This is a genomic window from Ornithinimicrobium sp. F0845, assembly GCF_023015765.1.
Classification (GTDB): Bacteria; Actinomycetota; Actinomycetes; order Actinomycetales; family Dermatophilaceae; genus Ornithinicoccus.
Map to the genome: position 1 here is coordinate 1 of NZ_JALKAL010000020.1, position 45,231 is coordinate 45,231.

General features: G+C 69.7%; 44 protein-coding genes. 21 read left to right on the forward strand and 23 right to left on the reverse strand.

Going from position 1 to position 45,231, the window contains the following annotated elements:
• Together MWU75_RS18790 and MWU75_RS18795 are read left to right on the forward strand one after the other, a co-directional pair.
• Window positions 1-522, forward strand: a 522-nt coding sequence (locus MWU75_RS18790; RefSeq protein ID WP_247093840.1) for a hypothetical protein, incomplete at its 5' end; no start/stop codon positions are given.
• A gap of 66 nt (window positions 523-588) precedes the next feature.
• Window positions 589-1,188, forward strand: a complete 600-nt coding sequence (locus MWU75_RS18795) for a hypothetical protein (RefSeq protein ID WP_247093842.1) — start codon at window positions 589-591, stop codon at window positions 1,186-1,188.
• A 12-nt stretch (window positions 1,189-1,200) separates the two neighbouring features.
• Here the strand turns inward: MWU75_RS18795 and MWU75_RS18800 are convergent, their stop codons facing one another.
• The 4 genes from MWU75_RS18800 to MWU75_RS18815 all read right to left on the reverse strand — a co-directional run bounded on the left by MWU75_RS18800 (window position 1,201) and on the right by MWU75_RS18815 (window position 4,628).
• Window positions 1,201-2,220: an LLM class flavin-dependent oxidoreductase gene (locus MWU75_RS18800; RefSeq protein WP_247093844.1), complete on the reverse strand. Its 1,020-nt coding sequence runs from the start codon at window positions 2,218-2,220 to the stop codon at window positions 1,201-1,203.
• Between the two features lie 75 nt (window positions 2,221-2,295).
• Window positions 2,296-3,138: an amino acid ABC transporter ATP-binding protein gene (locus MWU75_RS18805; RefSeq protein ID WP_281497522.1), complete on the reverse strand. Its 843-nt coding sequence runs from the start codon at window positions 3,136-3,138 to the stop codon at window positions 2,296-2,298.
• A complete protein-coding gene (locus tag MWU75_RS18810; protein WP_247093846.1) occupies window positions 3,125-3,790 on the reverse strand; it encodes an amino acid ABC transporter permease in 666 nt (221 codons plus the stop codon). The genes MWU75_RS18805 and MWU75_RS18810 overlap by 14 nt, the downstream gene beginning before the upstream one ends.
• Before the next feature lie 22 nt (window positions 3,791-3,812).
• Window positions 3,813-4,628, reverse strand: a complete 816-nt coding sequence (locus MWU75_RS18815) for an amino acid ABC transporter substrate-binding protein (RefSeq protein ID WP_247093848.1) — start codon at window positions 4,626-4,628, stop codon at window positions 3,813-3,815.
• Window positions 4,629-4,911: 283 nt separating this feature from the next.
• On the opposite strand from MWU75_RS18815, the gene MWU75_RS18820 reads away from it, so the two are divergent.
• The 3 genes from MWU75_RS18820 to MWU75_RS18830 all read left to right on the forward strand — a co-directional run bounded on the left by MWU75_RS18820 (window position 4,912) and on the right by MWU75_RS18830 (window position 7,803).
• Window positions 4,912-6,195, forward strand: coding sequence for a helix-turn-helix transcriptional regulator (locus tag MWU75_RS18820; RefSeq protein ID WP_247093850.1), 1,284 nt, complete (start codon window positions 4,912-4,914; stop codon window positions 6,193-6,195).
• 132 nt (window positions 6,196-6,327) lie between these two features.
• Window positions 6,328-6,531, forward strand: a complete 204-nt coding sequence (locus tag MWU75_RS18825) for a helix-turn-helix transcriptional regulator (protein WP_247093852.1) — start codon at window positions 6,328-6,330, stop codon at window positions 6,529-6,531.
• Between the two features lie 135 nt (window positions 6,532-6,666).
• Window positions 6,667-7,803, forward strand: a complete 1,137-nt coding sequence (locus MWU75_RS18830) for a methyltransferase domain-containing protein (protein ID WP_247093854.1) — start codon at window positions 6,667-6,669, stop codon at window positions 7,801-7,803.
• A 142-nt stretch (window positions 7,804-7,945) separates the two neighbouring features.
• On the opposite strand, the gene MWU75_RS18835 is transcribed toward MWU75_RS18830, so the two are convergent.
• Together MWU75_RS18835 and MWU75_RS18840 are read right to left on the reverse strand one after the other, a co-directional pair.
• Window positions 7,946-8,386, reverse strand: coding sequence for a YdeI/OmpD-associated family protein (locus MWU75_RS18835; RefSeq protein WP_247093856.1), 441 nt, complete (start codon window positions 8,384-8,386; stop codon window positions 7,946-7,948).
• 68 nt (window positions 8,387-8,454) lie between these two features.
• Window positions 8,455-9,255: a hypothetical protein gene (locus MWU75_RS18840; RefSeq protein WP_247093859.1), complete on the reverse strand. Its 801-nt coding sequence runs from the start codon at window positions 9,253-9,255 to the stop codon at window positions 8,455-8,457.
• A 132-nt stretch (window positions 9,256-9,387) separates the two neighbouring features.
• On the opposite strand from MWU75_RS18840, the gene MWU75_RS18845 reads away from it, so the two are divergent.
• From MWU75_RS18845 to MWU75_RS18860, 4 genes are all read left to right on the forward strand, one after another.
• Window positions 9,388-9,942 carry an ACT domain-containing protein gene (locus MWU75_RS18845; RefSeq protein ID WP_247093861.1) on the forward strand — a complete coding sequence of 185 codons (555 nt, stop codon included), beginning with the start codon at window positions 9,388-9,390 and terminating at the stop codon, window positions 9,940-9,942.
• Between the two features lie 268 nt (window positions 9,943-10,210).
• Window positions 10,211-12,739, forward strand: coding sequence for a DUF6351 family protein (locus MWU75_RS18850; RefSeq protein ID WP_247093863.1), 2,529 nt, complete (start codon window positions 10,211-10,213; stop codon window positions 12,737-12,739).
• Window positions 12,736-13,347 carry a nucleotidyltransferase family protein gene (locus tag MWU75_RS18855; RefSeq protein ID WP_247093865.1) on the forward strand — a complete coding sequence of 204 codons (612 nt, stop codon included), beginning with the start codon at window positions 12,736-12,738 and terminating at the stop codon, window positions 13,345-13,347. The genes MWU75_RS18850 and MWU75_RS18855 overlap by 4 nt, the downstream gene beginning before the upstream one ends.
• A gap of 12 nt (window positions 13,348-13,359) precedes the next feature.
• On the forward strand, window positions 13,360-14,040 hold the full coding sequence (locus MWU75_RS18860; RefSeq protein WP_247093867.1) for a GNAT family protein: 681 nt from the start codon (window positions 13,360-13,362) through the stop codon (window positions 14,038-14,040).
• Window positions 14,041-14,079: 39 nt separating this feature from the next.
• Here MWU75_RS18860 and MWU75_RS18865 read toward each other — a convergent pair whose 3' ends face one another.
• Window positions 14,080-15,012 carry a GNAT family N-acetyltransferase gene (locus MWU75_RS18865; RefSeq protein ID WP_247093869.1) on the reverse strand — a complete coding sequence of 311 codons (933 nt, stop codon included), beginning with the start codon at window positions 15,010-15,012 and terminating at the stop codon, window positions 14,080-14,082.
• A gap of 144 nt (window positions 15,013-15,156) precedes the next feature.
• On the opposite strand from MWU75_RS18865, the gene MWU75_RS18870 reads away from it, so the two are divergent.
• The 3 genes from MWU75_RS18870 to MWU75_RS18880 are packed head-to-tail and all read left to right on the forward strand — an operon-like array spanning window position 15,157 to window position 18,477.
• Window positions 15,157-16,110 carry a MoxR family ATPase gene (locus MWU75_RS18870; protein WP_247093871.1) on the forward strand — a complete coding sequence of 318 codons (954 nt, stop codon included), beginning with the start codon at window positions 15,157-15,159 and terminating at the stop codon, window positions 16,108-16,110.
• 5 nt (window positions 16,111-16,115) lie between these two features.
• Window positions 16,116-17,342, forward strand: a complete 1,227-nt coding sequence (locus MWU75_RS18875) for a VWA domain-containing protein (protein ID WP_348647815.1) — start codon at window positions 16,116-16,118, stop codon at window positions 17,340-17,342.
• A complete protein-coding gene (locus MWU75_RS18880) occupies window positions 17,335-18,477 on the forward strand; it encodes an XdhC/CoxI family protein (protein ID WP_247093873.1) in 1,143 nt (380 codons plus the stop codon). The genes MWU75_RS18875 and MWU75_RS18880 overlap by 8 nt, the downstream gene beginning before the upstream one ends.
• 1 nt (window position 18,478) lies before the next feature.
• Here MWU75_RS18880 and MWU75_RS18885 read toward each other — a convergent pair whose 3' ends face one another.
• The 5 genes from MWU75_RS18885 to MWU75_RS18905 form a co-directional block, all read right to left on the reverse strand.
• Window positions 18,479-19,147, reverse strand: coding sequence for a hypothetical protein (locus tag MWU75_RS18885; protein WP_247093875.1), 669 nt, complete (start codon window positions 19,145-19,147; stop codon window positions 18,479-18,481).
• A gap of 218 nt (window positions 19,148-19,365) precedes the next feature.
• Window positions 19,366-20,196: an SRPBCC family protein gene (locus MWU75_RS18890; protein ID WP_247093877.1), complete on the reverse strand. Its 831-nt coding sequence runs from the start codon at window positions 20,194-20,196 to the stop codon at window positions 19,366-19,368.
• A gap of 4 nt (window positions 20,197-20,200) precedes the next feature.
• Window positions 20,201-21,061 (reverse strand): xanthine dehydrogenase family protein subunit M, encoded by an 861-nt coding sequence (locus MWU75_RS18895; protein ID WP_247093879.1) that lies wholly within the window; start codon window positions 21,059-21,061, stop codon window positions 20,201-20,203.
• On the reverse strand, window positions 21,058-23,529 hold the full coding sequence (locus tag MWU75_RS18900; protein WP_247093881.1) for a xanthine dehydrogenase family protein molybdopterin-binding subunit: 2,472 nt from the start codon (window positions 23,527-23,529) through the stop codon (window positions 21,058-21,060). Before MWU75_RS18900 ends, MWU75_RS18895 begins: the two co-directional genes overlap by 4 nt.
• Entirely contained in the window at window positions 23,526-24,005 is a 480-nt protein-coding gene (locus tag MWU75_RS18905; protein WP_348647816.1) for a (2Fe-2S)-binding protein, read from the reverse strand. The genes MWU75_RS18900 and MWU75_RS18905 overlap by 4 nt, the downstream gene beginning before the upstream one ends.
• A 264-nt stretch (window positions 24,006-24,269) precedes the next feature.
• Between MWU75_RS18905 and MWU75_RS18910 the strand changes: the two genes are divergently transcribed.
• Genes MWU75_RS18910 through MWU75_RS18935 form a run of 6 tightly spaced genes read left to right on the forward strand, consistent with a single transcriptional unit; the run spans window position 24,270 to window position 29,599 of the window.
• A complete protein-coding gene (locus MWU75_RS18910) occupies window positions 24,270-25,910 on the forward strand; it encodes a bifunctional 3-(3-hydroxy-phenyl)propionate/3-hydroxycinnamic acid hydroxylase (protein ID WP_281497524.1) in 1,641 nt (546 codons plus the stop codon).
• 24 nt (window positions 25,911-25,934) lie between these two features.
• The gene (locus tag MWU75_RS18915; protein WP_247093886.1) at window positions 25,935-27,062 is read left to right on the forward strand and encodes a maleylacetate reductase; all 1,128 of its coding nucleotides are present in this window, start codon (window positions 25,935-25,937) and stop codon (window positions 27,060-27,062) included.
• Between the two features lie 35 nt (window positions 27,063-27,097).
• A complete protein-coding gene (locus MWU75_RS18920) occupies window positions 27,098-28,087 on the forward strand; it encodes a dioxygenase (protein WP_247093922.1) in 990 nt (329 codons plus the stop codon).
• The gene (locus MWU75_RS18925; protein WP_247093887.1) at window positions 28,084-28,476 is read left to right on the forward strand and encodes a nuclear transport factor 2 family protein; all 393 of its coding nucleotides are present in this window, start codon (window positions 28,084-28,086) and stop codon (window positions 28,474-28,476) included. The genes MWU75_RS18920 and MWU75_RS18925 overlap by 4 nt, the downstream gene beginning before the upstream one ends.
• 49 nt (window positions 28,477-28,525) lie before the next feature.
• The gene (locus tag MWU75_RS18930; protein WP_247093888.1) at window positions 28,526-29,197 is read left to right on the forward strand and encodes an FCD domain-containing protein; all 672 of its coding nucleotides are present in this window, start codon (window positions 28,526-28,528) and stop codon (window positions 29,195-29,197) included.
• A gap of 6 nt (window positions 29,198-29,203) precedes the next feature.
• Window positions 29,204-29,599: a carboxymuconolactone decarboxylase family protein gene (locus MWU75_RS18935; protein WP_247093890.1), complete on the forward strand. Its 396-nt coding sequence runs from the start codon at window positions 29,204-29,206 to the stop codon at window positions 29,597-29,599.
• 45 nt (window positions 29,600-29,644) lie between these two features.
• Here the strand turns inward: MWU75_RS18935 and MWU75_RS18940 are convergent, their stop codons facing one another.
• The 11 genes from MWU75_RS18940 to MWU75_RS18990 all read right to left on the reverse strand — a co-directional run bounded on the left by MWU75_RS18940 (window position 29,645) and on the right by MWU75_RS18990 (window position 40,479).
• Window positions 29,645-30,403 carry an enoyl-CoA hydratase/isomerase family protein gene (locus MWU75_RS18940; RefSeq protein ID WP_247093892.1) on the reverse strand — a complete coding sequence of 253 codons (759 nt, stop codon included), beginning with the start codon at window positions 30,401-30,403 and terminating at the stop codon, window positions 29,645-29,647.
• On the reverse strand, window positions 30,396-31,685 hold the full coding sequence (locus MWU75_RS18945; RefSeq protein WP_247093894.1) for a CoA transferase: 1,290 nt from the start codon (window positions 31,683-31,685) through the stop codon (window positions 30,396-30,398). The genes MWU75_RS18940 and MWU75_RS18945 overlap by 8 nt, the downstream gene beginning before the upstream one ends.
• On the reverse strand, window positions 31,682-33,151 hold the full coding sequence (locus MWU75_RS18950) for an aldehyde dehydrogenase family protein (protein ID WP_247093895.1): 1,470 nt from the start codon (window positions 33,149-33,151) through the stop codon (window positions 31,682-31,684). The genes MWU75_RS18945 and MWU75_RS18950 overlap by 4 nt, the downstream gene beginning before the upstream one ends.
• Before the next feature lie 75 nt (window positions 33,152-33,226).
• Window positions 33,227-33,931, reverse strand: a complete 705-nt coding sequence (locus MWU75_RS18955; protein ID WP_247093897.1) for an ABC transporter ATP-binding protein — start codon at window positions 33,929-33,931, stop codon at window positions 33,227-33,229.
• Window positions 33,924-34,652 (reverse strand): ABC transporter ATP-binding protein, encoded by a 729-nt coding sequence (locus MWU75_RS18960; RefSeq protein ID WP_247093899.1) that lies wholly within the window; start codon window positions 34,650-34,652, stop codon window positions 33,924-33,926. The genes MWU75_RS18955 and MWU75_RS18960 overlap by 8 nt, the downstream gene beginning before the upstream one ends.
• Window positions 34,649-35,827 (reverse strand): branched-chain amino acid ABC transporter permease, encoded by a 1,179-nt coding sequence (locus MWU75_RS18965; RefSeq protein ID WP_247093901.1) that lies wholly within the window; start codon window positions 35,825-35,827, stop codon window positions 34,649-34,651. The genes MWU75_RS18960 and MWU75_RS18965 overlap by 4 nt, the downstream gene beginning before the upstream one ends.
• Window positions 35,824-36,705 (reverse strand): branched-chain amino acid ABC transporter permease, encoded by an 882-nt coding sequence (locus MWU75_RS18970; RefSeq protein ID WP_247093903.1) that lies wholly within the window; start codon window positions 36,703-36,705, stop codon window positions 35,824-35,826. Before MWU75_RS18970 ends, MWU75_RS18965 begins: the two co-directional genes overlap by 4 nt.
• Before the next feature lie 83 nt (window positions 36,706-36,788).
• Window positions 36,789-38,063: an amino acid ABC transporter substrate-binding protein gene (locus MWU75_RS18975; protein WP_247093905.1), complete on the reverse strand. Its 1,275-nt coding sequence runs from the start codon at window positions 38,061-38,063 to the stop codon at window positions 36,789-36,791.
• A gap of 89 nt (window positions 38,064-38,152) precedes the next feature.
• Entirely contained in the window at window positions 38,153-38,992 is an 840-nt protein-coding gene (locus MWU75_RS18980) for a fumarylacetoacetate hydrolase family protein (RefSeq protein WP_247093907.1), read from the reverse strand.
• A gap of 32 nt (window positions 38,993-39,024) precedes the next feature.
• Window positions 39,025-39,558: a DoxX family protein gene (locus MWU75_RS18985; RefSeq protein WP_247093908.1), complete on the reverse strand. Its 534-nt coding sequence runs from the start codon at window positions 39,556-39,558 to the stop codon at window positions 39,025-39,027.
• A gap of 9 nt (window positions 39,559-39,567) precedes the next feature.
• The gene (locus MWU75_RS18990; RefSeq protein ID WP_247093910.1) at window positions 39,568-40,479 is read right to left on the reverse strand and encodes a hypothetical protein; all 912 of its coding nucleotides are present in this window, start codon (window positions 40,477-40,479) and stop codon (window positions 39,568-39,570) included.
• A 486-nt stretch (window positions 40,480-40,965) separates the two neighbouring features.
• Between MWU75_RS18990 and nrdR the strand changes: the two genes are divergently transcribed.
• From nrdR to MWU75_RS19005, 3 genes are all read left to right on the forward strand, one after another.
• On the forward strand, window positions 40,966-41,454 hold the full coding sequence (nrdR, locus tag MWU75_RS18995) for a transcriptional regulator NrdR (RefSeq protein ID WP_247093912.1): 489 nt from the start codon (window positions 40,966-40,968) through the stop codon (window positions 41,452-41,454).
• A gap of 151 nt (window positions 41,455-41,605) precedes the next feature.
• A complete protein-coding gene (locus tag MWU75_RS19000) occupies window positions 41,606-44,497 on the forward strand; it encodes a vitamin B12-dependent ribonucleotide reductase (protein ID WP_247093914.1) in 2,892 nt (963 codons plus the stop codon).
• A 246-nt stretch (window positions 44,498-44,743) separates the two neighbouring features.
• Window positions 44,744-45,112, forward strand: a complete 369-nt coding sequence (locus MWU75_RS19005) for a hypothetical protein (RefSeq protein ID WP_247093916.1) — start codon at window positions 44,744-44,746, stop codon at window positions 45,110-45,112.
• The last annotated feature ends 119 nt before the right edge of the window (window positions 45,113-45,231 follow it).

Below are 45,231 nucleotides of genomic sequence, written 5' to 3' on the forward strand. Positions count from 1 at the left end.
CAGTACCTGGACGTGGTCATCAACCACCGGCGGGAGATGACCTGGCAGACCCTGCTGGGCAAGATCTACAAGACCAAGGCCCACGACTACACCCAGTACTCCACCATGCTCACCGAAGCCACCGACCAGGTCCTGGCCGCGCCTGAGGAAGACCGGCGCGAGGCGATCGACCTGGCGATCTACCAGGCCCTGTCCTACAAGCCCGGCGGCACCGCCCGGCTGATCACCGGCGAGGACGAACCCTACGGCGAGACCCAGTTCCTGTCCTGGAACCAGATCCGCCTCACCCGCCGCAACCCCAAGACCGGCCGCAAACTCAACGAACCCGACCCCGAGGCCGTCAAGAGAGAACGAGCCCGCCACACCCGCGCCGCCCAAGATCCCGACGACGACACGGGCAGCAGCGCGGCAGCCAGCAGCGCGGCAGGCAGCAGCGCGGCAGGCAGCACCACCCCGACCAGCACGGACACTCCCGGGCACGGCCCCTGGGCCACCACAGACGACACCCCACCGCCGTTCTAGGCCACTGACCTGACAGTTCATTTTTTCAGGGGTATTGTGGAAAAAGGCAGGCAAGGAGGTCGCGCCATGAAATCAAGGAGCATCATCGCGGTCCAGGAGTGGCCGCACGAGAGTCGTCGACCGGCTGAGTTGGTGATCAGTCAGTACGGCGAGCCGGACGAGGTCAGTGCCAACGAGTTGACCTGGCACCGAGCCGCCCCGTGGAAGCGGGTGGTGGCCACCCAGTGGTTCGAGCACCACAACTTCCCTGTGCCGCACGTCGACTGCATCGAGTGCGTCATCGACTACGCCGTGCCGACGGAGAAGATGACCGAGCTGGCACAGTTCGACGGCACCATCCGGGTCGATCGCACGGCCGGGGAACTGTCGGTGCGGTGCCGCAGCATCGCCAGCGACACCCTCAAGATCAACCTCATCCACGACATCGTGACCGGCCGGCGCACGGTGGAGGACGCCCGCGACTACCACGTCGAGGAGGTCCTCAACGCCAAGCGGGGCAAGCCGACGCCCTACCGGGACGAGCTGCGAGTGCCGCAGCAGGTGGACACCAAGGATCCCGGCGAGCAGGTGCTCACCGTGGAGGAGTTGCACACCATCGCGGACACCGACGACTCACTGATCACACCGATGGCCTTGGCCAGACGGGCGGCGCCGCGCCACCCGTGAGCTGACAGTGAGTCAGACGCGTGGCGTGATCCCCCACGCGTCGGCGAGCAGCTCGAAGGAGCGCTGGCGCATCGCGGGGTCGTGGGTGTAGGTCGTGATGATCAGCTCGTCCAGGTCGTAGGCCGCGGCGAACTCCTCGAGCTGCGGCACCACCTGCGCGGGGTCACCGACGGCCTTGACCGAGTGGAACTCGGAGATCATCGGCAGCAGCCCCTCCGGGACGACGGAGCTCAGGTCGTCGACCGGGGGAGCGAGCGGCGAGGACCCGCCGGTGCGGATCGCGGCGACCATCTGCTGGGCGGTGGTGAACAGGTAGTGCGCCTCCGCCTCCGACGGTGCGACCAGCACGTTGATGCCGGCCATGACGGTGGGCCGGTCGACCTGGGCGGTCTCGGCGTCGGCGTTGAACCGGTCGCGATAGATCGCCAGCGCCTCCCGCATCTGCTGCGGCGCGAAGTGGCTGGCGAAACTGAACGGCAGCCCGAGCGCGGCCGCGACCTGCGCGCCGCCGGTGGAGGAGCCGAGCATCCAGATCGGGACGTTGGTGCCCTCGCCCGGCAGTGCACGCACGCGGGTGGTCGCGCCGTCCCCGAGGTAGCTCACCAGGTCCAGCACGTTGCCGGCGAAGTCGTTGAGACCGCTGGCACTGCGGGCCAGGGCGGCAGCGGTGAGCGGGTCGGTGCCCGGCGCGCGCCCCAGGCCGAGGTCGAACCGGTCGCCGTGGAGGGTGGCCAGGGTCCCGTAGTACTCCGCGACCATCAGCGGGGAGTGGTTGGGCAGCATGACCCCGCCGGACCCCAGCCGTATGCCGTGGGTGTGGTTGGCGAAGTGCCCCAGTATGAGGGAGGTCGCCGAGGACATGAACGCCTCGGTCCCGTGGTGCTCGGCCACCCAGAGCCGGTGGTAGCCCAGCTCGTCCAGGCGCGTCGCCAGCTTCGTGGAGTGCTGCATCGCCTCGGCGGGCGTCATGCCCTGGGATCGCGGGACCAGCTCGAGGACGGACAGGGGCACACGTGAGGTGAGTGACGGCATACTGAGGACAACCGCGGGGCGCCGAACTTGTTCCCGCCGCGGGCCGGGAGTATGCCGTGGGCCGGCCGGGGCGTGTCAGTCGTCCTCGTGCAGCGGGTTGAGGATGCGGTCCAGGAACTGGCGGGTCCGCTCGTGCTGCGGGTTGGTGAACATCTCGCGGGGGCCGGACCGCTCGACGATCACGCCGCCGTCCATGAAGAGGACCTCGTCGGCGGCCGCGCGGGCGAAGCTCAGCTCGTGGGTGACCACGACCATGGTCCAGCCCTCGTCGGCCAGCTCCTTGATGACGGTCAGCACGTCGCCCACCAGCTCGGGGTCCAGGGCAGAGGTCGGCTCGTCGAAGAGCAGCAGGCTGGGCGCGAGCGCCAGGGCGCGGACGATGCCGACGCGCTGCTGCTGGCCGCCGGAGAGCTGGTGCGGGTAGACGTCGCGCTTGGCCAGCAGACCCACGCGGTCCAACAGGGCCTGGGCCTCGGCGACCGCCCGGTCCTTGGGCACCTTCTGCACCTGGACCGGGCCCTCGATGACGTTCTCCAGCACGGTCTTGTGCGGGAACAGGTTGTGCTGCTGGAAGACCATGGCCGAGCGGTCACGCAGCGCGAACCGGTCGCGCCTGCGCAGCGGCGTCGAGAAGTCGAGGTCCGGCCCGCCCGCGAACTCGATGCGGCCGCCGTCGGGCACCTCGAGCCCGTTGAGCGAGCGGAGCACGGTGGTCTTGCCCGAGCCGCTCGGCCCGATCAGAACCACCACCTCGCCCTTGCGGACGGTGAGGTCGATCGAGCGCAGCACCTGCAGGTCGCCGAAGCTCTTGCTCAGACCGCTGGCCTGCAGCAGGACCTCGCCCGCGGGACCACCCGCTGGACCACTTGCGGGACCACCGGCGGACGGGAGGGGCCTGGTCGGGTCAGTGCGCGACATACCTGTCCAATCGGGTCTCCAGGGCACTCTGGCCCATCGACAGCACCAGGCAGAACACCCAGTAGACGAGGGCGGCCTGGATGTAGAGCAGCATGAACTCCTGGGTGAACGCCGCGATCTTCTGCGCCTCGCGGAACAGCTCGGTCACCAGGATCATCGAGGCCAGCGAGGTGTCCTTGACCAGGGAGATGAAGGTGTTCGACAGCGGCGGCACCGACACCCTGGCGGCCTGGGGAAGGATCAGGCGGCGCAGGGACTGGGCGTGCGACATGCCGATCGTGTAGCCCGCCTCCCACTGGCCCTTGGGCACCGACAGGATCGCCGCCCGGATGACCTCGGCGGCATAGCCTCCGACGTTGAGGGAGAAGGCGACGATCGCGCTGGGCCACGGGTCGATCAGCACCCCGAGCGAGGGCAGGCCGTAGAAGATGACGAACAGCTGCACCAGCAGGGGCGTGCCGCGGATCGCCGAGATATAGGCCCGGGCGATCCACGACACCACCCTGTTCGACGACAGCCGCATCAGCGCCACGACGAGCGCCAGCACCAGCCCGATGGCGAAGGAGGACAGGGCCAGCGGGATGGTGCCGGTCAGCCCGCCGCGGACGATCGGCCACAGCGAGTCGAGGAAGAGCTGCCAGGAGTCGGACATCGCGAGTCAGCGGGTCAGCGCGTCAGTGGGAGACGTCGGCGCCGAAGTACTTCTCGCCCAGCTCGGCCAGGGTGCCGTCGGCCTCGAGCTCGGCCAGCGCCTCGTCGAAGGCTGAGACCAACTCGGTCTTGTCCTTGCCGAAGGCGAAGGCGTTGAGCGAGGCCTCGTCCAGCTCCGCCGCGATCTTGATCGGGCTGTCCGGGTGCTCGTTGGTGTAGTCCAGGAAGGTCAGCTTGTCGTTGACGGTCGCGTCGACCCGTCCCTGCTCGAGGAGCGCCACGGACTGCGCCCAGCCCTCGACGGCCTCGACGTTGGCCCCGGCGCCCTCGGCGATCTCGCCCCAGTTGCTGGTCAGCGACTGCGCCGTGGTCTTGCCCTCCAGGTCGTCCAGCCCGGCGATGTCGGTGGTGTCGTTGGCCACGACGATGACGCCGGGGGAGACGGTGTAGGGCTCGCTGAACAGGTAGGCCTCCTCGCGCTGGGGGTTGATCGAGACCTGGTTGGCGATCACGTCGAAGCGACCGGCCTCGAGCCCGGCGAAGATCGCGTCCCACTGGGTCTCCTGGTACTCGATCTCCAGGTCCAGCTTCTCCGCGACGGCCTCGACCACCTCGATGTCGTAGCCGACCAGCTCACCGCTGCCGCCCTCGTGGTAGCTGAACGGGCGGTAGGTGCCCTCGGTCCCGACCACCAGGACGCCCTCGTTCGCCAGGCCGTATGCCGAGTCGCCGGCTGCGGTCTGCCCGTCACCGGCGTCGGTGCCTCCGTCGCTGCCGCAGGCAGCGAGGATCAGGGCCGAGGCGGCGAGGGTGACGGTCAGGGTGCGGTGCACAGACATGCGTAGGTCGTCCTTCGTGGGTGGGGGTGTGGCTGCAGTGAGCCGGAGGAGGGCTGCCGTAGCCCGGTGGTTCAACGGTGCAGTGAACCACGTCATTCCCAAGATCGGGAAATGGATATCCCAACGGGGGATTATGGAGGCATCGTGCTTCGACCTTCTGCTCGCACGTCGACCTGCTCGCACGTCGACAGCATCTTGTGGGTGCCGACAGGGAGGCGGTTCAATGGAGGGTCGACGTGACAGCACGACGTGACACCAGGCACAACGTGACAGCAGGCAACTCGTGAGCACGCAGACCATGCTCGTCACCGCGCGCGAGGCCTTCGCGCGCGGCGAGTGGCGCACGGCCCGAGAGCAGCTGGAGACGGCACCGTCCCTGGGTGCCGCCGACCTCGATCTGCTCAGCCGTGCCACCTGGTTCCTCGGTGACGTCGCGGAGTCGATGCAGCAGGCCGAGCGCGCTTTCGCGGCCCACGAGAGCGCGGGCCGTGCGGAGGAGGCCGCGCAGCTGGCGATGCGGCTGGCCCTGGCGTGGGGCACTCGCGCCGACTTCGTGATCGCCGCGGCGTGGCTGGGGCGGGCGCGCCGGCTCCTGGAGGGTCGGCCGGAGTGTGTGGCGACCGGCTACCTGCTCTACAGCCAGGCTTCCCAGGTGTTGGAGATCGAGGGGGACGCCGAGCTCTCCCGGTCCTCCGCGGTCCGGCTCACGTCGCTCGCCACCACGTTCGACGACCCGACGCTGGCCTGCTTCTCCCGGGTGCTGCGCGGGATGGCCCTGATCCGGGACGGCCACATCGGCGAGGGCTTCTCCAGCCTGGACGAGGCGATGCTGCCGGTGCTGGCCGGCCAGGTCGAGCCCGAGTGGGCCGGCGACGTCTACTGCAGCGTGATCCACGTCTGCGAGGGTCTGGCGGACCTCGCGCGGATGCGTGCCTGGACCAACGCCCTGGAGACCTGGGCGCAGCCCCTGTCCCGGGAGTTCATGTATGCCGGGGTGACCAGGGTGCACCAGCTGCAGCTCCTCGGTGCGGAGGGCGACTGGGACGCCATCGAGGCGGAGATGGCCGCGAGCAGCCAGGCGCTGCTCGGCGCGCACAACTGGCTCGCTGGGACGGGCTTCACCGAGCTGGGGGACATCCGCCGGCTGCGAGGTGACCTCGCCGGCGCGGACGATGCCTACGCGCGGGCCCGCGCGGCCGGAGTCGACCCGCAGCCTGGTCACGCCCTGCTCCTGCTGGAGCAGGGGCGGGCCGAGGAGGCCCTCGCCTCGCTGCAGGACGCGATCGGCGGCGCCGGGCAGGTGGAGCGCGGCCGGCTGCTGCTGCCGATGGTCGAGGCAGCCCTGGCAGGCGGCGACACCGCCCTGGCGGCCCGGCACGCCGCGGACCTCGGGAAGGTCGCGGAGCGCTACAGCACGCCCGGGTTGCTCGCCCGCGCCGCCCAGGCCCGGGCTGCGGTGCTGCTGGCCGAGGACCGTCCGGCAGAGGCGCTGCCCCACCTGGAGTCGGCCGTCTTGACCTTCCGCGAGCAGCGCTACCGTCACGCCACCGCTCGGGTGCACGAGTAGCTGGCTGCCGCGCACCGGGCGCTCGGCGACCCGGGTGCCGCAGCGGCGGAGCAGGCCACGGCCGCCGCCATCTATGCCCGGCTCGGGGCGGTCCCGGACAGCCGGCGGGTCGCTGAAGGTGGTGCCGGCGCGTTGCCCGGAGGCCTCACGCAGCGGGAGGCCCAGGTGCTGGCCTGCGTCGCCACCGGCGCGAGCAACCGGCAGGTCGCCGAGCAGCTGGTCATCAGCGAGAAGACCGTCGGACGGCACCTGGCCAACATCTACACCAAGCTCGACGTCTCCTCCCGCACTGCTGCTGCGGCGTGGGCCCGCGCCAACGGGGTCGGTGCGGGGTGACCGGCGCCACGGCATACAGCACATCCACCATGCCCCCGTGGACCAGATGCATGATCTGCCCGATGTGGCAGGGGTGCCCGGTTCCCTAGCGTCGGTGGCACGGGCATCCGCCCGTGACCACGACAGGAGCACATCATGAGCACCATCCAGGCGCCCCCCGCCGACACCCACATCGCGCCCGCCGACCGGGCGACCGACACTGACGAGCCGCGGGTCGGCGAGCCGGATCAGGCGACCGCCGAGCAGGTGGTCGGTCGTCTCGTGCAGATCCTCAATGACGGATCAATCGCGGTCCTGGCCGGGATCGGCCACGACACCGGCCTGTTCGACACGATGGCCGGGCTGCCCCCGGCGACCAGTGAGCAGATCGCCGATGCGGCCGGTCTGGACGAGCGCTACGTCCGGGAGTGGCTCGGCGGCGTCACCACCGCCGGCTTCGTCGAGTGGGACCCGGCGGCACGCACCTTCGCCCTGTGCCCCGACCACGCACCCTTCCTCACCGGCACCGGGCCGGACAACCTGGCGCGGACGCTGTGCGTCGTCTCGATGCTGGGGTCCGCCGCGCCGCGGATCACCGAGGTGTTCCGCACCGGCGGCGGACTGCACTATGCCGACTACCCCGAGTTCCACCACCGGCAGGCGGCGGACAGCGGCCCGGTGCAGGACGCCTACCTGGTCGAGGCGATCCTCCCGCTGACCGGAGAGGTCGACCGGCTCCGGGCCGGCATCGAGGTCGCCGACCTGGCCTGCGGTCAGGGGCACGCGGCCAACCTCATGGCCCGCGCCTTCCCGGCCTCCCGGTTCACCGGCTTCGACTTCGAGCCGGAGGCGATCGCCGCCGCGCGTGCGGAGGCCGCGGCCTGGGGTCTGGACAACGTCTCCTTCGAGGTGCGCGACCTGGCGGAGGGTGTCGGCACGGCGGCGTTCGACCTGCTGACCGTCTTCGACGGCATCCATGACCAGGCGGACCCGGCCGGCGTGCTGTCTCATGTCGCGGCGGCGCTGTGCCCAGACGGCACCTTCCTGATGGCCGACATCGACGCCTCATCGCACCTGGAGAACAACCTCGCGATCCCGTGGGCCGGCTTCCTCTACACGATCTCCACGGTGCACTGCATGTCCGTCTCGCTCGCCCAGGGCGGCGCCGGGCTGGGCACGGTCTGGGGTGTTGAGCTGGCCGAGCAGATGCTGCACGAGGCCGGGTTCACCTCGGTGGTGCAGCACCGGCTGGAGCAGAACCCGTTCGATGTGTATGTCGTGTGCCGACGGTGATGCCGAAGGGTCCCCGCGACCTTGTGTTGCGGGATGACCCCCGCGCCGCTCCGTTGCTGCGGGATCGATGCTGCAGGATCAACACCCTGGCGTGCATCCGGCAACATGCTTCCCGCAACATCGGCAGCGTCAAACCCCTGGCTCAGCCGCGCAGGCTGTCCAGGATCTTGGCGAGTCGCCGGTCGCGGGTCTCGGCGGCCTTGGCGCTCGAGACCTGCCGGGCGTGCTCCTTGCGCGCGGAGTAGGACAGCGCCTCGAAGGCCGCCTTCGCCGCGGGGTCGGCCTCGAGTGCCTCGGTCAGCTCCGGCGGCATGTCGACCGTGCGCTCAGCCGTGTCCAGCTCGACGGTCGCGCTCACTTCCTGGTCGATCTCCACGCCCAGCGCGGCGCGGACGGCCTTGGAGAGTCCGATGCAGTTCAGGCCGCCCATCCGGGCCACTCGCAGCCGGGCGGACTTGCCGTCGATCGTGACAACCACCGGAGGGTTCTTGGTCGGCCCGAGCTCGGCAACCTGCTCATCAGTGAGCACGATGGCGGCGGCCGGTCCGCCGAGTGAGTCGAGCGTTGTCTGCAGCGTCAGCATCCGTCAACAGTAGAGCCAGATCCACGTCGACAACACTCGCGACGTCGTAGAACGTTGCGGTGACCTCCTCAGGGGCAGGTGGCCTTTAATGCACCCACATGGAGCGTGTCCGTGTCCTCATAGGTGATGAACGAGGCATCGGCATAGATGTTCTTCCCGCTGATCTCGATCGTCGGCTCGATCCCGGTGATCAGCTCGCTCAGCGACGGGTCGGCCGCCGCCGGCTCGGTGAACTCGATGTAGGTGTAGCCAGGGTCGATCGCGGCATAGACCGTGGCCGACCCGTCGCTCGCGAGCAGATTGAACTCCGAGCCCTCCACGCCGGTCTCCTCCTCGCCGAAGGCGCAGACCAACTGGCTGAACTCCCACGAGCTGTCGCCGATCGTCAGTGAGGCCGATCCCACCCCGTTCGCGCCGTCGCCGGGCGACCCGGCTGAGTCCTCTGCGCTGCAGTTCTTCTCGCCGTCCGGATAGACCATGACGGCCTGGTGTCCATCCTCCAGGAGGTGGCCGGCCGCCGAGCAGTTGATGTGCGCCGACGGGTCCTCGACGCTCCCCACGCCAAAGTGCAGGCGGACCGTGGTGCCATCCACGGAGAAGCTGTCGGCGCCGGTCCCCGCCTGCAGCGCGGTGCCGAGGGTGTCCAGGTCGCCGCCGTAGACGCTGTCCTCGTCGCCGCTGTCCTCGTCTCCAGAGTCCACGTCGCCGGAGTCCACGTCGGACTCGTTCTCCTCAGCCGCGGCCGCCGGTTCTGGCTGGGCCTCGGCCGGCTCGGTGCCGGGGGTGTCGCCTGAGCAGGCGGTGATGGTGAGGGTGAGACCTGCGGTGAGAGCAATAAAGAAGCCGAACCGGCGATTCTTCGTCAGCACGGAAATACCTCGCATTTCTGTGGGTAGTGCCGCAACCATAGGGAGAAGATCCCAAAAGGGCAATGCGACAAGGAATTTCAGACTGTGGCGGGACGCGGGGGACAGGGTCTCCGGCACGCGCTAGCCTCAGTCATGCGCACTCTCGTGGTCAGCGTGATCGCCGACGACCGACCCGGCCTGGTCGCCGAGCTCGCGAGCACCGTGGCCGAGCACGGCGGCAACTGGCTGGAGAGCCAGATGGGGCGGCTGGGCGGCAAGTTCGCCGGCGCGGTGCTCATCGAGCTCGCGGAGGACCGGGTCGAGGAGGTGACGGCCGCGGTGCGTGCCCTCACCGACGTCGGTGTCGTCGACGTGTCGGCCACCGGCAGCGATGACGCGGGGGAGGCGCTGGAGTCGGTCGGCCTCCTGGTCATCGGCCAGGACCAGCCGGGCATCGTGCGCGAGGTGACGAGGGCGCTCGCTGACCGCGGCCTGAGCATCCAGGAGTTCCACACCTCCACCAGTGACGCTCCGATGAGCGGCGACCGCTTGTTCGAGGCCGTCGCGGTCGTCGGTCTGCCGGAGAGCATCGACCTGTCGGACCTGCGCACCGCCCTGGGTGAGGTGTCCTCGCAGCTGAGCCTCGACATACAGCTCGATGACGGCGAGGAGAACCCGGCCTGGGGCGAGGTGCCGGACCGGGGCTGAGCCCGGCGGCCTGTCAGGAGGTCGGGACGAGGGGGAAGTTGTGGCCGTAGCCCGGGGGCGATCACGGTGCTGCCGACCAGCCGGTCCTCCAGGAACCGACCCTGGAGCGGACTTCGGCAAGCAGGTTCGGCAGGCATCTAGACAGCCCATGGGCCGCGCCACTAGGTTTCAGGGACCGAGGACGTGGCGCTCACCAGCGGTCGGGGTCCGCACGGGGGTGCTTCGCCCACGCGTGCAGTGTTCGTGTGGCCCTTTCCGAGGAGCGTCCATGTCTGTCCCCGTCCGTCGTCACCTGTCCTTCGTCCTCCCGGTCGCCATGGTCGCCAGTCTGCTGGTCACCGCCGGCTCGCTGGGGAGCCCGCCCACGGACGCCGCCACCGGCGTGGTCACTCACGCCGGCGGGGCCGCGGCCGCCCGAGGGGGTCCACCCGGGACCATCTCGATCGAGGTGCTCTCCAGCGAGCCCGACCAGGTGAGCGGGGGCGACGCGCTCGTCGAGGTGCGCGGACCCGCAAAGGTGACGCCGGAGATGCTCCGGGTCAGCGTCAACGGCCAGGACGTCACCGCGGACTTCGATGTCACGGCAGACGGCACGCTCGTCGGGCTCGTGGACGATCTCGAGGACGGGCGGAACACGATCCGGGCCGAGGTCCCACGGTCCGCCCCGCCGCGCGGGAAGCCCGTGGCCAAGCCTGCCGTCCTGCGGGTGACCAACCACTCGAAGGAGGGCCCGATCTTCTCGGGCCCGCAGCAGCAGCCCTTCGTGTGCACCACCGCGCGGGCCACGTTCGGAGGGGAGCCCCTGCTGGGTCAACCGCTCGTGGACAACCAGGACAGCCAGGGGATCCGGGTCGCGCTGGAGGACGAGAACGGCGACTACCCGCAGGACGGTCGCGGCTACCCGACGGACGACGCCGAGATCGTGGGGTGGAGCGCGAACTGCGCCGCGGAGACCCGCGTGGGCTACGTCTATGGCAGCACCGACGGGTCCTTCAAGTGGCTGGCCGATCCGTCCGACCTGCCGGCAGACGTCGCGACCACCACCACGATGGACGGGGACGAGGTGCCGTTCGTCGTGCGGTGGGAGCGCGGCACGATCAACCGCTTCATCTACAGCATCGCGGCCCTCGCGCCGGTCGGCGACGACCCCACCACAGCGCCGGACCCCTCGCTGTGGAACGAGCGACTGGTCTTCAGCTTCCAGGGCGGTGTCGCCATCGGGCACACGCAGGGCACCACCTCGACCAGCGCGATGCTGCCGGCCCAGCTGCTCGGCCTGGGCTATGGCGTGATGTGGTCGACCGGCACGCGCACGAGCACGCACTACAACCTGCAGGTCGGCGGCGAGACCGCCCTGATGGTCAAGGAACGGGCCGTCGAGGCCTACGGCGTGCCGGACTACACGGTCGCGGTCGGCGGGTCGGGCGGTGCGATCCAGCAGTACGTCTACGCCCAGAACCACCCGGGCATCATCGACGCCGCCATCCCGCAGTACTCCTATCCCGACATGGTCACCCAGATCATCCACGTCGCCGACTGCGAGCTGCTCGAGCACTACTTCGACGTGACCGACCGGGACAACGACAAGTGGAAGGACCCGGAGACCCGGCAGGCGATCATCGGGCTCAACGGGACCAACTATCCGAAGAACCTGTCCTCGGGAGACATCGCACAGTGGAACGGGCTCTATGCGCTGATGGGTCTCTACGGCTATCAGGTGATGGACCGTGACCCGGCCTCTCCGGCCCCGGCCCTCATGGAGTGCAAGCCGGGCTGGTTCGGCCTGACCCCGGTCGCGCTGAACCCGACCTTCACCGACGTCGACGACCTCGACCAGCTCGCCCAGGGCGCCGAGGGAGTGGAGTGGACGCACTGGGGCGACCTGGTCAACATCTACGGCACGGACGCCGACGGCAACGCGCGCGTGCCGTGGGACAACGTGGGCGTGCAGTACGGCCTGCAGGCCCTTCTCGACGGCGTCATCACGCCCGAGGAGTTCCTCGACCTCAACGCGCAGGTCGGCAGCTGGAAGGAGACCAAGGACCTCGTCGAGGAGGGCTTCCCGTTCATCGGTGACTTCAGTCCGGCGACCTTCGACCCGTGGAGTTCGCGCAACATGAACCTCAGCCCCGACGGCGTCACGCCGGCCGAGCGGGCCTCGGGCGACCGTCGCGCGATCCGTGCGCTCTACACCTCGGGCATGCAGTTCCAGGGCGACATCGACATCCCGATCATCGACCTGAGGCACTACCTCGAGGACGAGCTCGATATGCACAACACCCAGCAGTCCTTCGCCACCCGGCAGCGCATGCTCAACGTGGACGGCGACGCGTCCAACCAGGTGATCTGGTTCGTCGACGCCCGACCGGAGGAGCAGGCCGACCCGACGCCGCAGGCCTTCGCCGTCATCGACCAGTGGATGGCCAACATCGACGCCAACCCCGGGCTCGGTGTGGCGGGCAACAAGCCGGCCGCGGCGGTCGACTCCTGCTTCGCGACCGACGGGTCCCTCCTCGCCGCGGGTGAGGGCGTCTGGGACGGCGTGCTCGACGACGGCGCCGCCGGTGAGTGCACGGAGCAGTTCCCGATCTACTCCTCCTCGCGCCGGGTCGCCGGCGGCCCCTACGAGGGCGGGGTCTGGAAGTGCACGACCCAGCCGGTCATGCGCGCCGTCAACCGCGGTCTGTATGGCGAGTGGGAACCCACGCGGGCCGAGATCCGCAGGCTGAAGGAGATCTTCCCGAGCGGGGTCTGCGACTTCACCCGCCCGGACGCGGGCAAGCCGCGCAACCTGTGAGCGCCCAGGCCCTCCGACCCCGCACGACCGGGCTGCTCCTGGCCGCCGGGGCGGGCCGGCGCTTCGGCCGACCCAAGGGCACGGTGGCGGACGCCGAAGGACCGTGGGTCGTGCGCGCGGCCCAGGCGCTGCTCGACGGCGGGTGCGGTGACGTGCTCGTCGTCAGCGGTGCCCAGGCGGAGGAGGTCGAGACCCTCCTGGGCACCGCGCCGGACGCCGTCACGGCCATCCGCTGCGGCACCTGGGAGGCGGGTATGGGGGAGTCGCTGCGCGCCGGTCTCACCGCCCTGGCCACGCGTGGCCGGACCACGCCGCTGCAGGCCCTAGTCCACCTCGTGGACCTCCCGGACGTCGGGGGCGAGGTCGTCGCCCGCGTCCTGGAAGCCGCCGGTGCCGGCGCCGACGCCCTGGCGCGAGCGGCATACTCCGGACGTCCGGGGCACCCGGTGCTGCTCGGCCGTGACCACTGGGAGGGGGTGCTGGCCCGAGCGGACGGTGACGCCGGAGCCCGCGGGTATCTGCGCCGGGTCGCGCCCGTCCTGGTCGAGTGCGGGGACCTCGCCAGTGGTGCCGATGTGGACGTGCCGCGGGACGGCCCGGGAGTGTGATCTGCTGTCCGCATGCTCAGCTTGGAGGACATCTTTCCGCCGTTCGCGCTCCGGATCGCGTGCGGCACCGTGGAACTGCGTGTCCTGCGCGACGATGACCTGCCGGAGCTCGTCGACCTCGTGCGTGGTGGTATCCAGGCGCCCGGTCTGCCCATGCCCTTTCTCCGGGACTGGCACGAGCTCCCCTTCGCCCCGGGGACTCCCGACGGATTCCCCACGACGTCCCTGGCCTGGTGGTGGACTCAGCGGGCGACGTTCGCCGTCGATGACTGGCGGCTGGCGCTGACCGTGCGCCGCGACGGCCAGCTCGTCGGCATGCAGGACCTGCACGCCCGTGACTTCGCCCAGACCCGGACTGTCGACACCGGCTCCTGGCTCGGGCTGGCCCACCAGGGGGAGGGGACCGGGACCCTCATGCGCCAGTTGGTGGTCGGGCTCGCGTTCGACGAGCTGGGCGCCGTGGCGTGCGGGTCGGGCTACATCGTCGGCAACGCCGCTTCGGCGGCGGTGAGCCGCAAGACGGGGTATGTCGAGAACGGTCGCCGACGCATCGTGCAGCACACCACCCAGGGGAAGGTGGGTGTCGAGGAACAACGAGTGCTCGTCACGCCGGCCACCTATGTGCGGCCAACGGGTCGCGTGACCGTCCAGGGAGCCGACGCGCTGCGCCGGTTCCTCGGGATCGAGCGCTGAGTCGTGTCCCAGCATGCCGAGGCATCCGATGCGTGAACCTCAGGGTGCCTCAAGATCGACGCGTGTCTCGGTGCCGCGGTAGCCGGCGCGATGGAAGGCCGCGGCCATGGGTCCGTTGACGGCGTCCGTGGTGGCAGTGATGCGAGGGGCGCCCTCCTTGGCGTGGAAGCGGGTGATGTAGGCAAGCAGCGCGTCGACGTGTCCCCGGCCCCGGTGCTCCGGCAGCACGGCCAGGAACCCGACGTTGCGGCTCGTCGGGGTCGCCGACGGAATGGCCACCCCGACGAGGGTGCTGTCGGTCGTGGCGGCCGTCCGCCACCACGAGCGGTCTCCCGGAGCGGCTCGGTAGAAGTCGACCTCGGCACGGGCCAGCTCCTCGGCGTCGCCGGACGCGAGCTCACGTCGGGTCAGGACATCCAGAGACCCCTGCGCTGCAGCGGCAAACAGCCGGACGAAGGTCTCGTCGTCGGCGGGCGCAAACACCAGCGAGGTGGGCTCGGGCGGTAGTGGCTGGTCCGGGTCCCACTGGAACTGGAGGCGCTCGTTGACCCGGGTCAGACCCGCCGCAGCGGCACAACGCAGCTTCAGTTCCACCTCCGCGGCGACGTCCGCGTGGTCACGCCAGTCGTTGGGCAGGCGCATCGTGTGCGGCAGCGGGACACGCACCCCCTGAGCGGCCAGGGCCTCGTGTCCGGCATCGAGAAGTGCCGTGGCCAGGCCGGCGCGGTCCGGCACCTGCGGGTCGACGTCCCACACGTCCAGGGCGATCGGCACGGAGGGGTCGCGCCCCCACCACATCGCCCACCCTCGGACCACGTCGGACTCATCGACCGCCACGACGGACCACTCCGGCTGCAGCCGTCGCGACTCGATCTCGGCGGCCACCTCGGCTGCCGGGAGGCCGGTCTGAGCGGGGACGCTCAGCGCCACCGCGGACGCGAGTTGCGCGGCCGAGGGCTGGACGATGCGCATCCCACGAGCGTTGCTCGCCGGCCCGGTGCCTGCAACTTCTTTGTCGCGCATCGAGCCTGAGCGCGCGATGCCCCAAGCACCCCAGCACAGACCCTGGCGGGCACCGATGTCGACGAACCCTATTGTCGGGGCTAGCGTGTCGCTATGCCAGACGAAGGAGTCTTCGCCAGCCCACAGTCGCTCTCTGACGCCCTGGCCGGGACCGGCTACCTGGCGGATGCGGGGTTGGCGACGGTGACCTGGCTGGCGCACGACCTCGACCGCCCGCTGCTGCTCGAGGGGGAGCCGGGCACCGGCAAGACCGCCCTCGCCGAGGCCCTCGCCCAGCTGCTCGGGGTGCCGCTGATCCGGCTGCAGTGCTACGAGGGCATCGAGGCGAGCCAGGCGCTCTACGACTGGGACTTCCCCCGGCAGATCCTGCACCTGCGCGCGGTGCAGGCGCTCGCGGACGGCGGCCCGGGCAACAACGGCAGCCCTGCTGCCAGCGCGAGTCCCACCACCGACGGGTCCCAGGAGCGGGACCGCGTCGAGCGGCTGGAGGCCGACCTCTTCGACGAGCGGTTCCTGCTCGCCCGACCGGTGCTGCGGGCGCTGCGCGAGGCGCCGTGCGTGCTGCTGGTCGACGAGGTGGACCGGGCCGACGACGAGTTCGAGGCCTTCCTGCTGGAGGTGCTCTCCACCTGGTCGGTGACGATCCCCGAGCTGGGGACGGTGCGCGCGCAGACACCGCCGCTGGTCGTCCTCACCTCCAACCGCACCCGTGAGCTCCACGACGCGCTCAAGCGCCGCTGCCTCTATCACTGGATCGAGCACCCCGGCCTGGAGCGGGAGCTGGCGATCGTGCGGTCGCGGCTGCCCGGCGTCGAGGAGGCCCTCGCCGACGACGTGGTGCGCCTCGTCCAGCGGCTGCGCTCGGACGAGGACCTCGTCAAGCCCCCCGGCGTGGCCGAGACGCTGGACTGGGCGCGGGCGCTGACCGCGCTCGGCGCCAGCCGACTCGACCCCGAGGTGGCGGCCACGACCATGGGTGCCGCCGTGAAGTACCGCGAGGACACCGAACGGGTCCGCGTCGCCCTCGACCGGATGCTCACGAGGTGACCACGGTGTCCAGAGACGCGTCGTCCGGGGGCACGGGGATCGACCCCACAGCCACCGACAAAACCACTACGAAATTGCGGGAAGGACCAACAAAACCACTACAAGAATGCGGGGGGACCGCGGGCTGGAGCGCCGGGCAGACGCTCGGCGGTTTCGCCCGCGCCTGCCGCGCGGCCGGGCTGCCCGTCACCGCCGACCGGGAGCGGACCTTCCTGCAGGCCTGTGCCGCGGTCGGGCTGGCAGACCGGGACGGCGTCTACTGGGCGGGGCGCGGGACGCTGACGGCCTCGCGCGCGGACGTCGAGCCCTTCGACCAGGTCTTCAGCAGCTGGTTCGGCGGACGGGCGATGCACGGCGTCACGACCCCACCGCCCGAGCACCCCACCGTGCTGCAGGCCTCCCTCGAGGACCCTGGGCAGGAGGCCGGCGGCGAGGGCCAGGACAGCGGTGATGACGTGCTGGCGGCCACGGCCTCGGCCGCGGAGGTCCTGCGCCACCGCGACGTCGCAGGGCTCTCCCCGGCAGACCGGGCCGCGCTGCGCCGGCAGTTCGCGACGCTCACGGCGCGCCCGCCCACCCGACCTGCGCGACGGCACACGCCCAGCCACCGGGGTGGCGTCGACGGGCGGGCGACGGTCCGCGCCCACCTGCGTGCCCTGGGTGAACCGGTGCGGATCAGCCGCCGGCGACGGGTGGTGCGGCCCCGGCGGGTGGTCCTGCTCATCGACGTGTCCGGCTCGATGAGTGCCTATGCGGACAACCTGCTGCGTCTCGCACACCGGGTGGTGCAGGCCGCGCCGCGGACGACGGAGGTCTTCACCCTCGGCACGCGCCTGACCCACGTCACCCGGGCCCTGCGGGAGCGGGACACCGACCGGGCGCTGGTCGCGGCGGGGGAGACCGTGCCCGACTGGTCCGGCGGCACGCGGCTGGGGGAGACCCTCGGCGTCTTCCTGCGGCGGTGGGGGCGCCGCGGGATGGCCCGCGGTGCGGTCGTCGTCGTCCTCAGCGACGGGTGGGAGCGGGAGTCGCCGGAGCAGCTCGGGGAGTCGATGCGGCAGCTGCGGTCGCTGGCCCACCGGGTGGTGTGGGTCAATCCGCACCGCGGCAAGCCCGGCTACCTGCCGGTGCAGTCGGGCATCGTGGCGGCGCTGCCGCACATCGACGACTTCGTCGCAGGGCACTCGCTCGCGACGTTCGAGGAGGTCCTGGAGGTGGTCTCACGTGCGTGACGTGCTGGAGGAGCTGCTGACCTGGTGGCAGGCGGGTGAGACCGTCGCCGTGGGCACCGTGGTCGGGACCTGGAAGTCCGCACCCCGGCAGCCGGGCGCCTCGATGCTGGTCGGCCCCGGCGGGGAGGCCGTCGGCTCGGTCTCCGGGGGCTGCGTCGAGGGCGCCGTCTATCAGCTCGGCGAGGAGGTGACCGACTCGGGATCGCCCGTCCTGCAGCGCTACGGCATCTCCGACGACGAGGCGATGGGCGTCGGGCTCACCTGCGGCGGGATCCTCGACGTCTTCGTCGAGCGGGTCTCCCGGGAGGACTTCCCCGAGCTCGGTGACGTCGCCGTCGACATCGCGGAGGGCCGCCCGGTGGCGGTCGCCACGGTGGTCGAGCACCCCGATCCCGCCGAGGTCGGCCGGCGCCTGGTCGTGCGTCCCGAGGGTGAGCCCACCGCCGGCTCGCTGGGCACGGAGCGGCTGGACGACACGGTGATCGACGACGCGCGCGGCATGCTGGCCCAGGGACGCACCGCGACGCTGGAGTACGGCCCCGAGGGCCAGCGGCGCGGAGAGGGCATGCGCGTGTTCGTCGCCTCCTACGCCCCGCGCCCGCGGATGCTCGTCTTCGGCGCGATCGACTTCGCGGCGGCCGTGGCCCGCGTCGGGTCCTTCCTCGGCTATCGCGTCACCGTCTGCGACGCCCGCCCCGTCTTCGCTACCCGCACCCGCTTCCCCGAGGCGGACGAGGTGGTCGTCAAGTGGCCGCACAAGTATGTCGAGGAGCAGGTCGCGCAGGGCCAGCTGGATCCGCGGACGGTCGCCTGTGTGCTCACCCACGACCCGAAGTTCGACGTGCCCCTTCTCGAGGTGCTGCTGGGCGACGACGCCCCTGACCTGGCCTATGTCGGGGCGATGGGGTCGCGGCGCACCCACGAGGACCGGTTGGCCCGCCTGCGAGAGTCGGGCCTGACCGAGGAGCAGCTGGCGAGGCTGCGCAGCCCGATCGGGCTCGACCTGGGCGCCCGGACCCCGGAGGAGACGGCCGTCAGCGTCGCAGCCGAGATCATCGCGTTGCGCTGGGGCGGCGGCGGTGAGGCGTTGTCAGACCTCGACGGCGCCATCCACCGCCACCACCCGCACACCTGAGTCAGGGGCAGGTGCCCTCGAAGGAGGCGTCCAACTGCTCCGTCGTCAGGTCGTCGGTCAGCACCATCTCGCCCCGGACGCTCTTGCCGTCGAGTTCGATGAAGTCCTCGGCCGGGAATCCGACGGTAGCCAGTGAGACGGAGGGGTTCTCGAAGTCCTCGATGTCGTCGAGCGTGACGCGGTGCCCGTACGAATCGATGGAGACATAGAACTGCAACCCGTCCTGGAGCGACGTCAAGACGAACTCTGCGCCCTCCTGGCCTGTCTCTTCCTCGCCGATCGCGCACAACACGCTGTCGAACTCCCAGGTCTGGTCGCCCATGGTGAGGGTCGCCGAGCCGCCGCCCTGCGAGGCCATCTGCCCCTCAAGGTTCTCCTTCATGTCCTCGGCCATGTCCGTGGCGTCGGCAGAGGTTTCGTCCGACATGCCCGGGTTGGCGGCTTCGTCGTCCTCGTCGTCGGCAGCGGCCTCGCCGTCCGCGTCGGCGGCAGCGGCCTCGTCCTCCGCGGGCGCATCAGCTCCGTCGGCGGCCGGTTCTGCGGCCTCGGGTTCGTCGTCTCCGCTCGGCTCATCCGCGTCCCCGCCGCAGCCTGCCAGAGCCATTGCCAGAACCGCCGCCATAGCGGCCACAGTTGTCGATCGATTCCCTCTGATATTCACGACGATCACGGGGTGTCTCCTCAAGGCATGTGATGTGGATCATACCGAGGGCTGGCGGATCGCACCAGACCTGCACGGGCAGAGGACTATTCGTGAGAGCCGCTATCCGCCATGCAGTTGCACGCATCCTTCACACGGATTTCGAGGCTTGGCGTGAAGGATGCGCGCACGTGCACGGGGTGGGGTCGGGAGTGGGATCGCACACCCGCAGGGGTGGGCTGGAACGGTCAGTCGCGGCCGAGGGCACGTCCGATCGCGATGCCGATGACCAGCCCGATGACGCCGGCGGCGATGGCCGTGCCGTAGCGCCGGAGCAGCACCGGCCCGACCAGGTCACCGAGGTCGATCGCGTCGTCGTCCGAGCCATGCTTCGGACTGGCTGTGCTCGTGGACGCCGCGGCTCGTGGAGGCGTGGCCAGGGGAGGGGTCTCCGACCCGGACGGTCCCGGGGAGGGGTCCTTGACCGGTTCGGGCGTGGCCGCGGCAGCGGACGGTGCAGCACCGGAGGCCGTCACCGGCTCCGCGATATCGGGAGCAGGCGAGGAGTCGCTGGCCGTCGTCGCTGCGTCGTCACCAGCAGCCTCTCCGCCGTCACCTTCGTCAGCACCCTCACCACCGAGCGTCGACTCCAGGCACGCGACGAACTGGCCCAGCAGCTTGTCCGAGACGTCCTGCATGACGCCACGGCCGAACTGGGCCGGCTTGCCGGTGACCGTCAGGTCCGTCACGACCTCGACCGAGGTGCCCTCACCGTCCGGTATCAGCGCCATGGTCGCGGTCGCACCGGCGGTGCCGTTGCCGCGCTTGTCCTTGCCCTTGCCCTCGATCACCGCCCGGTGGGCGGTGTCGTCGCGCTCGAGGAAGGCGCCGGTCCCGGCATACTGCATCTGGATCGGCCCGAGCTTGACCTTGACCGTCCCGGAGAACGTGTCGCCGTCGGCCTCGGTGACCTTGGCTCCCGGGAAGCAGCTCCCGACCTGTTGCAGGTCGGTGAGCAGCGCCCAGGTGTCCTCCGGGGAGGCGGGGACGGTGAACGTGTGTCGCAGCTCCATGCCCATGGGCTCAGCCTCCCGCAGCCGCCAGCACCGCGCGACGTGTCAGGACACCCGCCAGGTGCCGCCGGTAGTCGGCCTGGCCGTTGAGGTCCGACGGTGGCTCGGTGCCCTCGCCGGCCCGCGCGCAGATCTCGCCGATGGCCTCCTCGGTGGCCGGCTGCCCCGCCAGGGCCGCCTCGACGCCCGGGGCGCGCAGCGGCTTGGACCCCATGTTGGTCATCCCGACCCTGGCCTCGGCGATGACGCCGCCCTCGGACCGGACGGCCGCGGCGATGCCGATGATGGCCCACTGGTGGGAGACCCGCACGAACTTCTCGTAGTGGCTGCCCCAGCCGGTGTGCTTGGGGATCGTCACCGCGGTGAGCAGCTCGCCGTCGCCGACCGCCGTCTCGAAAAGGTCGACGAAGAAGTCCGCGGCCGCGACCTGCCGCGGCCCGACCACCCCGCGGCTCTGGACCTCCATGGTCGCGTCGAGCGCGAGCACCGGTGCGCCGACGTCGCCGGCCGGGTCGGCGTGCGCCAGCGCGCCGCAGACGGTGCCGCGGTGCCGGATCTGCGGGTCGGCGATCTCCGAGACCGCCTTGTGGAGCAGGCCGAGGTGCTCGCGCACCAGGTCGCTGTCCAGGACCTCCTGGTATGTCGTGGCGGCACCGATGCGGATCGCGTCACCGGTGTCGTCGATCCCCTTGAGGGACTCGATCCGGGAGATGTCGACGACCAGCTCGGGCGCGTTGAGGCGCATCCGCAGGACGGGCAGGAGGGACTGGCCTCCGGCCATCACCTTGGCCTCGTCGCCGTGCTCGGACAGCAGGGTCAGGGCCTCCTCGACGGTGGCCGGTGCCGCGTAGTCAAAGGGTGCGGGGATCACAGCGTGCCGCCTTCGGTCTCGGGGGTGTCCTGGTTGGGTGCCGACTCGTCGAAGTGGGGTGCGGCCTCCTCGACGACCGGCTGGTGGGCCGCGCCCTGGATCGCGTTCCAGACGCGCTCGGGGGTGCAGGGCATGACGATGTCGGTCACGCCCAGCGGCCGCAGCGCGTCGAGGACGGCGTTGACCACGGCCGGGGTCGAGGCGATCGTGCCGGCCTCGCCCACGCCCTTGGCGCCGAGGTCGTTGGTCGTCGACGGCGTCACCGTGCGGTCGGTCACGAAGCTGATGGTGTCGGCCGAGGTGGGCAGGGTGTAGTCGACGAACGACCCGGTGATCAGCGTGCCCTGGTCGTCATAGACCGCCTCCTCCCACAGCGCCTGGGCGATGCCCTGCACCAGGCCACCGTGGATCTGCCCGTCGACGATCAGCGGGTTCACGACGGTGCCGATGTCGTCGACGCAGACGTAGGAGCGCATCGTGGTCTCACCGGTCTCGGTGTCGACCTCCATCGCGCACAGGTGCGTGCCGTGCGGGTAGGAGAAGTTGACCGGGTCGTAGGTGGCGTCCGCGTCCAGGCTCGCCTCCATGCCGTCCGGCAGGTCGTGGGCGGCGAAGACCGACAGGGCCAGCCCGGTGAGGCTCAGCCCCTCCTGGTCGGCGCCGGCACCGCGCACGGTGAACTTGCCGTCGGCGAACTCCAGGTCGGCCACGTTGGCCTCGAGGACGTGCGCGGCCAGCGGCTTGGCCTTCTCGATGACCTTCTGCGCGGCCTTGATCACCGCCTGACCACCGACCACCAGCGACCGTGACCCGTAGGTGTCCAGGCCCTTGTGGCTGATCTGGGTGTCGCCGTGCAGCACCTCGACGTCCTCGAAGGGCACGCCGAGCTGGTCGGCGACGATCTGGCTCCAGGCCGTCTCGTGGCCCTGGCCGTGGGCGGAGGAGCCGGTGATGACCTCGACCTTGCCCGAGGGCAGCATCCGCACGGAGGCGTGCTCCCAGCCGCCGGCGCCGTAGGCGAGCGAGCCGAGGACCCGGCTGGGCGCCAGCCCGCACATCTCGGTGAAGGTCGACACTCCGAGACCCAGCTGGACCCGGTCCCCGCTCTCCCGGCGACGGGCCTGCTCGGCCCGCAGCTCGTCATACTTGAACAGCTCCTTGGCGCGGGCGGTGGCGGCCTCGTAGTTGCCGGAGTCGTACTCCAGCCCGGCCACGGTGGTGAACGGGAACTCCTCGTGCTTGATCCAGTTCTGCTCGCGGACCTCCAGGGGGTCGCGCCCCAGCTCGGTGGCCAGCTCGTCCATCATCCGCTCGATGGCGAAGGTCGCCTCCGGCCGGCCGGCGCCGCGGTAGGCGTCGGTCCACGTCGTGTTGGTGAAGACGTTCTGGCACTCGAAGCGGTAGGAGGGGAACTTGTAGATCGCGTTGAACATGAAGGCGCCCAGGATCGGCACGCCCGAGGTCACCAGGCCCAGGTAGGCGCCCATGTTGGCGATCAGCTGGACCTTGAGGCCGGTGACGGTGCCGTCCGCCTTCGCCGCGAGGGTGAGCTTCTGCCACTGGTCGCGGCCGTGGTGGGCGGCGAGCAGCGACTCCGAGCGGGTCTCGTTCCACTTGCAGGGCTTGCCAGTATGCCGTGCGACCAGGAAGGTGATCACCTCCTCCGGGGTGACCTGCAGCTTGCCGCCGAACCCGCCGCCCACGTCGGGGGCGATGACCCGCACCTTGGACTCGGCCACGCCGAGGGTCAGCGCGAGCATGAGGCGCAGGATGTGCGGCACCTGGGTTGCCGACCACATGACGAACTGCTCGCCGGTCGGGTCGACGACCACGCTGCGGGGCTCCATGAATGAGGGGATCAGGCGCTGCTGGCGGAACTCCCGCTCGATGAGCACCTCGGCGTCACGGATGGCGGCCTCGACGTCGTCACCGGTGCCGGCCTCGGCGGAGTCGAAGACCCACAGCGCCGACTCGTTGGTGCCGAGGTCGGGGTGGGCGAGCACCTCGTCGGCGGCGGCGACCTTGAGGTCGATGACCGCGTCGAGCTCCTCGTAGTCGACGTCGACCAGCTCGGCCGCGTCCCGGGCGGCGGCTGCCGACCTCGCGACGACGACAGCCACGATCTCGCCGGAGAAGGTGACGCGGTCCACGGCGACCGCCGGGTGCGGCGGTGCCTTCTGCTCGGGCGTGACCGGCCAGGCGTTGGGCAGGGAGCCCTGCTGGTCCTTGAGGTCCTCGCCGGTCAGCACGGCCATGACGCCGGGCGCGGCCTTGGCCTCGGTGGTGTCGATGCCGGTGATCCGGGCGTGGGCGAAGGGACTGCGCACCATCGACAGGTGCAGCATCCCCGGCAGCTCGATGTTGTTGGTCCACTTGGTGCGGCCTGTGATCAGCCGCTGGTCCTCCTTGCGGCGCCGGTCCCTGCCGACCTCACGGGTGCCGGCCTGCGGCTCCTGCGTGATCGTCATGACTGCTCACCGCCCTGGCCCGCGTCGGCCGCCTGCAGGACGGCCTGCACGATGTTGTGATAGCCGGTGCACCGACAGAGGTTGCCCTCCATGTGCTGGCGGACGTAGGCCTCGTCGGGTGTGGGGTTCTCCCTCAGCAGGTCGGTGGCCTGCATGATCATGCCCGGTGTGCAGTAGCCGCACTGGAGGGCGTGGCAGTCGCGGAAGGCCTCCTGGACCGGGCTGAGCGTCTCCCCGTCCGCCAGCCCCTCGATCGTGGTCACCTCGCTGCCGTCGGCCTGCACCGCCAGCATGTTGCACGACTTCACGCTGCGCCCGTCGAGGTGCACCGTGCAGGCGCCGCAGTTGCTGGTATCGCAGCCCACCACCGTGCCCGTCTTGCCGAGCTGCTCTCTCAGATAGTGGACGAGGAGCGTGCGGGGCTCGACCTCGTCCTCATAGTTCACGCCATCAACGGTCACGGAGATCTTGGTCACTGGGGCCTCCAACACGGGGGGACGGACATCGTTGTCCCTCAGCATCCTTCCGCCCGGGCTGGCTTCCCGCAAGAGGTCCGACGTCCGCGCGTTCCCGCCGCTACCCGCGGCGCCTATGACGGACAGGTGGTCCCGCCGAGCACATTCAGTGCACCGACCTCTTGACAGAAACATATTGAATGTGTTCAATACATTCATGACCCGAGGCCGGGTCACCGAGTCAATGAGGACACGCGGCTGCGAGTGCCGCTGAGAGGACACGAGATGCTGCCGGACACATCGGAATGGCATGGGCAGGACACGGATCTCGTTGTGGTCGGGATGGGCCCGGTGGGACTGCTGACCACCATCCTGGCGGCACAGAAGGGCCACCGGGTCGTGGCGATCGAGCGCTGGCCCACCCCGTACGCCCTGCCGCGCGCGGTCACCTTCGACCACGAGATCGCCCGCATCCTCAACGCCGTCGGGATCGACGCGGAGAACGACCCGACGATCGACTACTACGACAAGCTCTACTACCTCTACAACGCGGACATGGAGCCTCTCAACGTCATTGACTGGGCCTCCAAGGCGCCCGACGGGTGGCGCAACCGCTACTGGTTCGACCAGCCCGGCCTGGAGAAGCGCCTGCGTGTGCTGGCCTCCTCGCTCCCCAACGTCACGATGTTGCAGGGCTATGAGGTGACCGGCCTGGAGCAGGACGAGGACTCGGTGACCGTGCGCTTCCAGCCGACCGTGCTGAGCGGGGAGGGCACCAGGGTCGAGGACGACGCGACGACCCACTCCGTGCAGGGCCGGCTCCTGGTCGGGTCCGATGGGGCCAACAGCTTCGTGCGCCGGTCCCTGGGGCTGACGATGACCGACCTTGAGTTCAACTATGACTGGGTCGTGGTCGACGTCATCGAGCATGACCAGCACGAGTACGACCCGCCCTACTACCAGGTGTGCAAGCCGGAGCGGCCCTTCACCGTGGTCCCCGGTGGGCCGGGCCGACGCCGCTGGGAGTTCATGGTGCTGCCCGGGGAGACGGCCGCAGACTTCGAGGCTCCGGCACGGATCTGGGAGCTGCTCGAGGAGTTCGACGTGCGCCCGGACAACGCCGACCTGATCCGGTACAAGGTGTGGCGATTCCAGGCCCGCTACCTGGACGAGTGGCGCAAGGGGCGCGTGGCGATCGCCGGTGACGCCGCGCACCTGATGCCGCCGTTCGCCGGCGAGGGCATGTGTGCCGGCCTGCGTGACGTGATGAACCTGTCCTGGCGCCTGGACCTGATCCTCCAGGGCGTGGCGGACGTGGACCTGCTGGACTCCTACGGCGCCGAGCGCGGTCCGCACGCCCGGTGGTTCATCGACTTCTCGGTCGGGCTGGGCCAGGTCATCTGCGTGAGCGACCCCGACGAGGCAGCGCAGCGCGACACCACGCTCATGGCGGCCCTGGCGGAGCAGCTGAAGACTGGTCCCGTCCAGCCCTACGACGCCCGGCTCGGACCCGGTGCGTGGGACGAGAACTCTCCTGGTGGTGGCTTCCCCAGCTGGCAGGGCGCAGTCGTCCACCAGGGTGTGGTCGGTCGCTTCGACCAGGTGGTGACCCGCGGGTGGGGGCTGCTCAGCACGCACGACGCGGGTCAGCCCACGCCCGAGTCCCGCGGACTGGTGGAGCGCATGGGCGGCGTCGCGGTGACGGTCGGCCCGCCCGGGTCCGGCGCTGACGTGCTCGACGTCGATGGCGTCTACGAGTCGTGGTTCGCCGAGCTCGGGGCGGAGCACATCCTGACCCGTCCGGACTTCCACACCGCGGGGGCCGCCCGCCGCGGTGAGGACGTGGACGCGCTGGTCCGAGCCATCGCGGACAAGGTCCTCTCGCCTGGCCAGCTCGGCGCGTCACCCGCCGAGTCGATCGCCTGACCCGGCGGGGTCGGGGGAGTCAGTATGCAGTTCGTGCACGAGACGCTCGCCCAGCGGGTGCTCCTCGGGTCGGGTCAGGCGGCGACGGCCGTGGCCGCTGAGGTGGTCCGCCTGGAGCGCCGACGGGTGATGCTGATCCACGGCGTGGCGGAGGCCGCACTCGCGCAGCGGGTGGCCGCCGACCTACCCGTGACCCTGCACTGGGACGAGGTGCGCCAGCACGTCCCGCTGGAGCTGGCACGACGGGCCCGGATCGCCGCGCGCGACGCCGGTGTCGACGTGATCGTCAGCGTCGGTGGCGGCTCCACCACCGGGCTGGCCAAGGCGGTCGCGCTGGAGGTCGACGTCCCGATCGTGGCGGTGCCCACGACCTATGCCGGGTCCGAGGCCACGCCCGTGTGGGGTCTGACCGACGACGGTGTGAAGTCGACCGGGGTCGACCCCACGGTCCTGCCTGCGGCCGTGATCTATGACGCAGCGCTCACCACCTCGCTGTCGATCGATCTCACGGTCGCGTCGGGGCTCAACGGGCTGGCCCACTGCGTGGACTCCCTCTGGGCGCCGCGGGCGGACCCGATCAACCTCGCGATGGCGCTGGAGGGCGCCCGCGCACTGGCCAGCGGCCTTCCTGCGGTGGCGGCTGAGCCGGAGGACCTCGAGGGGCGCGAGCAGTGCCTCTACGGCGCCTACCTCGCCGCCCTGGCGTTCGCCTCCGCCGGCTCGGGCATGCACCACAAGATCTGCCACGTCCTGGGCGGGGGCTTCGACCTGCCGCACGCCCCGACGCACGCCGTGGTGCTGCCCTACGTGCTGGCACACAACGCCCCGGCCGTCCCGGACCTGGCGGGGCGGCTGGCGCTGGCGCTGGGCGCCACGCAGTCCGGCGTCGTGGCGGACCCGGCACGCGCGGCGGTCGAGGCGCTGGAGGCCCTGTGCACCGGGCTCGGCGCGCCCGACAGCCTCGGTGGGATCGGTCTGGCCGAGACCGACCTCCCGGAGTGCGCAGCGCGGTGCCTGCCGGTGATTCCCGACTCCACCCCGGTGCCGGTGACCGAGGCGTCGCTGACCGCCCTGCTGCGAGCCGCCTGGGCCGGCGACCCGCCGACCGCACCCGCCCAATCCCACCCCGAGCCGACGAAGGAGTCCTCATGACTGGCGAGGCCGCCCACACGGCATACCCATCCCCGATGCCTCCCGAGCGTGCCCCGGGGGATGACGGCACCGAGACCGTGGTCGTCACCGCGGAGCAGGCGGCCCGCGAGCAGGCGCTCGTCGAGCAGGTGATCGCCTCCTTCGACGGCACGGAGTCGCCCCGGCTGCGGCAGCTGATGCAGGCGCTCGTGCGGCACCTGCACGCCTTTGCCCGCGAGGCGCGACTGACCGAGGCGGAGTGGGAGGCGGCGATCGGCTTCCTCACCGACGCCGGGCACATCACCACCGACACGCGCCAGGAGTTCGTGCTGCTGTCGGACACGCTGGGGCTGTCGATGCAGACCATCGCGATCAACAACGAGGCCTATCGCGATGCCACCGAGGCGACCGTCTTCGGGCCCTTCTTCGTCGAGGGGGCGCCGCTGATCAACAACGGCGAGGACCTGGCGTTCGGCGCGGCGGGCCAGCCCTGCTGGGTCGAGGGGCGGGTCACCGACACGGAGGGTCGCCCCGTCCACGGGGCCCGGATCGAGGTGTGGGAGGCCGACGAGGACGGCTTCTACGACGTGCAGTATGCCGACGGGCGCACGGCCGCACGGGCCCACCTGTTCAGTGAGGAGGACGGGTCCTACCGGTTCTGGGGGATCACGCCCACGCCGTATCCGATTCCCTACGACGGGCCGGTCGGCGCGATGCTGCAGGCGGTCGGGCGCTCGCCGATGCGCACCTCCCACCTGCACTTCATGGTCTCGGCCGCGCAGTTCCGGACGCTGGTGACACACATCTTCGTGGACGGCTGCGACTACCTGGAGCGGGACTCTGTCTTCGGCGTCAAGGAGTCCCTGATCAAGGACTTCGCTCTCCAGTCGGCCGGCACGCCGACCCCCGACGGTCGTGACCTCGGGGACCGAGAGTGGGCCAGGGTCCGTTTCGACATCGTGCTCGCGCCCGCTGCGGGCGAGCGCGAGCAGGACCTGCACCGCGTCGCGGTGCAGGACAGCCGGCAGGAAGGGAAGAGGTCGTGACCACAGGCGAGCAGGAGACCACGGACGAGCAGGAGCTGCGTGCGCTCGAGGACGTGCGGTATGAGGCGATGGAGCGCGGGGACGCCGAGGCGGTCGCAGCCCTCTGCCACCCCGACCTGACCTATGCCCACTCCAACGGTGCGCGGGACACGTTGGCCTCGCTCACGGACAAGATCCGGGACGGTGTCTTTGTCTACGGCCCGATCGAGCACCCCATCGAGCAGGTGCTCGTGAGCGGCACCACGGGGGTGGTCGTCGGCCAGATGCGGGCACGCGTGGAGGTATCCGGCGACGTGCGGCAGCTGAACAACACGGCGGTGGCGGTGTGGACGAGGGAGGCCGCCGGGTGGCGACTGCTCGCCTACCAGCCCACGCCGCTACTGGCCTGACAGGTGCACAGACGTCAGGGTGGGCTCTTTCAAAGAATAGGATGAACACATGTCATTGCTCGTGGATGCACCGCGGTCCCTGTCCGCCGAGGTCGCTCAGCGGATCGCGCTGCGCTGCGCCGAGTTGCCGCCCAACACCAGGCTGGGCACCAAGCGTGACCTCCAGGAGGAGTCCGGCGTCGCCGCAGCCACGCTCAACGAGGCCCTCCGGATGCTGCAGGCGCAGGGGCTTGTCGCGCTGAAGACGGGGCCGAACGGGGGCGTGTTCACCACGGAGCCGGATCCCCTGATCAGCATCGGGCAGGCTCTCGTCCGGGTGCGGGGGAGTGCCAAGGTCGCCGAGGTGCTGCCCCTGCGCGATGCCCTTGACCCGCTGACCGTCCTCGAGGCCGCCAAGCACCGCAGCGCCGCCGACCTCCGCCTGCTCAAGAGCCGGATAGCCCACATGAAGGAGGTCATCGATGACGACACGGCCTTCGCCCGTGCCGTGTGGGACTTCCACCGAGCCATCTGCGGGATCGGCCACAACGAGATCCTGAAGTCGGTCTCCCTCGGTCTGCTCGAGGTCATCGTGCAGGGCACCGACGTCGTCGTCACCAAGACGATGGAGCAGAAGTTGCACCGCGTCGCGCTGCACCAGGCACTCTGCGACGCCATCGAGTCGCGCGACCCGGAGCAGTGTGCCTCCGCCTCCCACGCCCATCGCGTGGAAGAGGGGTGAGTGACCATGGGCCAGGACTTTGACGACGGCCTCATCATCCGCAAGAAGGTCATGGGCGAGGCGCGGGTCGCCTCGGCACTGGATGGTGCCGACGACTTCAGCCGTGGCTTCCAGGAGTGGGTCACCGCCTCGTGCTGGGGCGCGGTGTGGGGGCGCGAGGGCCTCTCGCACAAGACCCGGAGCATGATCACGGTGGCCATGCTGGCCGCTCTCCCGCGGCCCAACGAGCTCAAGCTCCACGTCAAGGGTGCACTGCGCAACGGCGTCACCACCGAGGAGATCCGTGAGGTCCTGATGCAGGTCGCCGTCTACGCGGGTGCGCCAACCGGCGTCGACGGATTCCGCATCGCGCGCGAGGCGATCGAGGAGTATCAGGCTGAGTCAGGCCCTGCCGCGACCTGAGGGCTGCCTTAGCTGAGCCAGGTCACCACGCTCAACGCGCTGGTGTCAGAGGCTGGAGTAGTGCGCCCGGCCGTGGTCCGCGACGCCGCCGTGGACCATCGACGCCACGAACTCCTCGACCAGGTCGCCGGCAGCCAGCTCCTCCTCGCGCAGCACCAGCGCCTTGGTGTGGGTGGTGGAGTACTCGACCGTCCGGCTCAGGTCCTCCCGCAGCGACGCGAGCGCCCCGTCCAGCCCCCCAGCGACGACAACCTCGTCGACGAGGCCGACGCGCAGGCAGTGCGCGGCGTCGAGCCGCCTGGCGAGCAGGAGCACCGCCCGGGCCGTGGCCGGGCCACCGAGGGAGATCAGCCGTCGGACGGTGAGCCGGTCAGGGACCAGCCCCATCCGGGCGACGGGCACCGAGAACTGGGCGTCATCCTGTGCGATGCGCAGGTCGCAGGCCAGCGCGATCTCCGCCCCGCCCCCGGAGACGTGGTGCGACAGCAGGGCGACGGTGACCTTCGGGCTGGCTGCCAGAGCCACCAGTGCCCCGGCCACCTCCTGGCAGAAGGCGCGGGCGGACTCGTCGCTGCCGGCGGCCTCGATCACCTCGGGCAGGTCGGCACCGGAGGAGAAGGTCGTCCCCTCACCCCGGACGACCACGATCCGGACGTGCGGGTCGTCGGCGAGCCCGGTCAGGTGCTCGGTCAGCTGCCGCCACATCCTCCGGGTGAGCGAGTTGTGCTTGCCCGGCCTGGAGAGCGTGAGCGTCGCGACCTCCTGGTCCACCCGCAGGAGCACCCTGTCGTCGAGGTCAGTCATCCTGTGCCTCGCCGTCACGCGCCCGGACGGCCTCCGAAGCCTGCGGTGACGGTGCAGCGGTGCGGAGCCATGCCCTGATCGCCGCGCCGTCCTCATCGAGCAGCGGGGGCGCCTCGTGCGTGGTGCGGGTGACCTCATCGCCCTGGCCGAGCCCGAAGTAGCGCAGCGGCGGTCCGGGCAGGTCAATGTCGCCGAGCACGGGGTGCTCGACGTCGATGACCAGGCCCTGGGACCGGGTCTGGTCCCAGCCGTAGACCTCGGGCATGTTCCGCACCCGACCCGCGGCGATGCCGGCCCGGTTCATCGTCTCCAGCACGGCCTCGCGGTTCATCGTGGACAGGGCTGCCTCGATCAGGGCGGTCACCTCATCGCGCCGTTCGACCCGCTCAGCGTTGGTGGCCAGGTCGCCCTCGGGGATCTCGAGCTCCAGGGCGGCACCGAGTGCCCGCCACTGGCGGTCGTTGCCGCAGGCGATCTGGACGGCGCCGTCCTGGCAACGGAACAGGCCGTAGGGCGAGATGGTGGGGTGGTGGTTGCCGAACGGCGTCGCCACCTGACCCGCCACGGTCCACCTGGTGCCCTGGAAGGCATGGACGCCGACGACAGAGGCGAGCAGGGAGGTGCGCACGATCTGCCCGCGGCCGGTGCGCTGGCGCTCGAGCAGCGCGGAGACCACGCCGTAGGCGCCGTACATCCCGGACAGCACGTCGCTGATGGCCACGCCGACCCTCTGTGGATCCTCAGCGCCGGATCCGGTGATCGACATCAGGCCGGCCTCGCCCTGGGCGATCTGGTCATAGCCGGCACGACCGGCCTCGGGGCCGTCGTGGCCGAAGCCCGTGATCGACAGCACGACGAGGCGGGGGTTGAGCTCGTGCAGGCGTTCCTCGTCGAAGCCGAGCCGTTCGAGCACCCCGGTGCGAAAGTTCTCCACGAGCACGTCGGCCCGCTCGATGAGTTGAGCCAGGACCGCGCGTCCGTCCTCGGACTTCAGGTCCAGGGCGATGGACTCCTTGTTGCGGTTGCACGACAGGAAGTAGACACCGGTCTCACCCTCGCCGTCCGGGTTGGGCACGAACGGACCCCAGGTCCGGGACTCATCACCGTGACCAGGGGACTCCACCTTGATCACGCGGGCGCCGAGGTCAGCCATCATCATCGCGGCGTGCGGGCCTGCCAGGGCGCGGCTGAGATCGACCACCAAGGTGCCGGCGAGGGGACCAGCGCCGCCGACGGGAACGGAGGCCGGGGCCTCGGCCGCGGGTTGTGGGTCCGTCGTCATGAGAGCTTCACGTTGATCTGCTTGATCTGGGTGAAGCCCTCGAGCATGCCCTCCAGTGAGAGCTCGCGACCCACGCCGCTGCTCTTCATGCCGCCGTAGGACTGCCCGACCACCTGGCCGCCGCCCTGGTTGACCTGCACCCACCCAGAGTCGATCCGGTGCGCGGTGCGCAGCGCGGCGCCCATGTCCTTGCTGAAGACGAACGCGGCCAGGCCGTAGTGCGAGGCGTTGGCGAGCTGCACCACCTCGTCCTCCTCCTTCCACGGGATCGCGACCAGCACGGGGCCGAAGATCTCCTCCTGCGCGATCCGCCAGGAGTTGTCGACGCCGGTGAGGATGACGGGGGCATGGAAGAACCCGCTCTCCGGCACGTCGAGGGCCTCGCGACCGTCGTAGGCGACCTGCATCGTCCCGGAGGTGGTGCCCTCCACGACATACTCCTGCACGCGGTTCCACTGCTTCTCATTGATGATGCAGCCGATGTCGGTGGCCTCCTCGCGCGGATCCCCGACCGTCAGCTGGGCGACGCGGGCGACCAGCTTGTCCAGGAACTCGTCGTGGATGCTCTCGTGCAGGAACAGGCGCGAACCGGTCGTGCAGGACTGGCTCTGCCGGGCGAAGCGGCTGGCCAGGAGCACCTGCTCGACGACCTCGTCGGTGCACGAGTCGGGAAAGACGATGCACGGGCTCTTGCCACCCAGCTCAAGGGAGTAGTGCGCCAACCGGCCGCCCGCCTTGGCGCCGACGCCCTGCCCCACCGGCGTCGACCCGGTGAAGGAGACCTTGTCCACGTCCTCGTGCACGACCAGCGCCTCACCGAGCTCGGCGCCATAGCCGGTGAGCACGTTGAGCACACCGGCCGGGAGCACCTCGGCGCAGATCTCACCGAGCCGCAGCACCGAGAGCGGGGCGTCCTCGGCGGCCTTGACCACCACGGTGTTGCCCGCCACCAGCGCCGCGGGCAGCTTGAACGCCGCGATCATCAGTGGGCTGTTCCACGGCAGGATCGCGGCCACCACGCCCAGGGGCTCACGGCGGGTGTACTGCAACTGGTCGTCAGCAGTCGGCAGCGTCACGCCCTTGACCTCACCGGCCAGGCCGGCGAAGTAGCGGAAGCAGTCCACCAGGGTCCGGGCCTCGGGCCGGGCCTGGGTGCGGATCGCGTTGCCGGTGTCGAGCGCGGTGAGCTCGGCCATCTCCTCCAGGGCAGCCTCGAGACGGTCCGCGACCTGGAGCAGCAACCGCTGCCGCTCGGGGAACGGCAGTTGAGCCCACGCGGGGAAGGCCTCACGAGCGGCCCGCACCGCGCGATCCGCATCCGCCTCCCGCCCGCGGGGGACCGTCGCGATCACCTGGGTGCGATCAACCGGGGTGATCACCTCGATGACCTCACCAGCGGCCGCAGCAACCCACTCGCCACCGATCACCATGCCCCACGTCCTGGGGGAGGCATCCACAGCAGTCATCTTTCGTGTCCTTTGTCTTGAAGGGTCGGGGAGAGGTATGCCGGATGGCCGGGTGCGTCGCCCTGGCCGGGGGCGTCACATGGCCAGGTAGGCCTCGCGCACGGCGGAGGAGCCGAGCAGCTCCTCGCGCGTGCCGGAGAGTGCGAGGGTGCCCTGCTCCAGCACATACCCACGGTCGCAGATCTCGAGGGTGCGTGCGACGTTCTGCTCGACGACGAGCACGCCGATGCCCATCTCGTGCACCCGGACGATGAGGTCGAACATGTCGTCGACGATGATCGGGGCCAGGCCCAGGGACGGCTCGTCCATCAGCAGGTAGCGCGGGCGGGCCATCAGCGCACGGCCGATCGCCACCATCTGCTGCTGCCCGCCGGAGAGCGTGCCGGCCTTCTGGTCCCGGCGGTCGTGCAGGATCGGGAACAGGTCGTAGACCGTCTGCTGGAGCGCCCCGATCTCGGACCGGTCGTCCAGCGAGTACGCCCCGAGCTTGAGGTTCTGGGCCACGGTGAGCTGGTTGAACAGCATCCGCCCCTCGGGCACCAGCGCGATGCCTTCGCCGACCACCTTGTGGGAGGCCAGCCTCTGCAGGGGTGCGCCGTCCAGCAGGACCTGCCCGCTGCGCGCGGGGATGATCCCGGCCATCGTGTTGACCAGGGTGGACTTGCCCGCGCCGTTGGCGCCGAGCACCGCGACCACCTCGCCCTGGTCCATCGTGATGGAGATGTCCTCAAGTGCCCGGGCCTCGCCGTAGTAGACCGACAGGTCGGTGACCTCAAGCATGCTGGCTCCCCAGGTAGGCGTCGATGACAGCTTGGTCGGACAGGACGGTCGCGGGGTCGCCCTCGGCGATCTGCTGGCCGGACTGCAGGACGAACAACCGGTCGCACAGCCCCTTGACCGCCCGCATGTTGTGCTCCACGAAGACGACCGCGATCCCGAGGTCCCGGATGCTCTTGATGAGCTCGATGGCACCCTCGATCTCGGTCGGGTTGAGCCCGGCCAGGACCTCGTCGAGCATGATGAGCCGCGGCTCGCAGGACAGGGCGCGGGCCAGCTCCAACTGCTTGCGCTGGTGGAGCGTCAGGCTCTCCGCGGCGTCGTCCGCCTGGTCTCCCAGGCCGACGAACTCGAGCCACTGCATCCCCGTGGTGCGGGGGTCCCGGTCCGTGCGCGCACGGCCGAAGGAACCGCCGACCATGACGTTTTCCAGGGTGCTGAGCGTGGAGAACGGCCGGGGGATCTGATAGGTGCGGGCCAGCCCCAGCTCGGCGACCCTGTGCGGTGCCAGGGTGTCGATCCGGGTGTCGCCGAAGTGGATCTGACCGCCGCTGGGCCGGAGGAATCCGGACAGCACGTTGATCATCGTCGACTTGCCCGACCCGTTGGGCCCGACCAGGCCGAGGATCTCGCCGTCGCGGACGCTCATGGTGACCTGGTCCAGGGCGCGCAGGTTGCCGAAAGTCTTCGTGACGGCATCAGTGCGCAGGATGTCGGTGCTCATCTGGGCTGCCCCTCTCGCGATCGGTTGACGAGGCGTGCCCACCAGGCGTCCGGCACCACCAGCACCACGATCATCGCCAGGAGGGCAAAGAGGAGGGCACCGATGAAGCCGCCGCCGAGGCCGGTGACCAGGAGCACCAGCAGCACGCCGAGGAAGGTGATCAGCCCGGCCCGCGGCCGTCGCTGCCAGCGCTCGTGGATGCCGCCCTTGAGGCCGACGATCACCACGACGAGCAGCAAGCCGGTGAGCAGCTGGGACAGCTCGGTCATGCCCAGGCCGGTGAGGCGGTCGCTGAGGGAGAACATCAGGACAGCGCCGATGACCGGGCCGGCCCAGTGCCGGCGGCCGCCGACCAGTGCCATCAGCACGACCATGACCGAGACGTCGATGCCGAAGGTGGCCTCGGGCTCGATGAAGGAGATCATCACCGCATTGAGGGCACCGCTGGCGCCGCCGATCGCGGCCGCGAGCACCAGGGCGATCATCTTGTAGCGGAAGGTCGGGACCCCCATGGTCTCGGCGACCCGCTCGTCATCCCGGATCGCGAAGAGGCCCAGGCCCAGCCGGGACCGCTGCACCAGGGCGGCGGCGACCACGGCGACCACGGCGAGCAGCAGACCGAGATAGTAGAGCATCTCGTTGACCGAGCCGAGGAACTCCGGATAGGTCACCATGCTCACCATCAGCACGCCGCCACCGCCGATGGCGTCGACGTTGCGCACCAGGACACCGATGGCGATCGCCAGGGCGAAGGTGAACAGGGCGAAGATCTCGTGGGCCAGACCACGGTGGAAGATGACGTAGCCGATCAGCGCGGCCACGACGGCCGCCGCGAGCGCCCCACCGAGGATGGCGACGAAGATGTTGGGATCACTCTCGCGGGCCAGGTTCGCCGTGACGTAGACGCCGGCACCGTAGAAGATGGCGTGCCCGAAGTTCAGGTAGCCGGAGAAGCCGCTGAACAGGTTCCAGGCGCTGGCCTGGGTGACCCAGAAGAACAGCGTGTAGCCGAAGACGATGAGGTAGGCATCCAGCCCCAGGCTCTCCTGGAGCGTCGGCAGCGCGGCGAGACCGATGACGAGCACCAGCAGCACGCCGGGGGTCGTCCAGCGGCGGGCGGCGTTGTCGGTCGGGCGGGTCGGTGCCTCGGGGGCGCGGGTCTGTGTGGCGGTCATCGCTCGCTCACCTCCACGGTGGGTCGGAACAGCCCGGAGGGCTTGAACAGCAGGACGATCACCAGGATCCCGAGGGCGACCAGCTGGGCCAGCGAGGGATCGGCGAACTGCCGGGTGAAGGACTCCGCGAGTGCCAGGGCGGTGGCGGAGATGGCCACCCCAACCGGGTTGGCCAGGCCGCCCAGCAGCACCACGGCCAGCGTGACCGGCACCCAGATCAGTGCCGAGGCGGGCGAGAGGGCATAGAGGATGCCGATCATCGACCCGGCGATGGCGACCGACACCCCGCTGATCGCGGCGATCAGGTAGCCCAGACGCGTGGCGTCGATCCCGAAGGCCCGAGCCATCGTGGGGTTCTCGACACTGGCGCGGATGGCATAGCCGGCCCTGCTGCGCTGCAGGAGCCACCAGCTGAAGCCGCACAGGGCGACCGCGGCGACCAGGCCCAGGATCTGCACCACCGGCATCGTGTACGGACCGACCGACAGCACGTTGGACAACCAGGGGTTGTTCTCCGTGGGGATGCGGCGCAGGTCCTGCAGCCAGTACCTGGAGATCGCGGCCTCCAGGACCAGCAACAGACCGAATGTCGCCACCAGGGTGCCGAACATGTCGAGCTTGACCTTGGAGACGAACCACTGCAGCCCCAGCGACAGGGCGACACCGATCGGGACTGTCGCCACCAGGGTCAGCAGCGGGTCGAACCCGTGGACGGTGGACAGCTCATAGGTGACATAGCTCGCCAGCAGCGCAAAGCCGAAGTGGGCGAAGTTGATGGTGCGCAGCAGTCCCCAGGTGAGGGAGAAGCCGAGGCTCAGCGTCGCATACAAACCGCCCAGCAGCAGCCCGGTGATCAGGGCCTGTATCCATTGCTGCATCGCAGTTCCTTTCCCGCGCGCAGGGCGCGTCCGACGTCGGGCCGGACCGGGTGAGCGGCCCGGCCCGACGACGGCTGTCGCCTCTAGTTGATGGTCGTGCCGTCGGCCGTCTTGTCAGCCGGGTAGACGACCGTGAACTCGCCGTCCTGGATCTGCTTGATCGCGACCAGGTCGCCGTAGTAGTTGTTCTGCTCCGGGTCGAAGTCGATCTCGCCGAGGACGGTCTCGATCGAGTTGTTGACCAGGTAGTCGGCGATCTCGCCCTGGTCGAGGCTGCCGGCGCCCTCGACCCCGGCAGTGATGGTCTGCCACGTCGCCCAGGACAGGCCAGCCTGCATCTCGGCCACCGCGTAGGGCAGGCCTGCCTCCTCCGCAGCGGCGGTGAACATCTCGGACACATCCTGACCGCCCTCGAAGGAGAGATAGGGCTCCTGCGGCTCGTAGAGCGTGGTGCTGGTCGCTCCCTCAGCCACCTCACCGGCGCCGAGCAGCAGACCGGGAGCGGGGAAGAGGTGGAACTGGTGGCGCGGCTCCCAGCCGATCTGAGACAGTGCGGCCAGCAGCGCCGGAGAGTCGCCACCGAGGGCACCCACCCACAGCAGGTCGGGGTCGGCGTCCTTGATGCGCTGGGCGATGGGGCCCCAGTCGGTGTTGCCCTGCGGGAAGTCGACCTCGAGGACGACGTCCAGGCCCCTCTCCTGGGCCACCTGCACCGAGCCGGGCGCGTCCTCGTGGCCGTGCGCGATGAAGTCGGTCGCCGGGTTCTGGTTGACCACGAAGCCGACCGTCTGCGGTGCCTCGTCGGCCAGCTCCGCATAGGCATCGAAGATCGTCTCTGAGACGGTGCGGCTGGAGTCGATCCCGCTGGCGAACAGCGGGAAGTGCCGGTCGTAGTCATAGGCGTAGGTGAGGGTGGCCGAGTGCTGCGGGAAGACCATCTCGTTGCGCTCGGCGACGTCCATCGCCGCGGTGATGTTGGCCGTGCCGTAGGGGCCGATCAACAGGTCGACGTTCTCCTGCGAGATCAGCCGGTTGTAGGCCGCGGCTGAGGTCTGCGGGTTGCTCTCGTCGTCGAGCAGGACCCACTCGACCTCGCGGCCCAGCAGGCCGCCGTTGTCGTTGAGCCACTCGACATACTGCTCGCCGGCTAACCGGTGGATCTCACCGGTGGCGGCCAGCGGCCCGCTGAGCGCGAGGGTTCCACCGACCCGGATGGGGTCCTCGGAACCGCCGGCGTCGGAGCCGCCGGTGCTGCTGTTGCCGTCGGTGCCACCGCTGGAGGTGCCACACGCGGCGAGGATGAGGCTGAGGGCAGCGATGCTGCCGAGGGTTGAGAAGGCACGCGAGTTCTTCTTCATTGAAGCAATCCTTTCGGGGCGGGCGGCAAGGGGGAAGCCGCCCGGGGTCACGCGGTGGATGTCACGGGGGAGTTGCTGGTGCGGAAGGGTCAGAGCTCGGAGGCGATGTCCGCGCGGTCGACGATGGGGTTGCGCAGGACACCGATGGTGCTGAGCTCCACCTCGACCACGTCACCGGGGTTGAGATAGCGCGGCGGGGTCTGGCCCAGGCCGACACCGCCGGGGGTGCCTGTGGCGATGACGTCACCGGGCAGCAGAGTGATGGTGTCGGTGATGTAGGCGATGATGTCCTCGATCGAGAAGATCAGGTCGCGGGTGTTGGCGCTCTGCATGGTCTCGCCGTTGACCCGGGACTGGATCTCCAGGTTGTCGACGTCCTCGATCTCCTGCGGAAGGAACAGGGCCGGGCCGATCGGACCGCTGCGGTCGGCATTCTTGCCCAGTGCGAACTGGGTCGTCGCCAGCTGCTTTGCGCGAGCGCTCAGGTCGTTGAACGCCGCGTAGCCCAGGACGTGGTCGCGCGCACTGGCCCTGTCGGCCAGCCACACCTTGTCCTTGATGACGACGGCGAGTTCGGCCTCCCAGTCCAGACCCTCGTTGGGCGGGACGGGCACCTTCGTGCCGTTGGTGACCAGGGTGGAGGGCCAGCGACCAAAGACCATCGGGAACTTGGGCAGGTCCTGGCCCGCCCCGCGCTTGGACTCCTCGGCGTGGGAGTGGTAGTTGATGCCCACGCAGAAGACCCGTGCGGTCTCGGGGATGAACGGGGCCTCGGTGATCTGGTCACGTGGGATCCCCTCGCCGGCGCGGGTGACCCTGGTCGTCGGGTTCTTGTAGAAGTCCGCGACGGTGGCGACGGGGTAGACGGTGTCGTCCTCAAGCTCGCCGATGTGACGGACGCCGTCCTGGACATAACCGATGAGAGGCATGCGTAATCTCTTTCCGTGTGTGGGTAGTGGGGTCAGGCGGTGGGGAGAGTGGCGCGCACGGCCTGCCGGCCGCGCAGGATCGGCGGCACCGCCGCGACCAGAGCCACGGCGACCGCGATGGTGCCCCGCAGCAGCGGCTGGTCGTCCAGCGGAAGGGACAGGCGATCGTCGAGCGCGATCGTGCCCGGGCCGAGGAAGCCGAGGGCGGCGATCACCAGGGCGATGAAGAACGGGTACTCGCCGCCGCCGGCGGCATTCCAGAAAGTGCCCTTGAGCTGGGTCAGCGAGGAGCCGGCCACGAGCATCGTGCCCACTCCGACGGCGACGCCCAGTGGCACCAGGAGGCCGAGGAGCAGGCTGACCGCAGCGGCCATCTCGCACGTGGCCGCGAGATAGACCATGGCCCTGCCCGGGCGCTGTCCGAGGAGCTCAAAGAGCTTGGCTGAGGCCTCTGGCCCCGAGCCCGAGAACCAGCCGAGCAGCTTCTGGGTGGCGTGGGCGAACAGGATGAGCGCCAGGCCCACACGCAGGATGAGAAGGCCGAGGTCGACCGAGGTGACGTCCATGGCTCGGGGTCAGGCGGAGTGGCTGGACTCGGGGGCCAGGCCAGTGAAGTGGTCGACCCACTCGATCGGGGGGAGTGCCCCCCACTGGTTGACCACCTTGTAGTTGGACAGGTTCTCGCCCGGGTCGACCACGCGGGGCTCCATGTAGTCGTCGTGGATGATCTCCATCTCGGCGGTGCACTCCAGCAGGAAGTCGGCCGAGTTGAGGAAGTAGAGGAAGAGGTTGTCACCGGCGCCGTGGCGGCCCGGACCCCACACGAGGCGACGGTCCTCGGGGATCAGCGCGTCGGCCAGGCCCTTGAAGTCCTGGAAGGAGTGGTACTCCCAGCTGGTGTGGTGCAGACCGGCGCCGTCGCTCTTGACCACGGCGACCGTGTGGTGGCGGCCGTCGGCGGCGCGCATCCAGGAGATCTCGTGCCCGGTGGTGCGCTCGCTGAGCAACAGGCCACAGCTCGCGTTCATCTCGTGGGCCCACAGTGCAGGATCGGCCGCGGTGAAGTTGACGTGATCGACCGCGCGGGGACGCAGTCCGGGGCCGGCGTATCGGCCGGGGCGGTCGTTCGGCATCGGGGTGTGCACCTCGAAGACGTGACCCTCGGAGGTGGCGAAGGTGATCGACTTCTGGATCGCGGCCCGCGACGGGACGTCACTGACGATCTCCAGGCCGGCGGCCTGCACCCGACGCTTGACCTCGTCGATGGCATCGGGGCTCACGGCCTCCAAGCCACAGACCGAGTGCACGTTGGCCTCGCCCTTGTGGATGATGTACTCGGCGTGCCGCTGGTTGGACGACATCAGGATGCTGTCACCCTCACGCCCCACCTCCCGGGCACCGATGTTGTTGGCGGTGTCCTCTGCGACACGCTCGGGGTCGGTCGCATAGACGGACATGTATCCCAGCCGCTGCACGAGTGGCTTCATCTCGAGGTACCTCTTCCTTGAGGGCAAGTGCGGTTGCGCCTGCTGCTGTGACTCTGGGTCGCCGGGGGTCGCTCTCGACCCGGATGGATACATTCAACACATTGAATCGTCGGATTGTCAAGAGTGTGGATCCGACTCTTTTTCCTGACCGCCGATCCGCCCCTGCCTCTCGTGATCTGGTCGGGGCATGTGTGAGCCGTCGGTGAGTCGGATCGCGGGGTGGCGACGCGCCGAGCCGGGGCAGAGCTACAGGGCGCTGACCTGCGAGATCACATCAGCCCCAAAACTCTCGGGCGCGTCCTGTTGCGCTGTAGGTCACATCGTGCCTAACATCCCTATATCTAGTAGTTACACACATGTGGTTCGTCCACATGTTGTGCACAGCCGGAGGGCGTGACCCACACGTCATCCACAGGAAGTCCCCATCTCAACACACAGGCCAAGCCCGTCAGGGCCGCCTGCGAGACCCACGAGGAGGTCAGGAAGATGCACTGCCCATTCTGTCGTCATACTGACTCCCGCGTGGTGGACAGCCGCGTCCAGGAGGACGGGACCGTCATCCGGCGTCGCCGCCAGTGCCCCGAGTGCGGGCGCCGGTTCGGCACCGTCGAGAGCGCCACCCTCTCGGTCATCAAGCGCTCCGGCGCGACCGAGCCGTTCAGCCGCGACAAGGTCCTCGCCGGGGTGCGCAAGGCGTGCCAGGGCAGGCCGGTCACCGAGGACGAGCTGCAGATCCTGGGGCAGCAGGTCGAGGAGACCATCCGCTCCCAGGGACAGGCCGAGATCGACGCCCACGAGGTCGGCCTGGCGATCCTGGCGCCGCTGCGGTGCCTGGACGAGGTGGCCTACCTGCGGTTCGCGAGCGTCTACCAGGCGTTCGACAGCCTGGAGGACTTCGAGGGGGCGATCACCCTGCTCCGCGCCGAGCGCGAGGCGACAGGGAGCGAGCCCGACACGGCGGGGAGTATGCCGTAGCGCAGGGCATCCCTGCAGGTCACCGGAGGTTTGAGAGGACTGTCGGTGGTCGGTGGGACGGTGGTTGTGAGCCGCCGGAGCAGGACTAGCAGGACAGCACAAGACGTTGAAGTACCAAGGGTCCAGTACAACCAACAGAGGAGTCAGGATTATGACGGAGACGAGCGCTGCACGGTCTCGTTCGCGTCGGGCCGGCAAGGGCCTGAAGATCGAGCGCATCTACACCACGCCCGGGGTCCATCCCTATGACGAGGTGACGTGGGAGAAGCGTGATGTCGTCCAGCAGAACTGGAAGACCGGCGAGACCATCTTCGAGCAGCGCGGCGTCGAGTTCCCCGACTTCTGGTCGGTCAACGCCTCGACGATCGTCACCACGAAGTACTTCCGCGGCGCCCTCGGCACCGAGGCCCGTGAGACCGGCCTCAAGCAGCTCGTGGACCGGGTCGTGCTCACCTATGTCAAGGCCGGCAAGGACCACGACTACTTCGCGACCGAGGAGGACGCGGAGATCTTCGAGCACGAGCTCACCTACGCGCTGATCCACCAGATCTTCAGCTTCAACTCCCCGGTGTGGTTCAACGTCGGCACCTCCAGCCCGCAGCAGGTCTCCGCGTGCTTCATCCTCTCCGTGGACGACTCGATGGACTCCATCCTCAACTGGTACAAGGAGGAGGGTTTCATCTTCAAGGGCGGCTCCGGTGCCGGTCTGAACCTCTCGCGCATCCGCTCCTCCAAGGAGCTGCTGTCCTCCGGTGGCACCGCCTCCGGCCCGGTGTCCTTCATGCGCGGTGCTGACGCGTCCGCGGGCACCATTAAGTCCGGTGGTGCGACCCGTCGTGCGGCCAAGATGGTCGTGCTCGACGTGGACCACCCGGACATCGAGGAGTTCATCGAGACCAAGGCGCGCGAGGAGGACAAGATCCGCGCGCTGCGCGACGCCGGCTTCGACATGGACCTGGGCGGCGCCGACATCGTGTCGGTGCAGTATCAGAACGCCAACAACTCCGTCCGCGTCTCCGACGAGTTCATGCGTGCAGTCGAGGAGGGTGGGGAGTTCGGGCTGCGCTCCCGCAAGGACGGCTCGGTCATCGAGACCGTCGACGCCCGCGAGCTGTTCAACAAGATGGCCAAGGCCGCCTGGGAGTGCGCCGACCCGGGCATCCAGTACGACGACACCATCAACGACTGGCACACCAACCCCGAGACCGGCCGGATTACCGCGTCCAACCCCTGCTCGGAGTACATGTCCCTCGACAACTCCTCGTGCAACCTGGCCAGCCTGAACCTGCTGAAGTTCCTGCGCGAGGACAACACCTTCGACGTCGAGAAGTACCAGGCGGTCGCCGAGCTGGTCATCACCGCGATGGACATCTCGATCTGCTTCGCCGACTTCCCGACCGAGCCGATCGGTGAGACGACCCGCAACTTCCGTCAGCTGGGCATCGGCTACGCCAATCTCGGCGCGCTGCTGATGGCCACCGGCCGCGGCTACGACTCCGAGGGTGGTCGGGCGCTGGCCGCGTCGCTGACCTCGCTGCTGACCGGCGCGGCCTACAAGCGCTCGGCCGAGCTGGCCGGCGTGGTCGGTCCCTACAACGGCTACGCGCAGAACGCCGACGCGCACAAGCGCGTCATGCGCAAGCACCAGGCCGCCAACGACGAGATCCGCACCCTGCACGTGATGGACTCCGCCGTCCACAAGGCCGCCACCAAGGCATGGGACTCGGTCGTCAAGGTGGGGGAGAAGAACGGCTACCGCAACGCCCAGGCCTCGGTCCTGGCGCCGACCGGCACCATCGGCTTCATGATGGACTGCGACACGACCGGCATCGAGCCGGACTTCTCGCTGGTCAAGTTCAAGAAGCTCGTCGGCGGCGGCTCCATGCAGATCGTCAACCAGACGATCCCGCGCGCACTGAAGATGCTCGGCTACGCCGAGGAGACCATCGAGGCGATCGTCGAGCACATCGCCGACAAGGGGCACGTCATCGACGCCCCGGGCCTGAAGACCGAGCACTACGAGATCTTCGACACCGCGATGGGCGAGCGGGCCATCAAGCCGATGGGCCACGTCCGGATGATGGCGGCCGTCCAGCCGTTCCTGTCCGGTGCGATCTCCAAGACGGTCAACCTGCCGGAGTCCGCGACGGTCGAGGAGATCGCCGACGTCTACCTGCAGGGCTGGAAGCTCGGCCTGAAAGCCCTGGCCGTGTACAGGGATGCGTGCAAGGTCGGTCAGCCGTTGTCCGACGGTGGCTCGACCGCCAAGGACAAGGCCGACGGCGCTGCCGAGGCCAAGGTCGAGAAGGTCGTGGAGTACCGCCCGGTCCGCAAGCGCCTGCCCAAGCGCCGCACCAGCCAGACCACGTCGTTCTCCGTGGGCGGCGCCGAGGGCTACCTGACCGCCGGCACCTACGACGACGAGACGCTGGGCGAGATCTTCCTGAAGTTCGGCAAGCAGGGCTCGACCCTGGCCGGCGTGATGGACGCCTTCTCGATCGCCGTCTCGATCGGCCTGCAGTATGGCGTGCCGCTGGAGACCTTCGTCGAGAAGTTCACCAACCTGCGCTTCGAGCCGGCTGGCCTGACCGACGACCCGGACGTGCGCATGGCGCAGTCGATCATGGACTACGTCTTCCGCCGCCTGGCGCTGGACTACCTGGACTTCGAGACCCGCGACTACATGGGCATCCACTCCGCCGAGGAGCGGTCCCGCGAGCTGGAGACTGGCTCCTATCTGCCTGGCTCAGCCTCGGGCGACTCAGACGATGAGTCGGTGGAGGACGAGTTGGAGTCCTACAGCCAGTCCGTGGCCACCTCCACGAAGAAGGCGGAGAAGCCCGAGGTCGAGGACAAGGTGGACGCCGAGGCGCCCGCGGCCCGCGAGGTCAGCGCCGGGGTGCACTCCTCGGCCGAGCTGATGGACAAGTTCCAGGGCAAGTCGGCTGACGCCCCGATGTGCATGACCTGCGGCACGAAGATGCAGCGCGCCGGCTCCTGCTATGTCTGCGAAGGCTGCGGCTCCACCAGCGGCTGCAGCTGACCCACAAGTTCCGCCGTGGTGCGGGGGAGTAACCAACCTGCCCCGCACCACGGCGGCGCCATGTCTGGGGTCAACTCCCGGTTGCGGCCCTCACTCACGGCATCGAGATGACTTCCCATCGCAGAAGCGGCGGACTCCTGAAGGCGAAGGCGGTCCTACGCGGCGGTATGACGCAACCCGGGGGCGGTGGGCCCAACAAGCGCCCCGTGGCAGGTGCGTGCGCCATCGCTTCCATACGATGGGGTCATGAGAGGCGACGAAGTTCGGGTGGTTCAGGCCTTCTGTGAATACCTGACCTCAGAAGGGTGGTCCGTCTCGCGCGAGGTCGACTTCGTCGACATAGTCGCTCACAAGGACGGCTGCAACCTTCTCGCGGAGGCCAAAGGACGCACCGCTGCCGTGGGCCTCGATGTAGACACAATGTTCGGTCAACTGTTGCGTCGCATGCCTCCGACCAGACCTTCGGAGACCACGCGATTCGCCGTCGTGGTGCCGACTGGAGCAGCCGAGGCCGTCCAACGCGTCCCTGCGTGGGTGCGTGAGGAGCTGCGGATTGACGTCTATGTCGTCGATGACGACGGATCAGTGACGCCGCCCCGGGAAACCGGCGCCTGACGCGGCAAATCCGGTCGTGGCGATCGGGCGGACCGGCGGCCGTCCGTGCAAAGATCCGGCTGTGAGGAACACCAGGGTGCGAGCCACCGTAGTGATGACCCTCGTAGTCGTTACGGGCT

Bases quoted from the DNA above. Each gene is read 5' to 3' on its own strand.
- MWU75_RS18955 (WP_247093897.1), bottom strand. From the start codon at position 33,931: ATGCTTGAGGTCACCGACCTGTCGGTCTACTACGGCGAGGCCCGGGCA.
- MWU75_RS18800 (WP_247093844.1), bottom strand. From the start codon at position 2,220: ATGCCGTCACTCACCTCACGTGTGCCCCTGTCCGTCCTCGAGCTGGTC.
- MWU75_RS18965 (WP_247093901.1), bottom strand. From the start codon at position 35,827: ATGACCGCCACACAGACCCGCGCCCCCGAGGCACCGACCCGCCCGACC.
- nrdR (WP_247093912.1), top strand. From the start codon at position 40,966: ATGCACTGCCCATTCTGTCGTCATACTGACTCCCGCGTGGTGGACAGC.
- MWU75_RS18975 (WP_247093905.1), bottom strand. From the start codon at position 38,063: ATGAAGAAGAACTCGCGTGCCTTCTCAACCCTCGGCAGCATCGCTGCC.
- MWU75_RS18865 (WP_247093869.1), bottom strand. From the start codon at position 15,012: ATGCGCATCGTCCAGCCCTCGGCCGCGCAACTCGCGTCCGCGGTGGCG.
- MWU75_RS18950 (WP_247093895.1), bottom strand. From the start codon at position 33,151: ATGACTGCTGTGGATGCCTCCCCCAGGACGTGGGGCATGGTGATCGGT.
- MWU75_RS18830 (WP_247093854.1), top strand. From the start codon at position 6,667: ATGAGCACCATCCAGGCGCCCCCCGCCGACACCCACATCGCGCCCGCC.
- MWU75_RS18970 (WP_247093903.1), bottom strand. From the start codon at position 36,705: ATGCAGCAATGGATACAGGCCCTGATCACCGGGCTGCTGCTGGGCGGT.
- MWU75_RS19000 (WP_247093914.1), top strand. From the start codon at position 41,606: ATGACGGAGACGAGCGCTGCACGGTCTCGTTCGCGTCGGGCCGGCAAG.
- MWU75_RS18920 (WP_247093922.1), top strand. From the start codon at position 27,098: ATGCCTCCCGAGCGTGCCCCGGGGGATGACGGCACCGAGACCGTGGTC.
- MWU75_RS18985 (WP_247093908.1), bottom strand. From the start codon at position 39,558: ATGGACGTCACCTCGGTCGACCTCGGCCTTCTCATCCTGCGTGTGGGC.
- MWU75_RS18890 (WP_247093877.1), bottom strand. From the start codon at position 20,196: ATGGGCATGGAGCTGCGACACACGTTCACCGTCCCCGCCTCCCCGGAG.
- MWU75_RS18935 (WP_247093890.1), top strand. From the start codon at position 29,204: ATGGGCCAGGACTTTGACGACGGCCTCATCATCCGCAAGAAGGTCATG.
- MWU75_RS18980 (WP_247093907.1), bottom strand. From the start codon at position 38,992: ATGCCTCTCATCGGTTATGTCCAGGACGGCGTCCGTCACATCGGCGAG.
- MWU75_RS18915 (WP_247093886.1), top strand. From the start codon at position 25,935: ATGCAGTTCGTGCACGAGACGCTCGCCCAGCGGGTGCTCCTCGGGTCG.
- MWU75_RS18945 (WP_247093894.1), bottom strand. From the start codon at position 31,685: ATGACGACGGACCCACAACCCGCGGCCGAGGCCCCGGCCTCCGTTCCC.
- MWU75_RS18850 (WP_247093863.1), top strand. From the start codon at position 10,211: ATGTCTGTCCCCGTCCGTCGTCACCTGTCCTTCGTCCTCCCGGTCGCC.
- MWU75_RS18910 (WP_281497524.1), top strand. From the start codon at position 24,270: ATGCTGCCGGACACATCGGAATGGCATGGGCAGGACACGGATCTCGTT.
- MWU75_RS18990 (WP_247093910.1), bottom strand. From the start codon at position 40,479: ATGAAGCCACTCGTGCAGCGGCTGGGATACATGTCCGTCTATGCGACC.
- MWU75_RS18845 (WP_247093861.1), top strand. From the start codon at position 9,388: ATGCGCACTCTCGTGGTCAGCGTGATCGCCGACGACCGACCCGGCCTG.
- MWU75_RS18795 (WP_247093842.1), top strand. From the start codon at position 589: ATGAAATCAAGGAGCATCATCGCGGTCCAGGAGTGGCCGCACGAGAGT.
- MWU75_RS18815 (WP_247093848.1), bottom strand. From the start codon at position 4,628: ATGTCTGTGCACCGCACCCTGACCGTCACCCTCGCCGCCTCGGCCCTG.
- MWU75_RS18900 (WP_247093881.1), bottom strand. From the start codon at position 23,529: ATGACGATCACGCAGGAGCCGCAGGCCGGCACCCGTGAGGTCGGCAGG.
- MWU75_RS19005 (WP_247093916.1), top strand. From the start codon at position 44,744: ATGAGAGGCGACGAAGTTCGGGTGGTTCAGGCCTTCTGTGAATACCTG.
- MWU75_RS18960 (WP_247093899.1), bottom strand. From the start codon at position 34,652: ATGAGCACCGACATCCTGCGCACTGATGCCGTCACGAAGACTTTCGGC.
- MWU75_RS18930 (WP_247093888.1), top strand. From the start codon at position 28,526: ATGTCATTGCTCGTGGATGCACCGCGGTCCCTGTCCGCCGAGGTCGCT.
- MWU75_RS18860 (WP_247093867.1), top strand. From the start codon at position 13,360: ATGCTCAGCTTGGAGGACATCTTTCCGCCGTTCGCGCTCCGGATCGCG.
- MWU75_RS18870 (WP_247093871.1), top strand. From the start codon at position 15,157: ATGCCAGACGAAGGAGTCTTCGCCAGCCCACAGTCGCTCTCTGACGCC.
- MWU75_RS18810 (WP_247093846.1), bottom strand. From the start codon at position 3,790: ATGTCCGACTCCTGGCAGCTCTTCCTCGACTCGCTGTGGCCGATCGTC.
- MWU75_RS18805 (WP_281497522.1), bottom strand. From the start codon at position 3,138: ATGTCGCGCACTGACCCGACCAGGCCCCTCCCGTCCGCCGGTGGTCCC.
- MWU75_RS18940 (WP_247093892.1), bottom strand. From the start codon at position 30,403: ATGACTGACCTCGACGACAGGGTGCTCCTGCGGGTGGACCAGGAGGTC.
- MWU75_RS18835 (WP_247093856.1), bottom strand. From the start codon at position 8,386: ATGCTGACGCTGCAGACAACGCTCGACTCACTCGGCGGACCGGCCGCC.